Genomic DNA, 48753 nt, shown 5'->3' with positions numbered 1-48753 from the left:
GGCGCGGCGCAGGACGCGCGCGCACTCGGAGACGGTGGTGCCGGTGGTGAAGACGTCGTCCACCAGGACGACGTCGCGGCCGGCGATCTGTTCCGGCGCCATGACTGCGAAGGCCCCGCGGACATTGGCCCGGCGCTGGGCCCGGGTCAGGCCGATCTGCGAGGCGGTGGCGCGCCGGCGCACCAGCGCACGGGTGCTCATCGGGAACCCGGGGCGCAGCTTGAGGGCGGCGCGGGCGATCTCTTCTGACTGGTTGAATCCGCGCTCGCGCAGCTTGGCGCCATGCAAAGGCACCGGGACGATGAGCGGCAAAGTGTCGCCGAAACTGGGGCGGAGGTCGTCGAGGACTTCGGCCAGCATGCGTCCCAGGACGCGGGCCGCCGGGCGCACCTGTTCGTACTTCAGGAGATGGATGAGTTCGCGCAGGCCGCCGTCGTAGGCGCCATACGCCGCCGCTTTGGCGAAGCGCGGCTCGATGCGGCGGCACATCCCGCAGAGTCCTTCAGCAAACTGGCTCTCCAGGCGCTCGCCGCAGAGGCTACAGGTGTGGCAGTCGGTAGGGCGGATGGCTTGGAGGCAGGCGTCGCAGACGGGCAGGCGGGAGAGGCGGGTGAGGGGCTGGCGGCAAAGTCGGCAGTCGGCGGGGAACAGGATGGCCAGCACAGCCTGAGCGGCTTCGTCCAGCCACGCGAAATGCCCCGCCCTGCTTGGGATCTGGGCCCGGGCCCGGCTTAGGTCACTGCTACTGCTGAAGACGACCCTCCAACTCCTCGAATCGGGAGACGTCCAACAGTATAGCGCAGCGTGCGGCACTTGTGCCGCACTCGGGCCGGTGCTAGCCTGTCCGGTCTGACCGCAACACGCATCTAACCCTTCGATTCTGCGAGGCTTAATCGGATGAGTACGACTGCACCCCCGAGCGGCGCCGAGCGCAAGTACCGCCCCTATGTACCGGTAGACCGGGAGATGAAAGAGTTCACGTTCCGGGCGGTCCTGATCGGGCTGCCGCTGACCGCCATCCTGGGCTTCGCCAATGCTTATCTGGGCCTGAAGGCGGGGATGACCATCGCCGCCACCTACCCGGCGGCGGTGATCGGCATGTCGCTGCTGCGGCTGGCCAAGGGCTCGATCCTGGAGGAGAACATCGCCCGGACCATCGGGTCGATCGGCGAATCGGTGGCCGCCGGCGCCGTCTTCACCATCCCCGCCTTCGTGCTGGCCGGGGTGTGGCCGGTGTTCGACATGGAGCATGCCTACTGGCCGTCGGTGGCACTGATGGCGGTGGGCGGCACGCTGGGCATCCTCTTCGTCACCCTGCTGCGCCGGGTGATGGTCGAGGACCCCGAGCTTCCCTACCCCGAGTCGGTGGCCGCCTCGGAGATCCACAAGGCCGGGCAGCAGGGCGCCAAGGCGGCCAAGATCCTGTTCGCCAACATGGGCTTCGGCGCGGTGATGTACTTCCTGTCGCAGATCAACCTGTTCTGGTACATCCGCGCCATCCCGGTGAATATCGCGTCCATGATGGGCGGGCTGCGGGTGGGCCGTGGCGCCAACGCGCCGTCGGTCGCCACCGGCGGCCTGACGGTGTTCAATTCCCCGGCCGTCAGCCCCGCCTATCTCGGCGTTGGCTATATCATCGGGCCGAGGCTGGCGGCGCTGAATTTTGCGGGCGGGGTGATTTCGTGGGGACTCTTAGTCCCGCTCCTCGTTTACTTCCTGTCGCCGGGGATCACGGCGAACCTGCCGGCGGGAACGACGCTGGGGCCGGGTGACCTGGCGCGCAGCGTGTGGTACTCGATCGTGCGTCCGATCGCGGTGGGCGGCATGCTGGTGGGCGCCGGGTTCACGCTGTTCCGCATGCGAAAGCAACTGATCGTGGGCATGAGGCGGGCGATCTCGGACCTGAAGAAATCGACGGAAGCGCACAAGGCGGCCGACCGGACCGAGCAGGACCTGAGCTCGAAGGTGGTTTTCCTGGGCATCAGCGTGGTGTTCATCTGCATGGTGCTGCTGTACCTGTACTTCTCCAAGACGTTGCCCGGCGCGGCGGTGGCAGCGATCGTGATGCTGGTGCTGGGGTTCTTCTTCGCGGCGGTCTCGGGGAACCTGGTGGGGATGATCGGGTCGTCGAACAACCCGGTGTCCGGGCTGACGCTGTGCACGCTGGTGGTGGCGGCGCTGTTGATGGTGGCGCTGGGGGTCAAGGGGCCGGGCGGGGTGGCGGCGGTACTGGGGGTGGCGGCGGTGGTTTGCGTGTCGTCGGCGGTCGCCGGCGAAATGCTGCAGGACCTGAAGGTCGGACACATCCTGGGCGGCACCCCGTCGAAGATGCAGATCGGGGACTTGATCGGGATCGTGATCGCCAGCCTGGTGCTGTTCTTCCCGCTGATGATGCTGCACAAGGCGTACACCTTCGGCAGCGCGGCCCTGTCGGCGCCGCAAGCCGGGCTGATGGCGATGCTGGCGCAGGGCATCGTGGGCGGCAACATGGCCTGGCCGCTGGTGGTGGTGGGGATCTTCATGGGTTTCGCCATGATCATGCTGGAGGTGCGCAGCCCAATGCTGTTCTCGGTGGGAATGTACCTGCCGCTGGAGACCACGTTCGCCATCTTCGTGGGCGGGCTGGTGCGCTGGGGCACGGACAAGATCCGCGACAAGCGCGGCTACAACGAAGCACAGAAGGCACGAGTGGACAACACCGGGGTGCTAACGGCGTCGGGGCTGATCGCGGGCGAGGCGCTGTGCGGGATCGTGATCGCGGCCATCATCGCGCAGCAACTGGCCAAGGGAGGTCCCGGCCAGCTCTTCCAACTGGAATGGGGCAACCACTGGATCTCGGGGCTGATCGCGTTCGCGGTGCTGATCGCGGTGATGATCAGGCTGCCGCTGGCCAACGCGGGGTCGCCGGACGAGCCGGCGCCGCCGACAGCCATCATGTGACCGCGCTTGCCGGGCGTGAGCGGGGCGGGAGCCCGGCGCGGTCGTCCTGAGTGCGAAGCCGAAGGATCTTTTCACCACAGGCACAGAGCGCACAGAGTTTTTCTGGGTTCTCTGTGCCCTCTGTGTCTCTGTGGTAGGTTCTTCGAGTGTCGATCGCGGACAACATCGCGCGGGTGCGTGAGCGGATGGCGGCGGCGGGGCTGCGGGCGGGGCGCTGGCCGGATGAGATCAAGCTGATGGCGGTGAGCAAGACGGTGGAGCCAGAACGCATCGGGGAGGCGTACGCGGCGGGGATCCGCCTGTTCGGGGAAAACCGGGTGCAGGAATTCGAGAGCAAGGCCGCGGCCCTGCACGACCTGGCGGAAGCGGAGTGGCATCTGATCGGGCACCTGCAATCGAACAAGGCGAAGAAGGCGGCGGAATTGTTTGGAGCCGTCGATTCGGTGGATTCGCTCAAGCTGGCGCGGAAGTTGGATGAGGCGGCGGAGAAGCCCTTGCCGGTACTGATCGAGATCAACATCGGCGGCGAAGAGGCGAAGTCCGGAGTGGATCCGCACTCCGGCGACCTGGAAGAGCTGTTGCGGGCGGAGTTCAAGAAGGTGGAGGTCCGGGGATTGATGGCGATCCCGCCGTTCACCGAAGACCCGGAGGGCGCACGCCCCTATTTTCGCAGGATGCGGGAGCTGCGCGAGGAGGTAGCGCGCAAGTGGCCGGGCGTCAGAGAGCTCTCCATCGGCATGTCGCATGATTTCGAGGTTGCGATCGAAGAGGGGTCGACGTGCGTGAGGGTGGGGACGGCGATCTTCGGGGAGAGAGCAAAGAAATAGCTTGGCCCGCGCGAGGGCGCGCGGGCTACTTTGTGCGTTCATGATCCCGATCAAGGAGAGCGGCGGGATGGTGACGTTCGCGGTGAAGGTGCATCCGCGGGCGAAGAGGAACGCGATCACGGGAGAGGTGGGGGAGGCGCTGAAGATCGCGCTGACCGCGCCGCCGGTGGAGGGACGGGCGAACGAGGCGGTGATCGAGTTGCTGGCAGAGGTTTTGCGGGTGCCACGAGGGTCGGTTAGCATAGCCGCCGGGCAATCCAGCAGGAGCAAAGTGATGCGCGTGCGCGGGCTGACGGCGGCGCAGGTGGAAGAGAGATTGCGTAGCGCGATCTGAGGGCGACGCCCGGCGGTAGGTGAGCGGCCCGTGCGAGGGCGCACGGGCTGCTTTGTGAAGATCAAGGAGAGCGATTGAGCTTTGCGCAGCGGCTGGAAGAGGTACGGACGGGATTCGAGCGGCCTTTCTGGGTCGCCAACATCAGCGAGATTTTCGAGCGACTTTCCTACTACGGCGCGTTCTCTTCACTCGCGCTCTATCTCCAGGAGAAACTGGATTTCTCGACCCAGCAGACGGGGACCCTGACCGGCATCTTCGGGGGGATGGTATGGTTCCTGGCCATCTTCGGCGGGGCGGCGGCGGACCGGCTGGGATTCCGGCGGGCGCTGTCGGTGGCGTACCTCATCCTGGCGGTGGCGTACTTCCTGATCGGGTCCATCGGAGCGCCGTGGCTGGGGCCGGTGCGCAACGCGGTGCCGCTGGGGCTGTTCGTCGGGTTCATCCTGATGCTGCCGGCACTGGGCATCTCGCTGGTGAAGCCGTGCGTGGTGGGCACGACGGCGCGGGCATCAAAGGAGAACGTGCGCTCGATCGGCTACTCGATCTACTACACGCTGGTGAACGTGGGCGGGGCGGCGGGGCCGTACGTGGCCTCGTGGGCACACCGCAACCTGGGGGTGGAGAACGTCTACCGGGTGGCGGCGCTGAGCGTGTTCGCGATGTTCGTGGTGGTGCTCATCTTCTTCCGCGAGCCGCGCAAGGCGGGCGAGGCGCCAGCGCCCACCATGGGCGAAGTGGCGCGCAACTTCGCCACCGTGGTGCGGAATTGGAAGTTCATGTCCTTCCTGATCATCTTCACGGGCTACTGGGTGGTGTTCTGGCAGCAGTACATCAGCCTGCCCGGGTACCTGCACAGCTACGTGGACCCGCGCGCCGACGTAGAGCTGATCCTGATCACCGACGGGCTGACGGTGATCTGTTGCACCATCGCGGTGAATTACCTGACGCGCAAGATCCCGGCCTTCCAGGCGGTGATCATCGGGACGGTGATCACGTCGCTGTCGTGGCTGATCCTGGCGTTCCGGCCGACGGTGTGGGGGGCGGTGGCGTCGATCCTGGTGCTGGCGATCGGGGAGATCATCCAGGCGCCGCGCTATTACGATTACATCTCGCGGCTGGCGCCGTCTGGGCAGCAGGGAACGTACATGGGGTTCGCGTTCCTGCCCATCGGGATCGGATCGTTCATCGGGGGATGGGCGGGAGGCGCGCTGATGCACCATTTCGGCGAGGTGAACAAACAGCCGGAGCGGGTGTGGTGGGCGGTGACGGGAATCGGGTTGGCGACAGCGGTGGCGCTGTTCGCCTATGACCGGGCGGTGAGGCCGGAACGTTCTGCCGCCCGTGAAGGCGCTTAGTTTCGCGTGGAGGGCTGAGGGCGGGACGCCCTCAGGACAGCCGGCGAGACGCCGGCGCTACGTCACAAGCGGCCCGCGCGAGGGCGCGCGGGCTACTTTGTCGAGATTGATGACAATATGAAGAGTTCGGCTGGGACAGCGCGCGAAATCCGCTCCGCGTTGAAGCGGGGCGGGTCGGCGGAGCATGCCAAGGGCGTGCAGTGGTTCTTCAAAGAAGAGATCCGGTCGCACGGCTGGTACACCGCAGACCTGAGGCGGTTCGCGCGCAAGAGCGCGCGGGAGATGGCGGCCAGCGGCGGGGATGCCGTGAAGGTGGCAGACGCCCTCTTCCGGGGCGACAATCTGGAAGAAAAAGTGTTCGCAGTGTTGTTGCTGGAGAAGTCGGTCGGGAAGTTCGGCGACAAGGAATTCAAGCTCTTCGAATCGTGGCTTTCGCGGGTCAGCAGCTGGGCGGACCACGACGGGCTGGTGCACTATCTGATCGGGCCGATGATTGCGGCGGAGCCCAAGCGGGCGGCGCGGGTATTTGCGTGGGCGAAGTCGAGAAACCGCTGGCACCGGCGGGCGGCGACGGTGGGGCTGATCCGGGGCACGCGGAAGCACTTGTTCTTCCCCGAGATCAAGCGGGTCACGGAACTCCTGCGCCAGGACCAGGACGACATGGTGCAGAAGGGATTGGGATGGCTGCTGCGGGAGACGGCGAAATCCGATCCGGGGAAGACAGTTCCCTATCTTCTGATGATTCGTGACCGGATCCCGCGGTTCGTACTAAGGACGGCGTGCGAGACGCTGAGGGTGGAGCAGAAGAGGCGGGTGCTCGGCGTGGCCGCGGCTGAAGCCGCATCCTCTTAGGGACTTATCGTCCCCCGGCTGAAGCCGGGGGCTTCCACCGGGCCCGGCCGAGGGCGGCCGGGCTACAACTTCGTTGGGGATGGCCCGCGCGAGGGCGCGCGGGCTACTTTGTGAAGATGTGTGATTAAATAGAAGATTCGCTATGGACCTGAAGGCCATCCAGTCTGCGCTGCGGGAGCGAAAGTTCGACGCCTGGCTGTTCTACGACCACCATCACCGGGACCCCATCGCCTACAGCATCCTGGGAGTGCCGGCGAGCCTGATGGTGACGCGCCGCTGGTACTACGTGGTGCCGGCGGAAGGCGAGCCGGAGAAGCTGAACCATCGCATCGAGAGCCATCACCTGGACACCTTGCCGGGGCGGAAGCGGGAGTACTCGTCGTGGCCGGAGCAGCACGAGCACCTGAAACAGATGCTGGCCGGGCACAAGACCATCGCCATGGAGTACTCGCCGCAGAACGCCATCCCGTATATCGGGCTGGTGGACGCAGGGACGGTGGAGCTGTTGCGCAGCTTCGGCAAGGAGATCGTCAGCTCAGCCGACCTGGTGAGCCGGTTCGAAGCGGCGTGGAACGAAGACCAGGTGCGCTCGCACTTTGAGGCGCGGGACGCGATCGACCGCATCGTGGAAGAAGCGTTCAAGGAGATCGGGCGGCGGGTGCGCCACGGCGGCACCAGCGAGTACGAGATCCAGCAGTGGTTCCTGGAGGCGTTCCGCCGGGAGGGGATCACGACCCCGGACGGGCCGGTGGTGGCGGTGAATGCCAACGCCGGAGACCCGCACTACGAGCCGAGTTCCACGCGCTCGCAGCAGATCAAAGAGGGCGACTGGGTGCTGCTGGACGTGTGGGGGAAGAAGGAGCGCCCGGGCGCGGTGTTCTACGACATCACGTGGACGGGATTCGTGGGCAAGACGCCGAGCGACAAGCAGCGCGAGGTGTTCGGCATCGTGACCGCGGCGCGCGACGTGGGGGTGAAGACGATGCAGGAGGCCATCTCCGCCGGGCGCAAGCTGTACGGCTGGGAGGTGGACAAGGCGACGCGGGAGTTCATCGAGTCGAAGGGCTACGGCAAATACTTTACCCACCGGACCGGGCACTCGATCGGCAGCGCCGACGTCCACGGCAACGGCCCCAACATGGACAACCTGGAGACCAAAGACGAGCGCGAAGTCATTCCCTTCACCTGCAATTCCATCGAGCCGGGTATCTACCTTCCGGAATTCGGCGTGCGCAGCGAGGTGAACGTGCTGGTGCGTCCCGGCAAGGCCGAAGTCACTGGTAAAATCCAGCGGGAGATCATTCTCATCTAGATGGCCAAGGCAGCCGCGACAAAACCTACTCCCGCTCCGCCGCTGACGGCGATGGCCGTCGTGGCCCCGGCGGTGGGATGGCTCATCCCGGGCGCGGGGCACTTGATCCAGAAGCGCTGGGGCCGGGGCCTGCTGCTGATGGCGTCGGTGGGCACCATGTTCGTGCTCGGCATCCTGATGGAGGGCAAGGTGTACGCGCCCAACACGGGCGACATCCTGGACGTGCTGGGGTTCGTGGGGGACGCGGGGGCGGGCGGGCTGTACATCGTGAGCCGGGCGCTGGAGATCGGGCGGGGGGCCATCCAACTGGCCACCGCATCCTACGGGACGATGTTCATTATCGCGTCCGGGCTGCTGAACGTGATCAGCGCGGTGGATGCCTACCACATCGCCATCGGGAAGAAACCATGATCCTGTCGCACTTTTCCGCCGCGCTGGTGTTCTCGCTGTTCGCCTCGGTCGTGTTCGGCATCACCCAGCGCAATACCCCCCGGGAGATGTTCCGCTACGGAGCGAAGTGCTTCGCGTTCTTCGCGGCGGGAGTCATCGCGGGCGGATGGGTGATGTGGCTCATCAGGCATTGAGAAATTGGGTAATTGGGTAATCGGGTAATTTGCAGGGGCGATTTTCAATTACACAATTCCCCGATTACACAATTACACAATCCTTCTAGCCTTCCCAGACAAATGCATCGAAGACCCTGATCACATCGAAGCCTAACCGCTTGTAGAGCTCGACGGCGCGGTGGTTGGCCTCGGTGACGGTGAGGGAGAGCGAGGAGAAGTGTCGGCGGCGCAGTTCGGCGGTGGTGGCCGCCATCAGCGACTCTCCGATCTGGCGGCCGCGATGCTCGGGCAGCACACAGACCTGGGTGACGTGCCCGACATCCTCCTTGACCCGCGAGCAGAGGATGATGCCGACCACGGTGTGGGTGCGGCGGCTGATGGCCACGAACGACGACTCCCCATCGAACACGCCGCACCCGGGAAAGCGCACGATGTTGTTCAGGAAGCGCATGGAGCCGCTGACGCTGCGGTACTGGTCGTTGATCTCGGCGTCCACGTGACCGCGGTAGGCAGCGGTGATGACCGAGGCCGCGCCCTGGAAATCGGCTTCGCTCCACTTGCGCAGTTCGATGTCGGGAGGAAGTGTCAGGTGATCGGGTCCATTCCCACCCGAGCCGACAGCGGACCCGGGTGTGGCACCCTGGGCGAGCGGCAGAACCATGAAGAGGCGGCGATAGCCGCGGAATCCCTGCTGCAAGAAGGGGCGGGTGACGGCGCCGGTCTCGTGCATCAGCAACTGGGCCTCGACGCGGTGGATGCCGGGTGAATGTTGCAGGGTCTCGATGACGTGGGTGAGCAGGGCGGATTGCAGGGCGTCGCCGTTGCCCTGGCGGGAGCCGGGATGGACATAGAGATCGCCGATGACGCCCTTGCCGCCCTCGTAGACGAAGAAGGCGTAGCCGCGCACGTGGCCGTGATCGACGGCGGCGTATCCGGGGAGGATCTTGGCATCTACGTAGCGGAGGATCATCTCCGCCGAGCCGTGATAATCCCAATCGAGTTGGCGCACCCACTCCCGCGACTCCTCCTCGAGCAGAGAACGGAGGTCCTTGGAAGCAAAGTGCCTGAGGTCGATGATGTCCAGAGAATGCTCCTGTGCGTGGGCGGCGGGGGATGCCGGGACCAGCGCGGGGGACACCCAGGAAAAGTCTAGCTGTGCCGGGGCGGCAGCGCCAAGGGATGCGGTCGCGGGAACCATGGTGGATACGGCGTAAGAGGGCCCGGCCGGGGCGGCCGGGCTACAACTTCGTTCAGGAAAAGCACAGCGCGGCCGGGGGCGGCCGCGCCACGTAATCCCTTTAGTGGTGATGCGGGTGCTCTTCAGCGGGGGGCGGGGGCGGGGAGATCCAGAAAAATTCCAGGCGCTGGGCGGGAAAAGAGCCGATGTGGGAGAGGCGTCGCGGGGCGACGGCGTCGGCGATGTCACGCTCGTCCCCGGTGCGCCCGACCACGAGGTGGTCGGCGGCGGGGACCTCTTCGCGATCGTAACGAGGGATGGGCTGGTTGCGATAGAAGGCGAGGCCGTATTCGATCTCGCGGTTGGCGCCCTCGCCTTTGACGCGGTGTCCGGGAGAGTACAGAGCGACGGGCGCCTTGCCGCCGGTGATCTCAACGACCTGGCGGGCGACCGGGCGGGCGGAGAGGGCGTTGTCGAGCGTCGGGCCGCCGGCACGGAGCAGCCAGGCGACCCCGAAGATCACGGGCGCCAGGGTGACGAAGCGCAGCATGGAGAGACCGCGGAGGCCAAGGGTGAGGAGCACGGCGGCAAAGATGGCGAGGCCGAGGACAATGGCCAGCGTCCTGAATTGCGGCGAGAGGACGAGGGGATGTCCGGCGCGGCGAGCGGCCACCAGCAAGGGCGCGAGGACGGCGCCGATCGTCAGCGCAGCCACGCAGGCGGCGTGGACCGCGGCACGCCACCAGCGCACCGGCTTGTCGCCGCGACGCTGGAGCCAGTCGGCGACCAGGATGGTGCAGGGCGGGATGGCGGGCAGAATGTATCCGGGAAGCTTCGATTGGGAGAGCGAGAAGAACACGACCACGACGATGATCCAGAGGACCAGAAAGCGCGGCAGTGGATCGTAGGCTGCGCCGGCCGCGGCGCGCTGGCGGAAGTGGCGCAGGTGCTCGAGCAGCGCAGCGATGAGGTACACGGTCCAGGGCATCACGGCCAGCAGCAGGACCGGCAGGTAGTACCAGAAGGGCTGGCGGTGGTGGTAGAGGTCCTGGACGGCGAAGCGCTCCAGGTTGTGCTGGAGGATGAATTCGCGGAAGAACTGCGGGTTGCGCAACTGGACAGCGATGTACCAGGGCAGCACGGCGGCAACGTAGAGCGCGATTCCGGGAAGCCACAAAGTGCGAACAACGATGGCGAAGTCGCGCTCGCGAATGGCGAAGACCACGACGATCAGTCCGGCCAGGACCGCGGCCACCGGTCCTTTGGCCAGCGTCCCAAGCGCGATGGAAAGATAGAAGGCCGCCAGCCAGAGGCGGCGTCCGGTGGCGAACCAAGTGTGCCAGGCCAGCATGCCGAGAACGAAGCAGGCGGCCAGTGGCATGTCGGTGGCGGCGGAGCGGGAGAAGCCGATCACGCCGGCGCAGGAGGCGGTCATCAAGGCGGCATCGAGCTCGGCGCCGGGGCGGAAGCGGCGGACGTGGAGGTAGATGGCGAACACCATCGCGGTCGCGAGCGAGGCCGAGGGCAAGCGGGCGGCCCAGTCGCTGACGCCGAAGAGCTTGTAGAAGAGAGCCGCCAGCCAGTAGTAGAGCGCCGGCTTTTCCAGCCAAGGCTTGCCGTACAGCACGGGGGTGACCAGGTCGTGGCGCTGAAGCATCTCGCGCGCGATCTGGGCGTAGCGGGGCTCATCGGCGCCGGTCAGGCCGAAGGCGCCCAGGCCGTAGAAGCAGAAGAAGGCGCAGAAACCGGCGACGGTGAGCAGGCCGAGCCAGTCCTTACGACGCAGCGGCATAGTCCAAGAAAGGGCTCACAAGAGAAACAAAGGTACACAAAGCAGGACACAAAGGAAAACCGGCCAGAGCCGGCACGGCAAAGCGACAACGACCCCTCGGCCGACTGGACATCGTCGCGATATGGACCATGTCCCGACCTGGCATCGTCCTTACGCCAGCAAGCTCCAGGCATGCTTCTCGCATCTAAGCCGGAGATGATGTGGCGACATCTGTACTCTGGGCTGCTGGAGTGCCCGTATTGCGGTAGCCACGATGTGCGTCGCTCCCGGCGCAGGGGTGGATTTGAGACCCTGTTGCTGTGGGTCCTTCGGCTGCGCGCGTACCGCTGCCGCTTCTGCTATGAGCGGTTCTTCGAATATGCCGGCGCCGTGCGCGTGAAGCCCTCCTGGGACGAGAAGGAGGCGGCGTAGGGACTGCGCGAGGCGGACAGGCGGGTCCTGGCTGTCAGTACGCCAGAGCCCTGCTGGGACCAGCCCGTTCAGCTTCGTGCAGTCAGCGCCGCAGATAGTCTCCAACGCGCCCTTCGTACCCGGCCACCGGAAAGCAAAGACAGAAGGGAGTACAGCGGAACATGCGCTTAAGCCTGCGACTGATCGTCTCCCTTGTCCTGGGCATTTCCCTGGTATCGACGATCTTCGCCTTGTATGAGGTTCATTCCGAAAAACAGAGCCGGAGGAATGAATTGCAGAAGCGGGCCGAAGTCCTGGGAGACAGCCTGCTGGAAACCGTCGAGCCTCTGGCGGCGAGAGGTTCGCGCACCGAGTTGCAACGGATCGTGACTCGCTTCGGCAACCGCGAACGCCTGGCCGGGATCGCCGTCTATGACAGCGAGGGCGTCGCGCTCGCCATGACCCCGAAACTGGCCGAGAGGATCGCCGTCGAGCCGGAAGCAGTCCGAAGCGCCATCGCCAGCAATCACGCCCAGAGCAGGTTTGTGCGCATCGACGAGGTACTGATGCACATCTACGCCCTGCCGCTCCACGGTAATGAGACCGCGATCGGCGGCCTGGCCATCGTGCACGATGCCACTTACATCAATGCCCAGCTGCAAGGCCTGTGGCGCACGACGTTCCTGCATGTCCTGGTGCAGACGCTGGCCATCGCACTCATCACTCTGTTGATCGTGCGCTGGAGTATCGCCGGCCCGATCGCCAGCGTCGCCCAATGGATGAAGGCCCTGCGCACCAACCGGACATCGGCGCGTCACAATTTTCCCGACTGGGACTTCTTCCGCCCCCTGGCGAGCGAGGTAGCCACGTTTGCGGAGAGCCTGAAGCAGGCCCGGTCGGCGGCCGAGACCGAGGCCCGGCTGCGCGACGCAGGCGAGTCGTTGTGGACCGCGGAACGCCTCGCCGTCCACGTGCGCAGCAAGCTGGGGGGCAGCCGCTTGTTCGTGGTCTCCAACCGCGAGCCTTACATGCACCTGCGCAAGGGGAAGGCGGTGGAGATGATCGTACCGGCCAGTGGCCTGGTCACGGCGCTGGAGCCGGTGCTTCGCACCTGCGACGGCACCTGGCTTGCGCATGGCTCCGGCGATGCCGACCAGGAGACCGTGGACGGACACGACCGGCTGCGCGTCCCGCCGGACGATCCCCGCTACACCCTGCGCCGCGTCTGGCTGAGCAAAGAAGAAGAGGAAGGCTACTACTATGGCTTCGCGAACGAGGGGTTGTGGCCCCTGTGCCACATCGCGCACACGCGTCCCACCTTCCGCAGCGCTGACTGGGAGCACTACCAGCGGGTGAACCGCCGGTTCGCCGATGCGGTGCTGCAAGAGATGGCGGGCACGGAAACGCCGGTGCTCCTGGCCCAGGACTATCACTTCGCCCTGCTGCCGCGCTACGTGAAGGAAAAGCGTCCTGAGGCGCGGGTGGCGATCTTCTGGCATATCCCCTGGCCGAACCCGGAGGTCTTCGGCATCTGCCCGGTGCAGCGGGAGTTGCTGGATGGCCTGCTGGCGGCCGACCTCGTGGGCTTCCACATCCAATCCCACTGCAACCATTTCATGCAGACGGTGGACCGGGCGCTGGAGTCGCGGGTCGACTGGGAACACTTTTCGGTCAAGCGCCAGGGGCACGTGACCCTGGTCCGCCCGTTTCCCATCAGCGTGGAGTTCCAGGAGCCCCCGCGCCCGGGGTCTGCGCCGGACTTGTCCGCGACGGAGCGCAACGCCCTGCTCAAGGACCTGGGCGTGGACGCGCTCTACGTCGGCCTGGGTGTGGACCGCGTGGACTATACCAAGGGCATCCTGGAGCGCCTGCTCGCGGTCGAGCGCTTCCTCGAGAAGTACCCCGAGTACCGGAACAAGTTCACCTTCGTGCAGGTCGGGGCGCCCAGCCGCACCCACATCAAGCGCTACCACGACCTGTACGCGGAGGTGGAAGCCGAGGCCGAACGGATCAGCTGGCGCTTCCAAACAGAGAACTGGAAACCTATCGTCTTCCTCAAACGCCAACACAGTCATCAGGAGTTGCAGCGGTTCTATCGCGCTGCGGACGTGTGCATGGTCACCTCGCTGCACGATGGCATGAATCTGGTGGCCAAGGAGTTCCTGGCCGAGCGCCACGATGAACAAGGGATGCTCGTTCTGAGTCGCTTCACCGGCGCCGCCCACGAGCTGCGCGACGCGCTCCTGGTGAATCCCTATGACATCGACCAGATGGCCCAGGCCATCTACTCGGCGCTGGAAATGGACCCGGCCGAGCGGAGGACACGCATGCGGCACATGCGCCGCATCATCAAGGACCAGAACGTGTACCGGTGGGCCGGTACGCTGATGGCGGACCTCTGCGGGGTGCGCCTGGACATGCCGGAGGGGCTTGAATCTCCCGCCGGCGAACGCGCATCCGTGGCCTGACCAGGTCCGGCGATGGCAAACGGAGGGTGTGAAACTTGCCGGACACCACTGACATCGTGGACCGCGAACAATTCTTGGCGCAGTTGGCGGGTGCGCGCTCGGCCGCTCTCCTGCTCGATTACGACGGGACCTTGGCACCCTTCAACGTGGAGCGTGATCGGGCCATGCCTTACCCGGGCGTGGCCCAGTTGCTCCAGGAAATCATGCGCGAGGGCTCCACGCGGGTGGTCATGGTCACCGGCCGCCCCGCCGGAGAAGTGGTGCGGTTGCTGGGTGTCTATCCCTATCCCGAGGTCTGGGGGGCCTACGGCCTGCAAAGGCTGCGCACGGACGGCAGCTTCGAGATGACGGTGGTGGACTCGGAGGCGCAGCAGGGGCTGACCGCGGCGTCCGCGTGGCTGAAGCAGCTCGGGCTACGAGACCGGGCGGAGGTCAAACCGGGAAGCGTCGCGCTGCATTGGCGGGGCCTGCCGGAGGCGGAGTCGGCTGAGTTGAAGAGCAAGGTCCTGTTGCTGTGGATGCCGCTCGCATTCCGTTTTAACCTCGGTTTGCTGGAGTTCGACGGTGGCCTTGAACTCCGAGTGACCGACAGGAACAAGACCGACGCCGTCCACACCATCCGGGCGGAAATGGGGAAAGAGGCGGTGATCGCCTACCTGGGCGACGACCAGACCGATGAGGAAGCCTTCTCTGCGCTGGGGCCGGGGGGATTTGGGGTGCTGGTCCGTCCGGAATGGCGAAGCACTGCCGCCCATCTCTGGATCCGGCCTCCCGCCGAACTGCTGGATTTCCTCTCCCAGTGGCTGCGGGCGCGCAGGAGGGGCCGTTGAGCGCTGCGCTACCCAACCCCAGGCCCTCCGGACACCCGGGCGACGCCCGCCGGCCCTTCTATTTCAACTCCTCGGTCCACCTGCTCCGCATCGGGCGGGAGGTGGCGAGGAACCTCGGAGAGTTGCTGGAGGCACTACGCTCCTGCCCCGACGACTCCATCTTCCAGCACACCTTTCGCACCCTGGAAGAGCATCACTTCATCCCCGAAGGGTTCTCCAACGATTTTGCGCACTGGGCCCTGGCGGCCTGCGGTGAGCCTGCGCTCGCCGAACGGCTGGCCGGGGTGGATGTGCGCGAGTTCACCTCGCTGGCCGACCTGCGGGCGCGCATTGTCGCGATCGTGGAGGACTTCACCCGGCGGCATCCGCGCTCTTTGCAGAAGCCGGTGGCGGAACCCTTCTACTTCTGCGCCGCCGAGAGCGTGGTGCTGCCCACGCCGTTCGTAGCCCGCAACCTGGTCGAATTCGCCGACGCTCTGGCGCGGGTCAGCGTGCACTCCATCCATCATCACTTCATCGAGGCGCGGCTGCGCCTGAAGCTCATCTCCAACGACTTTTCCGTCTGGCTGCAGGACGAGCTGGGCCTGCCCGACGCCGCCCGGCGTCTCAACCGCGTCGACATCTACACGGCGACACTGGAAGACGTGCGCCGGCAGATCATCCGCGTGGTGGAGCGGGCGCTGGCATGAGCATGGAGCAATGCCGGAGAGATGACCATAGAACGCAATCGCGATAGGGTGAGGCCATTCGAGCCCTCCCCTTCCGGCAGTCAGAACACGCCGGGGGGAGCGGCTCCAGCGAGCCTGCCTGCCCCCCAGCCGGAGCGCCGCAAGACCCCCCGCATCTGCCCCGTCCCGCCGCTTCCGACCCCAGCGCCGCGCCTGGATGACTACGGGCCGGTCACCGGCAAGCCAGTCCTGGACGAATTGCGATTCCTTGCCGGCGGGCTCCGCGGGAAGACCGTCAAGATGGTCAACTCCACGGCGGTCGGCGGAGGGGTCGCCGAGATGCTCCATCACCTGGTCCCGCTGTTGCAAGAACTGGAGATCGCCACCCGCTGGGAGGTCATCACCGGCGGCAATGACTTCTTCGAGATCACCAAGGGGTTTCACAACGCACTGCATGGCGGTGAATACCAGCTCACCCGGGAAGCGCGTGAGATCTTCCTCCTGAGCAACGAACAGAACCGGGAGCGCATGCAGTTCGAGGAGGACTTCGTGGTGATCCACGACCCCCAGCCCGCGGCCCTGGTGCGCGCCCGACCGAGCTCGCATGCGCACTGGATCTGGCGTTGCCACATCGACCTCTCCAACCCTCATCCCGAAGTGTGGGGATTCCTCCGGCCGATGATCGAGCAGTACGACGCTGCCATCTTCTCGTCCCAGTCGTTTGCGCGCCAGCTGGCCATCCCGCAGTACCTCTTCTACCCCTGCATCGATCCGCTTTCGGAGAAGAACAAGGAGCTGGAAGAGAGCTTCGTCCAGCAGATCTGTGACGAATGCGGCATCGACCGCTCCCGGCCGATCGTGACCCAGGTTTCACGCTTCGACCGGCTCAAGGACCCGGTGGGAGTGGTCCAAGCCTACCGGCTGGCCAGGAAGTACGTTGACTTTCAACTTGTGCTGGCCGGGGGCGGCGCAGCCGACGATCCCGAAGGCGCCGCCGTCCTCCAGGAAGTGAGGGCCGCGGCGAACGGCGATCCCGACATCGTGGTGCTCGACTTGCCGCCCTGGTGCGCGCTGGAAATCAATGCTCTGCAGCGTGCCTCCACACTGATCGTGCAGAAGTCCCTTCGGGAGGGTTTCGGCCTCACCGTCACGGAAGCGCTATGGAAGGGCAAACCCACCATCGCCGGCGCGGTGGGCGGCATCCCCAACCAGGTGATCCACAACCTCACCGGCGCCCTGGTCCATTCTGTGGAGGGGTGCGCCTACCAGATCCGCTACTTGCTCACCCATCCCGAGATCGCCCGGCAGCTGGGAAAGAACGGCCGCGAACATGTGAAGGAGAACTTCCTCGTGACCAGTAATCTGCGGCGTTGGTTGCTGCTGCTCCAGATCCTCCAGGACCGGGGTCCGCGGAACCCCACCTAGGTGAGCGTCATTGCTCGGGAAGGGCGAGAAAGGCGAAGCGTACCTGTGCCAGGATGCGCTCGGTGGCGACGGAGAGCGGGCCGTCGAGGGCGCAGCCGCTGGCGCACTCGTGTCCGCCGCCGCCGAAGCGGTCGGCGATGGCGGCGACGTTGACCTTGCCCTTGCTGCGGAGGCTGACCCGGAAGCGCCTTTCGGGGAGCTCGCGGAACAAGACCGCCACTTCGACGGAGGCGATACTGAGCGCGTAATTGACCAGGCCCTCGGCGTCCTCGTCGAAGGCGCCACAGCGGTCGAAATCAGCGCGGGTGATGTACATCCAGGCCAGGTCGCCGTCGCGGTGCAGGGTGGAGAGGGCGGCGCCCAGCAGGCGCATCTTCGACGTGGGATTAGCGAAGTAAACGTGGTGGGCGCAAGCCACCGGGTCGGCGCCGGCGCGCACCAGCTCCTGTGCCAGGGCAAAGGTGCGCTCGTTGGTCCCGGGGAAGCAGAACGAACCGGTGTCGGTCAGCACCGCGGTGTAGAGGCAGGTGGCGATCTCGGGGGAGATCTTGACCCCGGCCTCGCGGGCCAGGCGGAAGATCATCTCCGCGGTGGCGCAGGCGGTGGGATCGATCCAGTTGATGTGGGCGAAAGGCTTGCCGCTGAGGTGGTGGTCGATGCTGATGAGGAAGCGTTCCTCGAGCCCTTGCAGGCGGGTGCGGGCGATGGAATCGCACTCCAGGATGATGGCGGCATCGAACTGTCCCTGCACGGCGGGCGAGTGGACCACGGTGTCGCTGAACGGCAGAGGGCGGTAGATGTAGGGGACGCCGTCGGCAAGGACGACCTCGGCTGACTTGCCCATCTTCTTCAGGATCTCGCAGCATGCGAGGACCGATCCGATGGCATCGCCATCGGGCCGGGCATGCGAGGTGAGGACGAAGCGCCCGCCTTGGTCGATCGTGCGTAAGACTTTCTCCAACATCACGACTTGGTCCCAGAATCCTTGCCGCGCTTGCGGCGAGCGCGCTGCAGGAGCTCCTCGATGCGGCCGCCGTACTGTTCGGACTGGTCGAGCACAAAGCGCAGCTCGGGAGCGGTGCGCAAACCCAAGCGCTGCGCCAGCTCGTGGCGGATGTAGTTCCGCGCCGATTGCAGACCCTTCAGGCTCTGCTCGCTCTGGGTCTCGTCCTGTTCCAGAGCGGAGACGAAGACGTGGGCGTTCTTGCCGTCGGGGGCCAGCTTGACCTCGCTGACCGTAATCAGCCCGATGCGGGGGTCGGCCAGCTCGCCTTCGAGGATGGCCCCGATCTCGTCGCGGATGGCCTCGGCCAGGCGCTCACGGTGATGTTCGCGGCCGCGCTGCTCCGGCATGGTCAGACTCGCCCAGGAAAACCCATGAGCATAGCAGAGTAAGTCGCGAGTTGCGAGGACGGAGTTGCGGGAAGAAAAGACTCACCACCAAGGACACCCTTCGGCTTTCACCTCAGGGCAGGCTGCGGTGCACAAAGGAAGGTCAGAGGAAGTCGACGAAGGTGTCGACGATCTCGGCGCCGGACCGGGAGGCGATGGCGCCGGCGGAGCGCTCAACGTTCTGCATCAGGCCTTCGAGGTAGTCGCGGGAATCGGAGATGGCGACCACGCCGACGGTAGCGCGCTGCCACAGGTCGCTCGCATCCATCTCGGCCACGGAGACGTTGAAGCTGTGGCGCAGCCGGTCCTTCAGGCGGCGCAGGACTTGGCGCTTGTCCTTGAGGGACTTGGCGCCCTCGATGCGAAGTTCGATGGTGAGGTGGGCGATGGGCATGTTTCGCGTTTCACGTTTCGCGTTTCACGGGGTCTAGGTTAGCGCGAAACGCGAAACGGGAAACTTGAAACGATCAAGCCAGGACTTCGGCGGCGATGCGCTCGGTGACGAAGGCCTCAATGACATCGCCGACCTTGATGTCACTGTAGTTGGCGATGGCGATGCCGCACTCCAGCCCGTTGCGCACCTCGGCGGCGTCTTCCTTGAAGCGGCGCAGCGAACTGATCTTGCCTTTGAAGATCTGCACGTTGTCGCGCAGCAGGCGGACTTCGGAGTCGCGCTTGATGATGCCATCGTTGACGTAACAGCCGGCCACCATGCCGACCTTGGGGATGCGGAAGGTCTCGCGGACCTCAGCGCGTCCCTGGTAGGTCTCCTTGACCACCGGCTCGAGCAGGCCGGTCATGGCTTTCTTGATCTCGTCCTGCAGCTCGTAAATGATGGAATGCAGGCGGATGTCGACGTTCTCCTGCTCGGCGATCTCCTGCGCTTTGCGCTCGGGCCGGACGTTGAACCCGATGATGATGGCGTTCGAGGCCGAGGCCAGGAGCACGTCGGTCTCGGTGATGGCGCCGACCGAACTGTGCAGGACCTTGATCTTGACCTTGTCGGTGGAGAGCTTGGCGAGGGAGTCGGCCAGCACTTCGACCGAGCCCTGCACGTCGCCCTTGAGGATGATGGGCAGTTCCTTGACGCCGGCGGTTTTCAGCTGCTCGGCCAGGCCCTCGAGCGAGACGCGGGAGGACTTGGCGAGCTGGGCCTCGCGGGCCTTCTGCTCGCGGTATTGCGCCATCTGCTTGGCCCTGGCGCGGTCGCCGACCACGACCAGCTGATCGCCGGCGTGGGGCAGGCCTTCCAGGCCGAGGATCTCGACGGCGCTGGAGGGGCCGGCCTCTTCGAGCTGGTTGCCGCGGTCGTCGAACATGGCGCGCACCTTGCCGAAGGTGTTGCCGACGATGAAGCTGTCGCTGGCGCTCAGCGTGCCGTCCTGCACCAGGATGGTGGCGACGGCGCCGCGGCCGCGGTCGAGCTTGGCTTCGACCACGGAGCCGGTGGCGGGACGCTCGGGGTTGGCCTTCAAGTCCTGCAGGTCGGCCACCAGGCAGATCATCTCCAGCAGCAGGTTCAGGTTGGTCTTCTGCTTGGCGGAGACGTCGACGAACACAGTCTTGCCGCCCCAGTCCTCGGGGACCAGGCCGCGGTCGCCGAGCTGCTTCTTGACCCGGTCGGGCAGAGCGCCAGGCTTGTCGATCTTGTTGACCGCGACGATGATGGGCACTTTGGCGGCGTTGGCATGGTCGATGGCCTCCAGCGTCTGCGGCATGACGCCATCGTCGGCGGCGACCACCAGCACCACGATGTCGGTGACCTTGGCGCCGCGGGCGCGCATGCGGGTGAAGGCCTCGTGGCCGGGGGTGTCGAGGAAGGTGATCTCGCGCCCGAAGGCGGGGGAGTTCTCGTCGGTGATACGGACCTTGTAGGCGCCGATATGCTGCGTGTTGCCGCCGGCCTCGCCGCCGGCAACGTCGGTGGAGCGGATGGAGTCGAGCAGCGTGGTCTTGCCGTGATCCACGTGGCCCATGATGGTGACCACCGGCGGACGCGGCACCAGGCCGGTCGTCTCTTCGCTCTTCAGCTCGGCTTCGACCATCTCCTGGGCCGCCTGCTCTTCGAAGCTGATGACGTTGGTCTCCGCCCCGAACTGGCGGGCCATGTCGTTGGCCAGGGAAGCGTCGAGCGTCTGATTGATGCTGGCGAAGACGCCGCGGGCGAGCAAGCGCGCGATGACGTCTTTGGCGCGCACACCCAGCTTTTCCGCCAAGTCCTTGACGCTGATGCCTTCGGTGATGGTGATGCTGCGGGTGATGGGCAGGGGTTCGGCCGCATTCAGCGCTCCCAGGCGCGGAGGCGGAACGAAGCCCTTCATCGGGCCTTCTTTCACCCCGCGCGGAACATACCGCTGCCCGGGACGGCGAGCCGGACCACCGGGACGTCCCGTGGGACGGCCGGGCGGGGGCGGCAGCGCACCGGGACCGACGCCGAGCGGGCGGCCGGTGGGCATGGCGCGCGTCGGATGCATCGGCCTGCGCTCGCCGGGACGCAGCGGCGGGCGCGCACCGGGAGCTCCGGTGGGACGTGGACGCTGGAAAATGGGCTGGCCTGGAACGGGGCGTCCGGGCGCGGGACGTCCCTGCGCACTCGGACGGCTGGCGATGGGTTGTCCTGGGGTCGGTGGACGAGGCGGCGCAGCCGGACGCGGCGGCGGGGCGGTGTACACCGGCCGAGGACCGGTCTGCGGCGTGATGACACGGCGCGATGCCGGGGGCGGCGCCGGCGCTTTCGGGGGCGCGGCCGCGGCGGGCCGTACGGCGGGCGCCTGGGGCTCTTCGATGACCACTTCTTCCTCGATCTCGGGCTGAACCGGCGGCGCGGCGGCGCGGGGCGGAGCCGGGGCAGCCGGCTCGCGCAGAGGCGGCGCTTCGACCGGCGGCGGCGGAGCAATCACCCGTCGCGGCGGCGCCACCGGCTCGGCGGCGACCGGCGCCGGCGGCTCTTCCAGCGGTGGCGCGGCAGGCTTCGCTACCGGAGCCTTAGCGGCCGGCGGTGGAGCGACAGGAGCAGGAGGTGCAGCGGCGGGTGCAGCCGGCTTGGCGACGCTGGGCGGAGCCCCTGGTTTCGGAGGAACCGCCGCGGGAGGCGGCGTGGGACGGGCCAGCGGCGGACGAGCCGCCTCCGGATGCTGCTGCTGGGTGATGGCCTTCAGGACGTCACCGGGGCGGGAGATCTTGGAAAGGTCGAACTTGGTCTTGATCTCCGGCTCGGCGGGACCGCGGGCGGCGCGCTTTTCGGCGGCAGGGGTGCCCTGCCGCTGCGCAGCAAAGAACTGCCGTACCCGTTCCGCTTCGTCGACCTCGATGGAGCTCGAGTGGGTCTTCTTTTCCGTGACGCCGACCTGGGAAAGCACGTCGAGGATGGCCTTCGACTTGACTTCGAGTTCCCGCGCCAGATCGTTGATACGAATCTTCTGCTGCATCCGCCCCGCTATTCCTCCGATTTTGTCCCGCTAGTCCATAAAGTCCTCACGGTCCTCGTCGGTTGATCTCGGCCGCTTGCAAGGCCTGAGTGATTTCGATGCTACGACTTCTGCTCTTCCGGCTCGGGCTCAGAAGGAGATGCCATCTCCTCCGCCGGACCCGGGTGCGTTGCGTCCGCCTCGGCGGCACCGGTGGCCTGGAGTTCGGCGCCCGCGGGAGCTGCCTCGGCAACGTTCGACAACGCGCTGACGTCGCCCGCCACGCCGGCGGCTTCCTCCGGAGCGGCCTCTCCCTCGGGAAGCGGCTCGCTGGCTTGTTCTTCGAGCGCAGCCTCTTCCGCAGGCGCCGCCAGGTCTCCCTGCTCGGCGACAGCGACCTCTCCGCCTTCCAGGCTAGAAAAGTAATTATTGACCGCGATACTGATTTTTTCCACCGTCTTGGGGCCGATGCCGGGGATCTCCTCCAGCTGCTCCGGAGTCATGTCGGCGAGGGCCTCGACAGTGGTGATGCCGGCGGCGGTGAGCTTCTCGACCAGGCCCTCACCCAGGTCGGGCACGCGGTCCAGCGGCGTGCTCGGCTGGTTGACGAGGGCGCTCATCTGCTGCTCGACCTCCTGCCGCTTCTCTTCTTCGCTCTTGATGTCGATCTTCCAGCCGAGCAGCTTGGCGGCCAGGCGGACGTTCTGCCCCTTCTTGCCGATGGCCAGGGAGAGCTGGGTGTCATCCACGATGACCTCAAGGTGCTTCTCGGAGGAATCGAGGACAGAGACGCGGCTGACCTTGGCCGGCTGCAGCGCCTTCTCGGCGAAGGTGACCGGGTCCTCGTGGAACTCGATGATGTCGATCTTCTCGCCGCGCAGCTCGCGGATGATGGACTGCACCCGCATGCCCTTCATGCCGACGCAGGCGCCGACCGAGTCCACGTCCTTGTCCTTGGACATGACGGCGATCTTGGTGCGCTCGCCGGCTTCGCGGGCGATGGCGCGGATGACGACCGTGCCGTCGTAGATCTCGGGCACTTCGGTCTGGAACAGGTGCTGCACCAGCTCGGGAGCGGCACGGGAGACGATGACCTGCGGTCCCTTGGACGATTTCTCGACCCGCAAGATGACCACCCGCACGCGCTCGCCGACGGCGAACGACTCCAGCCGCGACTGCTCCTTGCGCGGCATGCGGGCCTCGGTCTTGCCCAGCTCGAAGATCACGTCCGGGCCTTCGACCCGCTTGACGGTGGCGGTGACGATCTCGCCCACGCGTCCGATGTAATCGTTGTAAACCGTATCGCGCTCGGCCTCGCGCACCTTCTGGAAGATGACCTGCTTGGCCAGCTGCGCCGCGATGCGCCCCAGGACGTCGGTGGGCTTGTAGAAGCGCACTTCGCCGCCGACCTCGGCGTTGGGATCGACCTTGCGGGCGTCGTCCAGGGTGATCTGAAGGTTGGGATCCTCGACCTGCTCGGGGGCCTCGACCACCGTCTTCACCGCGAAAGCGGTGATCTGCCCGGTCTCCTTGTTGAGCTCGGCGCGCAGGTTCTCCTGGGACTTGTAGAACTTGCGGGTGGCCACCACAATGGCGTCTTCCACCGCGTTGACCACGATCTGGGGGTCGATCCCCTTCTCGCGGCTCAAGCCTTCGATCTGTTGGTACAGCAAACTGGCCATAAATCGATTTCCGGGTCGTTCTCTGGAGACGTTGCAAGCAACGTCTCAACCTTAGAATTCCGGGACCAGGTTGGCCTTCTCCACGTTGGCCAACTCGATCTCCAATACTCTTTCCGCCGCCTTGGGCTGGGCCCGCCGTTCTTTCCGCGTGGGCGTGACCGCGACCGTCAGCCTGCCGTCGCGAAAACTCTCCAGCCGCCCTTCGAAGAACCGGTTGCCCTCGATGGGCTCGCGGGTCTGGACCTTCAGGCGGCTGCCGGTGAAGCGCTCGTAATCCGCCGGCTTGGTCAGCCGCCGGTCGAGCCCCGGGGACGAAACCTCGAGTGTGTACGACCCGCCCGGGACCGCATCCTCGACGTCGAGGATGGCGCCCACCTCCCGGCTCACCGACTCGCAGTCCTGATGGGTGACGCCCTGGACCTTGTCGATAGAGATGCGCAGCATGCGGGCTTTGCCGCCTCCGCGGAACTCGACCTCCACCACCTCCAGGCCATGCGAAGCTGCCACCCGCTCCGCGATCTGCCGAATGTGGTCTATCTCGAGGGCCATGACCCACCGTCGCCGCCACTGCACCCCGTCGCGCGAAGCGTGCGCCGGGGACCCCGCCGCGCCGGTTCAAATAAAAAGTGGGCTCTCGCCCACTGATGTGTTCCGACACAGCAGTAACAAAGGTTTATGATACGCCCTCGCCGGGCAAAATTCAAACCCGCCGGCCCCGGCATTTCCACAGCTGCCGGGGATTATAATGCGCTCCGCCAGCGCGGGCCGGTTTCGTCCTGGGCCCGCATTTTCTGCGACTTGGGGGCCGCCGTGGTATCCGGAAGCACCAAGAAGATCCTCTCGGTCAGCCGCGAGCGCAGTACTCTGCTGGCGCGCAACGATGCCCTGGCAATCGCCGGCTTCTCCGTCTCTTCGCCCAAGACCCCGGAGGAAGCAATCCACATCCTCCTGACCATGGAGATCGACGTGATCGTGCTCGGGCACTCCATCCCCAAGGAAGAGCGCATGGGGCTGGCGGCGCAGTTCCGGGCGCTCAAGCCAGCAGTGCCGATCATCGTGCTCTTCGAGGACAGGCCGGGAGAGGACGAGAAGGCGGACGCGTTCGTGCCCCTGCGGGCCGGCCCGGAAGTCCTGATCGGGGCCATCCACGCCTGCCTCGAAAGCAGCGGCAAGAAGTCCGCCTAGCGGCCGCCCGGGGGAAGCTGGAAGCGGTTACAATAATCGTTTATCCCGATGCGAGAGCGTGAGCGATGATCCATTTCCCGGTGCCCGAGGCACTCACCTTCGATGATGTCCTGCTGCTGCCTGCCAAGTCGGACGTGGTTCCGGCGACGGTGAGCACCTCGACCCGGCTCACCCGCAACATCACGCTGAACATCCCGGTCATCAGCGCGGCCATGGACACGGTGACCGAGTCGCGGCTGGCCATCGCCCTGGCCCAGCAGGGCGGCATCGGGATCATCCACCGCAATCTCTCCCCGGACGAGCAGGCCAGCGAAGTGGACAAGGTGAAGCGCTCGGAGAGCGGCATGATCGTGGACCCGATCACCATGTCGCCCGACGAGAAGATCTCCGACGCGCTGGAAGTGATGCGCAAGTACCGCATCTCCGGCGTGCCCATCACCAAGAACAAGAAGCTGGTCGGCATCCTCACCAACCGCGACCTGCGCTTCGAGACCCGCACCGATATCCCCATCAGCAAGGTGATGACCAAGGAGAACCTGATCACCGTGCCGGTGGGCACCACGCTGGAAGATGCGGAGAAGATCCTGCACCAGCACCGGGTGGAGAAGCTGTTGGTGGTGGACAAGAACTACACGCTCAAGGGCCTGATCACGGTCAAGGACATCCAAAAGAAATTGAAGTATCCCGGCGCGGCCAAGGATGCGCAGGGGCGGCTACGGGTGGGCGCGGCGGTCGGCGCCACCGGCGATTTCCTGGAGCGGGCGCAGGAGTTGGTGAAAGCCAAGGCCGACGTCCTGTGCGTGGACAGCGCGCACGGACACACCACGCGGGTGATCGACGCCATCAGAACCATCAAATCGAAGCTGCCCGAGGTCGAGGTGATTGCCGGCAACGTCGGCACCTTCGACGGGGCCTGCGAGCTGGTGCGCTGCGGCGCCGACGCCGTCAAGGTGGGCATCGGACCGGGCTCGATCTGCACCACCCGCATCGTCACTGGCGCGGGCGTGCCGCAGATCACCGCCATCGCCGAGGCCTACCGCGCGACCAAGGAGGCGTCGGTGCCGGTGATCGCCGACGGCGGCATCAAGTACTCCGGCGACATCACCAAAGCGCTGGCCGCGGGCGCCAGTTCGGTGATGATCGGCTCCCTGTTCGCCGGGACCGACGAGAGCCCGGGCGAGACCATCCTCTACCAGGGGCGCTCCTTCAAGTCGTACCGCGGGATGGGCTCGCTGTCGGCGATGTCGGCGGGCTCCAGCGAGCGCTACGCTCAGTCGGTGGAGGGCGACAGCGACGATGCCGCGCTGGCGGTCGAGGAGACCGATGGGAACCGGCTGGCCAAGCTGGTCCCCGAAGGCATCGAGGGGCGTGTTCCCTACAAGGGGACGCTGGCGGTGATGGTGTACCAACTGGTCGGCGGCTTGCGTTCGGGCATGGGATACGTGGGCGCGGGAAGCATCGCCGAGCTGCAGCAGAAGGCACGGTTCGTGCGCATCAGCGGCGCCGGGCTGCGCGAGAGCCACGTGCACGACGTCATCATCACCCGCGAGGCGCCGAACTACCGGCTGGAATAGTGCGCCGAGACTTCGTTCGCTACTGGCTGCTGGCGCTGGCGTGGACCGCGGTGATCCTGTACGCCTCCAGCGACGCGTTCTCCGCCCAGAACACCGGCAGCATCCTGGAAGCGGTGGTCACCTTCCTGTTCGGGCACGTGCAGCGGCAGACCTTCGCGACACTCCACTTCCTGGCCCGCAAGAGCGCGCACGTCATCGAGTACGGCATCCTGGGTCTAGTCTGGTTCCGTGCCTGGCGGGGGAGGAGACAGGGCTTCGCCTGGAAGTGGGCGTGGCTCGGACTGGGCGTCGTGCTGGCGACCGCGATCGTGGACGAGGTGCATCAGAGCTTTGTTCCCTCGCGGACGGGAGAGGTCAGCGACGTGTTCCTGGACGTGGCGGGGGCGCTGGCGGCGCAGATGGTGTTGTGGGGAGCTATCAGGTGGAAGGCGATGCGGGTCAGTTATTGTCCTCCCGAACGGCTTCAGCCGTGAGGGACCTGCTTTTCTATCGCCCCTGAAGGGGCTGGAGAATTCTTCTAACCCTGCCTTGCCCCCGCCCGAAGGCGGGGGCGTCCACCGAAAGAGGCGCCGGCCCGCGCGAGGGCGCGCGGGCTACTTTGTCGGAACTGTTCACCAGCTTCCGCCGGCGCCGCCGCCGCCCGACATCCCGCCGCCGAAACCACCGAAGCCACCGCCTCCGCCGAAACCACCGCCAGACCAACCACCCCAGCCGGCTCCACCGACCCAAGTACTTCTGGGGGACGGGCCAAACCATCCCCGACGTGGTCGTTTACCAGTGATCAAGAAAACCAAGATGCGCCAAACGGCACGGATCATTACGGCGACAAGCCAGACGAATAACACGAAGAAAGCGCCGACGACCCACACGGGCCATTCATCGGTCTTGGTTGGGGCGCGCGACGGCGTTTCTATTGGAATCTCGGGCGGGAGCGCCACCCCGCGATCTTTCGCAATGACCGCGGCGATGCGCTGGGTCAAGAGCAGCACACCGCTGTTGTAGTCGCCGCGCTTGAGGAAGGGCACCATCTCGCGGCCGAAGCCGCCCACCTTGCCGTCGGGCAGGATAGGCTCCAGACCGTAGCCGACCTCGATCCAATACTTGTGGTCGTCCACCGCCAGCAGGATGAGGACGCCGCGGTTGTCCTTGTGTCCGACGCCCCATTGCTTGAACAGGCGGTTGGCGAAGTCGGAGGCCTCCATGCCTTCCAGCTTGTGGATGGTGACCACGGCGATCTGGGCGCCGGCCTTCTCGTCGAGCAGCGAGCAGAGCTGGTAGATGTCCGAGGACGTACGCCCATCCAGGACCCGGGCGAAATCATTGACGTAGCCTTCAGGCTTGAGCTTGCCGACCTGCTCGGCGGCGGCGGTCGCGACCATCCACACGAGCAAGACGAGCCATGCCGGGCTTCGTCTTCGGCGCAACCCGATCACTGCTTAGGCCCGGGGAACTGCACCTTGGGCGCCTCGCGGCTGGCGGGCGCGGCCTCGAAGTAGCGGTCGTTGCGGGTAAAGCCCGCTATCCCGGCGACGATATTGTTGGGGAACAGCCCGATATAGGCGTTGTAATCCTTCAGCGCCTCGTTGTAGCGGCGGCGCTCCACCGCGATGCGGTTCTCGGTGCCGGCCAGCTCATCCTGCAGGCGCAGGAAATTCTCGTTGGATTTGAGCTGGGGGTAGTTTTCGACGACCAACAGCAGGCGGCCCAGGGCGCCATCGAGCTGCTGGTTGGCGGCGATGCGGTCGGCAGGGGTCTTGGCGCTGAGCAGCGCGGAACGGGCACGCGCGATCTCCCCGAAGACACTCTGTTCCTGGGCGGCGATGCCCTTCACCGTCTCCACCAGGTTGGGGATCAGGTCGGCGCGGCGCTGGATGACCACGTCCACCTGGGCCCAGGCGGCGTTGATGGTCTCGCGCTTCTGCACCATCTCATTGCGCCGGCTCACGTACATGCTGCCGGCGATCAGCGCGATCAGGACCAGGACGATAACGACGATCCAGCCTTTGCTCATGGCATCTCCTCTTCTAAGAAGCTCTCAAACCGCAGCGATCCACCTCGTCGGTGATGCGGCCCACGCTTTCCAGGTAGGCGCGCGCCACGGCGGTGACATCGACGTTTTTCGGCCGCCGCTTCCCTTCCCGGACGTCGAGCGCGGCGTGAAAGGGCGAGACATCCACGCTGAACCGGGCCGCGAGGCGGTCGAGCACGTCGTGCCGGTGCGCTGGAGGCTCCTCGCCGAGCGCGATCAGCGTGTGCCGGAAGAGCGTGAGGAACGAAGTGACGGAGTCGGTAAGCAGACTGAGCAGCCGCTTGGGATCGCCGGCGACCTCCAGGTAGGCCTGGCGCAGGCGGATCAGCTTGGTGCGGAGCTCGTGCTCCACCTCGACGCGGTGGAGGTCCATCGGGACGTTCAAGCCGGCAAAGGAATCTTCGCCGTACAGCACCTTGTGGCGGGCCTTGATATCGAGCAGCTCGATGGCAAAGACGTCGGCCGAGCAGCGCAGCTCGTCCATGGGGAACATCAGGACCTGGGGATTGCCTTTCGCCGTCCACCATTGGACCGCCGGGCGCAGGGCCTCCAGCGCGCGGCCGTCGAGGTGCTCGAGAGTACAAAGAACATTGAGGTCGGAGTGGCCGGGCTGGTACTGTCCGCTGGCCGCGGAGCCGAAGAGCACGACCGAAGTGAGGTTCGTGCCCGCCGCTTTCTTCAGCCTCGTGACCAGCTCATTGAGCTCCTTCTCCATGGGTAGACCTGCTCAGGATACACGAACGCGGCGGGCGGCAACCTACTTGGGTGACGGCCCCCGAGCCCGGGGACACGACCGGACAATGTTCTTCGGGTACCGAGTAGGACATAGCCGGACGTAATTAACGTCGTACGACCAAGGGGACTTACGATGCTCGTGGCCAAGGCCCTCCCCCCTAACAAATCGAGGACCGTTATGTCGACAGCGGATCTGGTTCAGGGTGTCGCAGTCAATCCAACTCCTTCGCGCATCGGCCGCTTTGCGCTGGGGCAGGAGCTCGGGCGCGGCCGCATGGGCGCGGTGTACAAGGCCACCGACACGCAGAATCAATGCAAGGTGGCGATGCGCATCGTCCACATGTCTCGCTTCAGCGCCGACCCGGATGTCGCCCGCCTCCGCCTGCGAGAGGCGGCGAAGGCAGCCGGCGGGCTGAACAGTCCTAACATAGCCAGCCTGGTCGGCGGCGGCGAGTTGCAGGAGCTGTTCTACCTGACGCTGGAGTACATTCCCGGGACGACGCTGCTCCAGCGCCTGGGCAACGGGGAGAAGTTCAGCACCTCCGAGTTCCTCGATATAGCGCGCCAGCTCTGCGCCGGTCTGGAGCACGCGCACGCCCGCAAGATCTTTCACGGGAACCTGGTGCCCTGGAACCTGATCTTCGAAGACGACGGCACGCTGAAGATCCTGGATTTCGGGCTCGCGCACAGCCTGGTAGCCAGCGACGCGCGGGAGGACGTCGCCTACCTGCCCTACCTGCCGCCGGAACTGCTGCGTGGGCAGCCCCCGGACGCGCACGCCGACCTTTTCAGCGCGGCCTGCATCCTGTATGAGGTCCTGACCGGCAAGAAAGCGTTCAGCGGCAGTTCGCGGGAGCAGATCGCGCTGAACATCCTCAACGGCTTTGCACCTCCGGCCCACGAATCGAGCACCATGATCCACCCGGGCCTGAGCGCGGTGCTGGCCAAGGCCCTGGCCAAAGACCCGAACGACCGCTACCAGAGGGCGGCGGACCTGATCCGTGAACTGGAGGGGTTCCAGAGCCTGGGGACGAAGCAGCCGGCGGCCAAAGCCGAACCCCCATCGGCCCCAACGCCGAAACCGGCAAGGGTGTCCGCGTATGGCGTATCGGGCAAGCCGGTGATCACGCCGAAGCCGATGGCAGCGCCTGCGGTGGAGTCGGTACCCTCGCGGGTGATCATGCCAAGGCCGGTGGCAGCGCCAGTTCCTCTTGGGCCGCCCAGCGAAAAAGTCTGGATCAAGCCGGCCCCAAAGTCGCAAGAAGTGCCGGCAGAGCCGGAGCCTGCGCCCATCAAGGCGCCCGCAGCGCCTGGAAAGAAGCCGGCGATGCTGCTGGCGGGCTTTGCCGCGATCTTGCTCGTCGTGATGCTGATCGCGCTGTGGAACACGCGAGACCGGAACGCTGGACCGGGAACCGCGGCCACCAAGGAACCAACGTCTCCGAAAGAAGAGACCGTTCTGAGCACTACGCCGGCCGAGCCCAGCCCGGCACGGACGAATCCGGCAACACCGGCAAAACGGAGAACGGTGGGCGCAGCTCCCGCCCCGTCCCTGCCGGCTGCGCCGGCGACGGGCGAACTGGTGATCTCGGTTGAGCCGGCGGGGACGCTGGTGCAGATCGACGACGGAGCATCCGAGCCTGGACCGCTCTCCAAGACTGGGGTCCCCGCGGGCAGCCACACTGTCATCTTCAGCAAGCCTGGGTACGTGAGCGAGTCGCGCAAGGTCGATGTGGCAGCAGGCGGCAAGGCGCTTGTGGCCGCTTCCTTGCAGCCGCGCGGCGCGTTCGTGACGGTGGCCAGCCAGCCGGCGGGAGCCACGATCCTAGTGGATGGCAAAGAGAGCGGGCTGACGCCGGCCAAGCTGGTGCTCAGCGAAGGTCAGCACAACATCACTGTCCGCAAGGAAGGCTACCTGCCGCAGTCGGCGATGCCCACGCTGGCCCGCGGGCAGGAGTTCAAGTACTCGCCGGAACTGATGACCGCCGGCAGCACGACGGAGGTCAAAACGGTCGGAAAGTTCAAGAAGATCTTTGGCAGCAATGACCGGGAGATGGGTATGGTGGAGGTGAGGACCAATCCCAAGGGCGCCGCCGTGACGGTGAACGGGCAAGCCGTGCCCAAGCCGGCCCCGGTCACGTTCCTGCTCAATCCCGGCAACTACGAGATCGAGGTGAGGATGGATGGATACCGCACCGCGAAGCGAGTGATCTCGTTGGAGAAGGGCGGTCAGGTGAAAGTGGAGGAACTGTTGGCGAAGAACTAGTCTCGACGGCGCCACAAAACAAAAGCCCGGCCGCCCCCGGCCGGGCTCCAACTTCTCTTAAGCGTTGTTCGCTATTCCTTGGTCTCGCCGCCTTCGCCGGCCGCGCCGGTGTCGGCTGCACCCGCTTCTTTCTGGGCCTCTTCCATCGCCTTGCGGCTCTCTTCCGCCTTCTTGGCGCGGGCCTCGGCGCGCTTCTCCCGCTTGGCCTCCAGGACCTTCTCGCTGCCGAGCAGCTCGATGAAGGCCTTCTCGCCGCCGTCGCCGCGACGGAAGCTGGTGCGGATCAGGCGGGTGAAGCCGCCTTCGCGGTCTCCGAAGCGAGGGGCGATCTCGAAGAGCTTGTCCACGGCGGCGCGGGTCATGAGGAAGGCCGCGGCCTGCCGGCGGGCCGACACGTCGCCGCGCTTGCCCAGGGTGATCATCTTCTCCACGTGCGGGCGCATGGCCTTGGCCTTGGGGACCGTGGTCTCGATGCGCTCCTCGAGGATGAGCGAAGTCACCAGGTTGCGCAGCAAGGCGCGACGGTGACTGGTGTTTCGTCCGAGTTTCCAACCTGCAACACGATGACGCATGACTTGTTCCTTGTTCAGCGCAGGACGGGCGAGACGCCCGTCCCCACGCGATCTTTAGTACTGGTCGGGGCGATAGGCGCCCATGGCCGCCGAGCTCGAGCCCTGGCCGGCGGGCACGGCGTTGCCGTGTTCGTCGATCTTCATGCCCAGGCTCAGGCCCATCGAGGCCAGGATCTCCTTGATCTCGTTGAGCGACTTGCGCCCGAAGTTCTTGGTCTTCAGCATCTCGGCTTCGGTCTTCTGCACCAGTTCGCCGATGGTCTGAATGTTGGCATTCTTCAGGCAGTTGTAGCTGCGCACCGAGAGCTCGAGCTCCTCGACCGAACGGTTAAGGTTCTCGTTGCGGATCTCCGGCTTGCTGTCGTCAGCCGCCGCCGTGGCCTCCACCTCTTCCTCGAAGTTGATGAAGATGCTCATGTGGTCCTTGAGCAGCTTGGCAGCCAGCCCGATGGCGTCGGCCGGTGTGACCGAACCGTTGGTCCAGACCTCGAGGGTCAGCTTGTCGTAGTCGGTGATCTGGCCCAGTCGCGCCGCTTCCACGGTGTAATTGCACTTGCGCACCGGCGAGTGCACCGAGTCGATGGGGATGTAACCCAGCCCCAGGTCCTCGTCGAAGTTCTTGTCGGCGGAGACGTATCCGCGGCCGCGCTTGAGGCGCATCTCCATGTCGAGCTTGCCGCCCTCGGAGATGGTCGCGATGTACATATTCTTGTCGAGGATCTCGACGTCGGCGTCGGCCTCGATCATCCCGCTGGTGACCACGCCCGGCTGGTCGGAGCGCACGTAGATGGTCTTCGGACCTTCCCCGTTCAGCTTGAAGGGGATCTGCTTCAGGTTGAGGATGATGTCGGTGGCATCCTCGACCACCCCGGGGATGGACTGGAATTCGTGGAGCACGCCTTCGATCTTGACCGCGGTGACGGCCGCGCCCTCGATGGAGGAGAGCAGCACACGCCGCAGGGCGTTGCCGATGGTGGTGCCGAAGCCGCGCTCGAACGGCTGCGCCGAGAACTTACCGTAACGATCGGTGAGGGTCTCGGGCTCGGAAGCGAGGCGCTTGGGTTTCTGGAAGCCTTTCCAAAGCATGTTTACCTATTCTCCTTTCGGCCCTGCTGCTCAAGGTCAATCGCGCCGGCCCATGAGACGCAATCTTCGTGACCAAGGCTGATCGGGCTCGAAAAGCTGGGCCTTCGTTAAGCCTTATTTCGAATACAGCTCCACGATCAACTGCTCGTTGACCGGGAGGTTGATGTCTTCGCGTTTGGGCAGCGCCGTGATGCGACCCTTGTTGTTGTCGCGGTCCACCTCCAGCCAGTTCGCGACCGACTGGTGGCTGGTGGTCTCCTTTGAAGTCTGGATCACGACCAGGTCCTTGCTGCGCTCGCGGACCGAAACTTCATCGCCCACCGCGACCTGGAAGGAGGGGATGTTCACCTTGCGGCCGTTGACCGCCACATGCCCGTGCCGGACCAGCTGGCGTGCCTGGCGGCGCGAGATGGCGAATCCCAGGCGGTACACCACGTTGTCGAGACGGCGCTCCAGCTGCTGCAACAGCGCCTCGCCGGTCACGCCCTTGGCGCGCGCGGCTTTCTCGAAATAGTTGCGGAACTGCTTCTCCAGGGTGAAGTAGATGCGCTTGGCTTTCTGCTTCTCGCGCAACTGGAGGCCGTAGCCGACGATCTTGGCCTTGCGGTCCTTCCCGTGCTGGCCGGGAGCAAAGTTGCGCTTCTCGATGGGACATTTCTCGGAGAAGCACTTCGTGCCCTTGAGGAACAATTTCATGCCTTCGCGGCGGCAAAGGCGGCAGACTGCATCTTTATAACGAGCCAATTCTTTTCTCCTTCAGTGTTTCTGGTGCCGATCGGTTTACAGGCTGGCAAGCCCTTCTTCCCGATCCAAAATCGTTTCACGTTTCGTGTTTCTCGTTTCGCGCGAAACGTGAAACTTGAAACGCGAAACGTCCTAAACTCTGCGCCGCTTGGGCGGGCGGCAGCCGTTGTGAGGAACGGGCGTCACGTCCTTGATGGACTTGACGTCGATCCCGGCGGCGGCCAGGGCGCGGATGGCCGACTCGCGGCCCGAACCCGGCCCGCTGACGCGCACTTCCACGCTGCGCAGCCCGTGCTCGCGGGCCATGTTGGCAGCGTTCATCGCGGCCTGCTGGGCGGCAAAGGGCGTGCCCTTGCGGCTGCCGCGGAAGCCGAGCGAGCCCGAGCTCTTCCACGACAACACCCGGCCTTCCTGGTCGGCGATGGTGACGATGGTGTTGTTGAACGACGCCTGGATGTGGGCCACGCCGTGCGGAACGTTCTTCCGCTCTTTCTTCTTGAACTGCTTGCGCTTGCCTTTTTTCGCCGGAGCTTCCGGAGTCCCGGCGCCGGCTGCTGCTGCTGCTGCTGCTGGTTGCTTCGCCATGCTCAGTATCCTTCTTAGGTCTTAGCCGTCGCTTTCTTCTTGGCCGCCACCGTGCCGCGGCGCGGGCCCTTGCGAGTGCGCGCGTTGGTGTGGGTACGCTGTCCCCGGACCGGCAGGTTGCGGCGGTGGCGCTGGCCGCGGTACGAGCCGATCTCGATCAGCCGCTTGATATGCATCGAGGTGTCCTTGCGCAGGTCGCCTTCGACGTTGCCCTCGGCCTCGATGACCTGGCGGATGCGGTTGACCTCGTCCTCGTTCAGGTCCTGGACCTTCTTCATGGGGTCCACCTTGGCGGTCGCTACGATGCGATTCGCGCGCGGATGGCCGATGCCGTAGATGTAGGTCAGCGCGATGTTCACGTGCTTGTTGCGCGGAAGATCGACGCCTGCAATGCGTGCCATTCATCACTCCTTGTACCGGAAGCTCTTCATGCTTAGAGCTCCCTCGCTGCGCTCGGGATTTCGGCAGCGGGCTCCCGCTTCGCTCACGCCCGCTAAACGCCTCAACCTTGACGCTGCTTATGCTTTGAGTTTTCGCAGATCACCCGGACCACGCCCTTGCGGTGGATGACCTTGCACTTGTCGCAAATCTTCTTGACCGATGCCCGTACCTTCATAAAGCCGTTTCTCGTTTCACGTTTCGCGTTTCGCGAAATCTATTTGTACCGGTAGACGATCCGCCCGCGCGTCAGGTCGTAGGGGGAAAGTTCCACCGCGACCCGGTCGCCGGGCAGGATGCGGATGAAGTTCTTGCGCATCTTGCCGGAGACGTGCGCTAACACCTGGTGCTTGTTCTCCAGTTCCACTCGGAACATGGCATTGGGCAGGGGCTCGATCACCACTGCCATGACCTCAATCGCGTCTTCTTTACTCACGAACCTCTTTCGCCCCCTAAAGGGGCTTGATCTTTGAATCGGATTCTCTCGCAGGGCCAAAGTCCTGCGTTTCCACCTACTGCGTCAAGATCATGGGGCCGTTCTTGGTGACTGCCACGCAGTGCTCGAAGTGGGCGCTGTAGCTGCCGTCTTCGGTCACCGCCGTCCACTTGTCGTCCAGCACGCGGGTGCCGGGCTTGCCGGCGTTCACCATCGGCTCGATGGCCAGCACCATGCCCTCGCGCAGCTTGGGCCCATGCCCCGGCGTGCCGTAATTGGGCACCTGCGGGTCCTCGTGCAACTGGGTCCCGATGCCGTGGCCGACGAACTCCCGCACCACGCTGAACCCGTGCTTCTCCACCCAGTCCTGCACCGCGGAGCCGACATCCTGCACGGTGTTGCCGATGCGCATCTTCTCGATGCCCTTGTACAGCGACTGCTCGGTCACCTCGAGCAGCTTGGCGACCTCCGGCTTCACCTCGCCTACCGGCACGGTGACGGCGGCATCGCCGTAGTAACCATCGAGCACCACGCCGCAATCGATGGAGACGATGTCGCCTTCCTTCAGCGCGCGCCGCTCTGACGGGATGCCGTGCACGATCTCCGAGTTCACCGAGGTGCAGAGCACACAAGGGTAATCCTGGTACCCCTTGAAAGCCGGCGCCCCGCCCAGTTCGCGGATCTTCCGCTCGGCGGCCCGCTCCAGGTCCATGGTGGTGACGCCCGGACGGACCAGGCCTCTCACCGTGTCCAGCACCTCGCGCACCGCGTGCCCGCTGCGCCGCATCTTCTCCAGTTCCGACGGCGACTTACAGACGATCGGCATTCTCGACAACCTTGAACATCGCTCCCGTGATCGACTCCACGGAGCCTTCGCCGTCCACCTCGCGCAACTGACGTTTGCCGCGATAGAAATCGGCCAGAGGCAGCGTCTGCCGCTCGTATGCCTTCAGGCGCTCGGAGATGACCTCTTCGGTGTCGTCCTTACGCGTGACGAGCTTCCCCCCATCCACGTCGCAGATGCCTTCAGAGCGAGGAGGCTGGAAGTAGACGTTGTAGATCCGCCCGCAGGTGGGACAAGAACGGCGACCCGTAAGTCGCTGCAACAATTGATTATAGCCCACCTTGATGTTGATCACAACGGGCGGGATCTTGTACGGTTTCCCTTTATCAAAGAACGAGACGTTGTCCGTCAGATGCCTGTCCAGCCACTCTGCCTGGGCGACCGTGCGGGGGAATCCGTCGAGGATGAACCCGCGCTTGCAGTCCGCCTGCTTGAGCCGGTCCGCGACCATGGCGCAAACCAGGTCGTCGGAAACCAGCCCGCCGCCTTCCATGACGGCCTTGGCCTTCTTGCCCAACTCGGTGCCCCGGGCGACGTTGTCGCGCAGGATGTCACCGGTCGAGATCTGCGGAATGCCGTAGCGCTCCGCGATCAACTTTGCCTGCGTGCCCTTGCCCGCGCCGGGCGCGCCCAGCAGGATCACCGGACCTGTGTTGCGCGACTTCGGATCGAGCACTGTTCCCGCCTGTGAACCCATTTGTGACCTCCAACCTGCAAGCGGTCTTGCAACGTCAGAGCCCAGAATCCAGCACGCCCTCAGCGGCTAAAGCCGCTCCCTTCTTAGTGCTCCGCGGCGCGGCTGAAGCCGCGCCCCAACAACTACGTCCAGGCGCGGCGGCCGCGGATGCGTCCGCTGCGCGGGGTGAACCCGTCATAGTGGCGCATGATCAGTTGCGCCTCGATCTGTTGCACCGTGTCCATGGCCACGCCCACCACGATCAGCAGCGACGTGCCGCCGAAGTAGAAAGTCACGCCCAGGCCGTTGGTCACCCACGCCGGCAAGCGCTCGAAGAACGCTCCCACTGCTCCCGGCAGGTGGTTGAGATGGATGCCGGTGATCATCCACTCCGGGATGAGGGAGATGATGATCAGGTACAGTCCGCCGACCAGCGTGATGCGGGTCAGGATCTCGTTGATGTGGTTCTCGGTGCGGGCGCCAGGGCGGATGCCGGGGATGAACCCCCCGTACTTGCGCATGTTGTCGGCGACCTCGCGCGGGTTGAACACGATGGACACGTAGAAGTACGCGAAGAAGATGATGCCCACGGCGTAGAGCAGGGTGTAGAGCGGCTCGCCCCAGCCCAGGGCGCGCAGCATCGGCCCGAAATAGCGGTTGTCGCGCAGCGCGAATCCGACGGTTTGCGGGAAGGTCAGGATGGAGCTGGCGAAGATGACCGGCATGACGCCGCCGGTGTTGACCCGCAGCGGCAGGTGCGTGCTCTGTCCGCCCATGACCCGCCGCCCGACCACGCGCTTGGCGTACTGCACCGGGATGCGGCGCTCGCTGCGCTCCACGAACACGATGAACATCACCACCACGACCATGACCCCGATCAGCAGCGCCAGGGCGATGGGGGTGAACGGCCCCCAGGCCTCGGTGCGGGCCTTGTCGATCAGGTCGGCGACGCCCCGGGGCAGGCCGACCACGATGCCGGCAAAGATGAGCAGCGACATGCCGTTGCCGATACCACGTTCGGTGATCTGCTCGCCCAGCCACATGATGAAGGCCGAGCCCGCGGTCAGCGTGATCATCGTCATCAGGATGAAGCCGGGGCCGGGAGTAGTGACGAATTGCGTCCCCGCGGCGGTCGAACGCTGCAGGGTGACGGCGATGCCGAGCGACTGCATGGCGCTCAGGCCCACGGTCAGGTAGCGCGTCCACTTGGTGATCTTCTTGCGCCCCAGCTCGCCTTCCTTCTGCAGCCGGGCCAGCGGCTCATACACCACGGTTAGCAACTGCAGGATGATGGAGGCCGTGATGTAGGGCATGATGCCCAGAGCGAAGACGGTCAGGCGGCGCAACTGTCCGCCGCTGAACAAATCGATGAACCCCAGGAAACTGCCCGCGTTCTGCTCGAAGAACTGCTGCAGCAGGTCGGCGTTGATGCCGGGGGTGGGAATGTGCCCACCCAGGCGGTACACCGCCAGCAATCCCAGCGTGAACAGGATGCGCTTGCGGAGGTCCGGAACGCGGAAGATGTTGAGCAGCTTCTCGACCATTTACTGTTCCTTGGGGGTCCCCTGCCTGGGCTTGGCAGCCGGTTTCTCGGCTTTCGCGGCCGACTTCTCCGCTTTGGCGGCCGGCTTCTCCGGCCCCGCCCCGCCGATGACCTCGGCCCTCCCGCCGGCCTTGGTGATCTTCTCCTCCGCCGACTTGGAGAACTTATGGGCGCGCACGGTAAGCGCCGACTTCAGCTCACCGTCGCCCAGCACCTTTACCCGGTCGTTCTTGCCGGCGAGTCCGGCCTTGACCAGCACTTCGGGCGTGATCTCCCGAGTGCCCAAGTCCGCCAAGCGCTCCAGGTTCACGATGGCATACTCGACGCGAAAGATGTTGGTGAAGCCGCGCTTGGGCAGGCGGCGGTGCAGCGGCATCTGGCCGCCCTCGAAGCCGCGCATCATGCGCGAGCCGGAGCGGGAGCGCTGGCCCTTGTGGCCGCGGGTGGAGGTCTTGCCCATGCCCGACCCCATGCCGCGTCCCACCCGCTTGCGGTTCTCCGACGCCTTTTTCGGTGCTCGAACTGTTGAAAGGTTCATGATCTGAGATCCTTATTTCGCCGCGGCGTTGTCCACGATCTGGACAAGGTGCGGCACGGCATTCACCATGCCGCGGATCGAGGGCGTGTCTTCGCGCTCGATGACCTGGTTGAGGCGCGTGAAGCCCAGCCCCTTGATGACCTTCTTGTGCTTCACCGGAGCCTGGATGGCCGAGCGCACCCATTTGATGCGGATCTTCTTGTTGACCGGCATGGCTTAGAGCTCCTCCACCTGCTTGCCGCGCATCGCCGCCACTTCCTGGCGATCGCGGAGTTTCTTGAGAGCGTCGAAGGTGGCCTTTACCACGTTGTGCGGGTTGGCGGTCCCGATGGACTTGGTCAGCACATTCTGGATGCCCGCCGACTGGATGACGGCGCGCACCGCCCCACCGGCGATCACCCCGGTGCCTTCCGGCGCCGGCTTCAGCAGCACCATCCCCGAGCCGAAGCGCCCCAGCACGCTGTGCGGGATGCTGGTCTGGGTGATGTTGACCTTCATCAGGTTCTTCTTGGCCGCCTCGATCCCTTTGCGGATCGCCTGGGGCACTTCCTTCGCCTTGCCGGAGCCGTAGCCGACCACCGCGGAACCGGGATCGCCCACCACTACCAGCGCCGCGAACGACAGGTTCTTGCCGCCCTTCACCACCTTGGTGACGCGGTTGATGGAGACCACCTGGTCCTTCAGCTGGTAACTTCCGGCATCGAGTCTCTTCTTGACAGTTGGCATGTTCTCTCTCGAATCTATTGCGCCCCTCTCGGGGTGAATTCACTAAAATTTCAATCCTGCCTCGCGGGCGGCATCGGCCAGGGCCTTGATGCGGCCGTGGTACAGGTAGCCGCCGCGGTCGAAGACCACCTTCTCTACGCCCTTGGCCTTCGCCTTCTGGGCGATCTGCTTGCCCACTTCTTTGGCGGCCGCCAGGTTCCCGCCGGTCTTGATCTTGGCTTCGCGGGTGCTCGCCGACACGATGGTCTTGCCCCCCATGTCGTCGATGACCTGGGCGTAGATATGGTTCAGCGAGCGGTACACGTTCAGGCGCGGCCGCTCGGCGGTGCCGCTCAGCTTCGCGCGGATGCGCTTATGCACCCGCTGCCGGACGTCGTTCTTCGTGATCTGCGGAATCATCGTTTTCCCTTACCTACGTACGGCCCCAGGCCGCACGTTGTTATTTCGCTCCGGTCTTGCCGACCTTCTTCTTCAGGCGCTCGCCGACGTAGCGCACGCCCTTGTTCTTGTACGGGTCCGGCGGGCGCAGCCCGCGGATGTCGGCCGCCACCTGCCCGACCTTCTGGCGGTCGATGCCGCTGATGGTCAGGCGCGTCTGCTTGGCGTCCACCGCGATGGTGATGCCCTCGGGGACCGGCAGCTCAATGGGGTGGGAGTAACCGAGCGAGAACACCACGACGCTCTTCCCCTTCATCTCGGCGCGGTAGCCGATGCCCACGATCTCCAGTTCCTTCGACCAACCCTTGGTCACGCCTTCGACGGCGTTATTGACCAGGGCGCGCACCAGCCCGTGGACCGCGGCCTTGTCGTCGCCGCTGCGGCTGGCCACCAGGTGCCCGTCCTTGCGCTCCAGGGTGACGCCTTCCGGGATGCGGGTCTCGACCCGGCCCTTGGGGCCCTTCACCGCCACCACGTTGCCCTGCACCTGCACGTCCACGCCCTGCGGGATGGGAATAGGTTTTTTTCCAATTCGCGACATATCGGTTCTCTTCTTCTCGCCGTTACCAGATCTCGCAGAGGACTTCGCCGCCGACGCCCTGCTTGCGGGCCTGGCGGCCGGTCATGACTCCCTTGGGAGTGGTCAGGATGTTGATGCCCAGCCCGCCCAGCACCCGGGGGATCTCGTTGCGGCCGACGTACACGCGGCATCCCGGACGCGACACCCGCGCCAGGTTGGTGATCACCGCCTCGTTGTTCGCGCCATACTTCAGGTAGACGCGCAGCAGCTTGTGGCCGCCCTCGTCCACCGGCTTGAAGTTGGCGATGTAGCCCTCTTCCTTCAGGATGCGGGCCAGCTCCAGCTTCAGCTTGGAGGTCGGAACATCGAGCTTCTGGTGCCGGGCATGGATCGCATTGCGGATGCGAGCCAGGAAATCTGCCACCGGATCGGTCAAACTCATCTATTGCTCTCCTCGCGTCGCCCGTTCGCCCCGGCCAGCCGGGGAACCTGCGGCGACGGTTCTTACTTCGTTGCGCGTTTCCCGTTCCTCGTTTCGCGCGAAACTTGAAACGCGAAACGTGAAACGTCTTACCAGGACGACTTGGACACGCCGGGGATCTCGCCCCTGAGCGCCAGCCCGCGGAAGCACAAGCGGCAGATGCCGAACTTGCGCAGGTATCCGCGCGGGCGCCCGCAGATCTTGCAGCGGTTGTGCTGCCGGGTCGAGAACTTCGGTTTGCCTGCGTCCTTCACTCGTTTTGCGGTCGTTGCCATGTTTTCCCTTCGAATCCTTACTGCGCCCGGAACGGCATGCCCATGTGCTTGAGCAGCGCCCGGGCCTGGTTGTCGTCCTTGGCCGTGGTGACGATGGTCACGTTCATGCCCTTCATCTTGTCCACCTTGGCGTAGTCGATCTCCGGGAAGACCAGCTGGTCCCGGAGCCCCAGGGTGTAGTTGCCGCGGCCGTCGAACGACTTGGTGGAGACGCCGCGGAAGTCGCGCACCCGCGGCAGCGCCACATTCACCAGCCGGTCGAAGAACTCGTACATGCGGTCGCCGCGCAGCGTGACCATCACCCCGATGGGCATCCCCTCGCGCACCTTGAAGGCGGCAATGGACTTCTTGGCCTTGGTGACGACCGGCTTCTGGCCGGTGATCTGGCCGAGTTCGGTGGCCGCCGGATCGAGGATCTTGGCGTTCTGCGTGGCCTCCCCTACCCCCATGTTGAGCACGATCTTGTGCAGGCGCGGCACCGCCATCGGGTTCTTCAGCTCCAGCTCTTTCAGCAAGGAAGGAGCGATCTCCTTCTCGAAGCGGGCGCGCAGCCGCGGACGCTCCTTGGCGCTGGCCCGCGGACGCTCCGGGGGCGCCGCTTCCTTCGCCGGCTCCCCGCCCTTGGCCTTCTTTTCCTTCTTCTCCGGCTTGTCAGCCATTTCCTTCTCTCTACCTTCTCTCACGGTTTCCGGTTCGACGGGTTCGTGAGGTGCTCATTTTTCCAACGGCGCGCCGCAACGGTGGCAGACGCGCTGGTAGCGGTCGCCGTGCAGCTCGTGCTTCACTCGCGCCGGCCCGCAGGTGCCGCAGACCAGCTTCACGTTGGAGATCGAGATGCGGCTCTCCTGCTCGGCCACGCCGCCTTTGATGTTCTTCTGCGGGTTGGGCCGGACGTTCTTCTTCACCATGGCGACGTGCTCGACCAGGATCTTGCGGTCGCTGGGGAAGACGCGCAGCACGCGCCCTTCCTTGCCCTTGTCGCGCCCGGTCATGACCCGCACCGTATCGTTGCGCCGGATATCGACGTTCACTCGTGACATAAGCTTTTCCCAATCTCCGCCGGGGCGGAGGCTAGAGGACCTCCGGGGCCAGCGACACGATCTTCAAGAATTTCTTTTCGCGCAGCTCGCGGGCCACCGGCCCGAAGACGCGCGTCCCGACCGGCTCGCCGGCCTCGTTGATGAGCACGGCGGCGTTCTGGTCGAAGCGGATATAGGTGCCGTCCTTGCGCCGGTGCTCCTTGCGGGTGCGCACGATCACCGCCTTCACCACTTTGCCCTTCTGCACCTGGCCGTCGGGCGAGGCTTCCTTGACGCTGGCGGTGACCACGTCGCCGAGATGGGCCACCAGGCCGGCGCCGCCGCCCAGCGGCAGGATCATCTGCAGCCGGCGCGCGCCGCTGTTGTCGGCGACATCGAGCATCGTTCTCATCATGACTGCCATACGCGTCTCTCCCTGATCTCCCGAGCCTTACGCCAGCTTCCCTTCCGGGGTTTCCTCGGCCGACGGCACGAGGGCGGCGCGCTGGATGATGTCCTTCAGCCGCCAGCGCTTCAGCCGCGACATGGGCCGGGTCTCCTCGATCCGGACCACATCGCCCACCCGGGCGGTGTTGTTCTCGTCGTGCGCGTAGAACTTCTTGGAGCGCGAGACCACCCGGCGATACAGCGGGTGCGCCTTCTGGCGCGTGGTCTCGACCACGATGGTCTTCGCCATCTTGGTGGACACCACGTAGCCGATCTTGGTGTTGCGGCGGGACTTCTCCGCCTGCTGGTTCGTGTCAGCCATCACTTCTTCTCCGTTCCGGTGGGCTCCAGGCCCTGGGTGCGGCCGCGCGCGATGGTCTTCACACGGGCCAGGTCGCGGCGCAGGTCGCGGATCTTCTTCAGGCTCTCCGTCTGTCCCATCTTCATCTGGAACTTCAGGCGGAAGAGCTGGTCGTTGAGGTCGCGCTGGCGGGCCACGAGCTCATTGTCCGAGAGGTTGCGCAGCTTCTCGACGTCCTTGTTCTCGCGGCGCGAGAAGGCGTTGGCCGGCGGCTTGCGTTCGGCGGTCTTCGCCATCAGTGCACCCCCTCGCGGGCCACGACCCGGGTCTTCAGCGGCAGCTTGTGCGCCGCCAGGCGCAGCGCCTCGTCGGCCTCGGCCAGGGTCACGCCCTCCATCTCGAACAGGATCTTGCCCGGGCGGACCACCGCCACCCAGTGGTCGGGAGCGCCCTTGCCTTTGCCCATACGGGTCTCGGCTGGCTTCTTGGTGACCGGCTTATCGGGGAACAGGCGCAGCCAGATCTTGCCGCCGCGCTTGACGAAGCGCGTCATGGCCACGCGGCTGGCTTCGATCTGCCGGTCGGTGATGTAGCCGGGTTCGAGCACCTTCAGGCCGTAATCGCCGAAGGCCAGCGTGGACCCGCGCCAGGCCTTGCCGGCCCGCCGCCCGCGCTGCTGTTTTCTGTACTTAACCTTTTTTGGCATCAACATAAGTCAATTCTCTCGACCAAAGATCTCAGAATCCGCCGGCAGGCGCTGCCTGCGGCTGGCGCTTCTTCTCCTGCAGGATCTCGCCGCGATAGACCCAGCACTTCACCCCGATGACGCCGTAGGTGGTGCGGGCCTCGCTGAAGCCGTAATCGATGTCGGCACGCAACGTGTGCAGCGGCAGGCGTCCCTGCAGGTACCACTCCGAGCGCGCGATCTCGTTGCCGTTCAGCCGGCCCGAGACCCGCACCTTGATCCCCTTGCAGCCGAAGCGCAGAGCCGAATCCACCGCCTTGCGCATGGCGCGGCGGAAGCCCACCCGCTTCTCCAGCTGCAGCGCGATCGACTCGGAGACGAGCTGGGCGTCGAGCTCCGGCTTGTGCACCTCCTGGATGTCGATAAACACGTCGCGCGAGGTGCGCTTCTGCAGCTCCTGCTTCAGCTTGTCGATCTCCGCCCCCTTGCGGCCGATGATGATGCCCGGGCGCGCGGTGCGGATGATGATGCGCAGCTTGTTGCCCGGACGCTCGATCTCCACCGAGCTGACGCCCGCCGACTTGAGCTTCTCGCGCAGCTCGTTCTTCAGTTTCACGTCCTCGAGCAGCAGCTTCTCGTAGTCACGCTCCACGTACCAGCGCGACTTCCACGGCTTGGTGTAGCCGAGGCGGAACCCGTAAGGATGGACCTTCTGTCCCATGGCTATCCTCTCCTGGCCTTTGATTTGCCCTTGGCGCGCGGCGCCGGCTGTTCTTCCTCGCCGACCACGGTGGCCACCGCTTCGGCGCCGTTCTTGCCCTTCTCGGCGAGCGCGATCTCGATGTGCGACATGCGGCGCTGGTAGCGGTAGGCCCGCCCTTGCGGCGCCGGCCGGATGCGCTTCATGCGCGGGCCTTCGTTGGCGATGGCCCGCTTCACGTAGAGATTGTCCACGTCCACGTCGAGCCCCTTCTCGGAGCTCAGGTAGTTGGCGTTCTCGATGGCCGAGCGCAGCAGCTTGGCGACGTCGGGAGCGATGCCCTTCTTGGTGAAGGTGAGGGTGTTCATCGCTTCCTCCACCCGGCGCCCCTTGATCAGGTCCAGCACCAGGCGCGCCTTCTGCGGCGAGACTCGGATGTACTTTCCTTCTGCTCTGAATTCCATGATCGTCTCTCGTTAACTCTTCGGGGCCGGAATTGCCGGAGCCGCACCGCCCGCCGCCGGGGCCGAGGGCACGATGGCGCCCGGACCGCCGGGAACGCCCGCCGGACGCGCCGCCGCCGCGGCCGCGGCTTCCGCGGCACCCTTGATGCCGTGCCCCTTGAAGATGCGGGTCGGGGAGAACTCTCCCAGCTTGTGACCCACCATGTTCTCGGTGATGTACACGGGGATGAACTTCTTGCCGTTGTGCACCGCGATGGTGTGGCCGACCATGTCCGGATGGACGGTGGAACGCCGCGACCAGGTGCGCACGACCTTCTTCTCGTTGCTCCGGTTCATGCCCTCGATCCTCACCATCAGGTGCGAATCGATGAACGGCCCTTTCTTCGGTGAACGTGGCATATCTCTACTCTTTATTTCTGCCGCCGACTGACGATGAACGCGTCGGTGCGCTTGTTGTTACGGGTCTTGTAGCCGCGGGTGGGCTGTCCCCACGGAGTGACCGGGTGACGTCCGCCGGAGGTCTTGCCCTCGCCTCCTCCGTGCGGGTGGTCCACCGGGTTCATGGCGACGCCGCGGTTCACCGAGCGACGTCCCAGCCAGCGCTTGCGGCCCGCCTTGCCGAAGGCGACGTTCTCGTGGTCGAGGTTGCCGACCTGGCCGATGGTGGCCATGCAGTCGATCAGGACCTTGCGGGTCTCGCCCGAAGGCAGCTTCACCAGTGCGTAGTCGCCTTCCTTGGCCACCAACTGCGCCGCGCCGCCGGCCGAGCGCACCATCTGCGCGCCCTTGCCCGGACGCAGTTCGATGTTGTGCACCGTAGTGCCGGGCGGGATGTTGCGCAGCGGCAGCGCATTACCTACCAGGATGTCGGCGTCGGCGCCGCTCACCAGCTTCTGGCCGACCTGCACCCCCACCGGCGCCAGGATGTAGCGCTTCTCGCCGTCGGCGTAGTGCAGCAGCGCCAGGCGCGCCGAACGGTTGGGGTCGTACTCGATGGAGGCGACGGTGGCCGGGATGCCGGTCTTGTCGCGCTTGAAGTCCACCATGCGGAGTTGGCGCTTGTGGCCGCCGCCCCGGTGCCACGAGGTGATGTCGCCCGCATTGCGCCGCCCGCCCGTGCGCTTCTTGGGCTCGAGCAGCGGCTTGTGCGGACGGTCCGCCGTGATCTCTTCGTTCACCAGCGTGGTGATGAAGCGCCGCGACGGGGTTACCGGTCTGTATGTCTTGATCGCCATAAGATTCGCTCTTTGCTTTCGGCTCTTGGCTCTTGGCCCTTGGCCTTCGCCGGGAATCGCTGACTCCCGACTACCGACTCCTGACTACATATTCTGTGCGTACTCCGGCATCTTTTCGCCGGCCTTCAGCTTCACGTACGCCTTCTTCCAGTCGGACCGGTAGCCGGCGAAACGCCCGCGCCGCCGCTCCTTGCCCTGGAAGTTTGCGGTGCGCACCGAATCCACCTTCACCTTGAAGATCTGCTGCACCGCCTCTTTGACCTCGGTCTTGGTGGCCTTGGCGGCGACTTCGAAGACCAGCGTGTGCTCGGTCTCCTTCACCCCCAGCCCTTTTTCCGTGATCACCGGCTTGCGGATGATCTGATACGCGCTCTTCATTACGCGACCTCCGCTTTCCGCCGCGAGGCCGAAGCCGCCAGCGAGTTCTGCAGCTTCTCCAGTGCCGGCCGCGAGAACACCGCGCGGTCATAGCGCAGGAGGTGATACGGATGTACCTGGTGCCCTCGCACCAGCTCCACGCCCTCGAGGTTGCGCGAGCTCAGTTCCAGGTTCCGGTTCTCTTTCTTCGCGACCTCGACCAGCAGCGCGGTCTTGTCCACCTTGAGCGCATCGAGCGCCTGGCGGAAGGCCTTGGTCTTCGCTTCACCCAGGTCGAAATTCTCGACCACGGTCAGCTTGCCGTCGGCGAACTTGGCCGCCAGCGCCGAGCGCAGCGCGCCCAGCAGCTTCTTGCGGGGAAAGTCGTACTCGTAGGAGCGCGGCTGCGGCCCGTGCACCGTGCCGCCATGCCGCCACAGCGGCGAGCGGATGGAGCCCACGCGGGCGCGCCCCGTGCCCTTCTGCCGCCACAGCTTCTTGCCCGAGCCCGACACCAGCTTGCGGTTCTTGGTGGCGTGCGTCCCGGCGCGCTGTCCGGCGCGATAGTGCTTGACCGCTTCCCACAGCAGGTCCTCGTTCACCGCCCCGAAGACTTCTTCGGACAGCTCGAGCGAGCCCACTTTCTTGCCGGTCAGATCCAAAACGTCGATCGATGCCATAACTCTTCTTCCTTGATCCTTCGCGAGTCGCTCAGGATGACCGCGGCGGGCTCAGACGCCGCCAAACGCGGTCACTTCTTCACAGCCTTGCGCTTCGAAGCCTTCAGCGGATCGATGGTGCCCTCGCCGGCGAAGCCGCGGCGCTCTCTGGGCGGCTTCTTGGCTTTGCAGATGATGACGTAGCCGTCCTTGGGCCCCGGCACCGCACCCTCGACCATCAGCAGGTTCTCGTCGAGGTCGATGCCCACCACCCGCAGGTTGCGCACCGTCACCCGCGCCTGGCCCATGTGCCCGGCCATACGCATCCCCGGGAACACGCGCGAGGGGAAGGCCGACGACCCGATGGAACCGTTGATGGTGAACATGGAACCATGCGACTTGGGGCCGCCCGCGAAATGGTGACGCTTGACCACTCCCGCGAAGCCGCGTCCCTTGCTGGTGCCGGTGACGTCCACGAACTTCTCGCCGTCGAAGATGTCCACCAGGACCTTGTCTCCGACGTTGACCTGCTTGTCCGCGTCGCCGTCCGCGACCGCCTGGATGGCGACCTCGCGCATGAACTTCACCGGCGGTACGTTGTGCTTGCCGAAATGCCCGGCCATGGCCTTGTTCACGTGCGTGCCCTTGACGAACTCCACCAGGCCGATCTGCACCGCGTCGTAGCCTTCCTTGGCGGCGTTCTTCTTCTGCGTCACCACGCAGGGGCCGGCTTGCAGCACCGTGATGGGCCGCACGTCGCCCTTCGCGTCGAAGAGCTGCGTCATGCCGACTTTCTTGCCCAGGATTCCCGTGATCATTGTCTTCTCTTCCTCATCATCCCCAGCGGGGACTGTAGGTTTTCCTAGCTACTAACTACCAGCTACTAGCTACTTGTGCTCTTTCCCGAACGCCTTGATCTCCACGTCCACGCCGGCGGGCAAGTCGAGCTTCATCAAGGCATCGACCGTCTGCTGCGTCGGCTCCAGGATGTCGAGCAGGCGCTTGTGGGTGCGGATCTCGAACTGCTCCCGCGACTTCTTGTCCACGTGCGGCGAACGCAGCACGCAGTACTTGTTCTTCACCGTGGGCAGCGGGATGGGGCCCGCGATCTGCGCGCCCGTACGCCGCGCGGTCTCCACGATCTCGCCGGTGGACTGGTCGAGCACGCGGTAGTCGTAGGCCTTCAGCCTTATCCGGATTCTGTCTTTTCCAATCACGTTTCACTTCCTCAAAGAGCCAGCGGCTGGTTGCATGCCGCGCATATTGTTTTGTCAGAGCGACGGGCGAGACGCCCGTCGCTACGCAATCACTGCAGGATCTCCGAGATGGTGCCGGCGCCCACCGTGCGTCCGCCTTCGCGGATGGCGAAGCGCAGCCCCTTCTCCATGGCCACCGGGGTGATCAGCTCCACCGTCAGCGCCACGTTGTCCCCCGGCATCACCATCTCCGTCCCCGTGGGCAGTTCCGCCACCCCGGTCACGTCCGTGGTCCGGAAGTAGAACTGCGGCCGGTAGCCCTTGAAGAACGGCGTGTGCCGCCCCCCCTCTTCCTTCGACAGCACGTACACCTCGGCCTTGAACTTGGTGTGGGGCGTGATCGAGCCCGGCTTGGCGATCACCATGCCCCGCTCCACCTCTTCCTTGCCCGTGCCGCGCAGCAAGAGCCCGGCGTTGTCCCCCGCCATGCCCTCGTCCAGCTGCTTCTTGAACATCTCCACGCCCGTCACCACCGTCTTGCGGGTCTCGCGGAAGCCCACGATCTCCACTTCCTCGCCCACC

Annotated in this window: 61 protein-coding genes; 17 read left to right on the top strand and 44 right to left on the bottom strand. The window is 65.4% G+C overall.

Annotated features, from left to right (window positions below; genetic code table 11):
- The coding region (locus tag VMS96_04980; protein ID HVP42760.1) for a ComF family protein at positions 1–663 on the bottom strand (663 nt) is incomplete at its 3' end.
- 234 nt (positions 664–897) lie between these two features.
- On the opposite strand from VMS96_04980, the gene VMS96_04975 reads away from it, so the two are divergent.
- The 8 genes from VMS96_04975 (at position 898) to VMS96_04940 (ending at position 8204) form a co-directional block, all read left to right on the top strand.
- Positions 898–2940, top strand: coding sequence for an oligopeptide transporter, OPT family (locus VMS96_04975; GenBank protein ID HVP42759.1), 2043 nt, complete (start codon positions 898–900; stop codon positions 2938–2940).
- A gap of 146 nt (positions 2941–3086) precedes the next feature.
- A complete protein-coding gene (locus VMS96_04970) occupies positions 3087–3767 on the top strand; it encodes a YggS family pyridoxal phosphate-dependent enzyme (protein HVP42758.1) in 681 nt (226 codons plus the stop codon).
- 40 nt (positions 3768–3807) lie between these two features.
- Positions 3808–4101 carry a DUF167 domain-containing protein gene (locus VMS96_04965; protein HVP42757.1) on the top strand — a complete coding sequence of 98 codons (294 nt, stop codon included), beginning with the start codon at positions 3808–3810 and terminating at the stop codon, positions 4099–4101.
- Between the two features lie 74 nt (positions 4102–4175).
- Positions 4176–5456: an MFS transporter gene (locus VMS96_04960; protein HVP42756.1), complete on the top strand. Its 1281-nt coding sequence runs from the start codon at positions 4176–4178 to the stop codon at positions 5454–5456.
- A 117-nt stretch (positions 5457–5573) separates the two neighbouring features.
- Positions 5574–6308, top strand: a complete 735-nt coding sequence (locus VMS96_04955) for a DNA alkylation repair protein (protein ID HVP42755.1) — start codon at positions 5574–5576, stop codon at positions 6306–6308.
- A gap of 142 nt (positions 6309–6450) precedes the next feature.
- Positions 6451–7620 carry a Xaa-Pro peptidase family protein gene (locus VMS96_04950; GenBank protein HVP42754.1) on the top strand — a complete coding sequence of 390 codons (1170 nt, stop codon included), beginning with the start codon at positions 6451–6453 and terminating at the stop codon, positions 7618–7620.
- Positions 7621–8031 carry a DUF6677 family protein gene (locus tag VMS96_04945; GenBank protein ID HVP42753.1) on the top strand — a complete coding sequence of 137 codons (411 nt, stop codon included), beginning with the start codon at positions 7621–7623 and terminating at the stop codon, positions 8029–8031.
- Complete coding sequence (locus VMS96_04940; GenBank protein HVP42752.1) at positions 8028–8204, top strand: hypothetical protein; 177 nt, start codon at positions 8028–8030, stop codon at positions 8202–8204. The genes VMS96_04945 and VMS96_04940 overlap by 4 nt, the downstream gene beginning before the upstream one ends.
- 85 nt (positions 8205–8289) lie before the next feature.
- Here the strand turns inward: VMS96_04940 and VMS96_04935 are convergent, their stop codons facing one another.
- Positions 8290–9324 carry a GNAT family N-acetyltransferase gene (locus VMS96_04935; GenBank protein ID HVP42751.1) on the bottom strand — a complete coding sequence of 345 codons (1035 nt, stop codon included), beginning with the start codon at positions 9322–9324 and terminating at the stop codon, positions 8290–8292.
- 160 nt (positions 9325–9484) lie between these two features.
- On the bottom strand, positions 9485–11155 hold the full coding sequence (locus tag VMS96_04930) for a glycosyltransferase family 39 protein (protein ID HVP42750.1): 1671 nt from the start codon (positions 11153–11155) through the stop codon (positions 9485–9487).
- Positions 11156–11326: 171 nt separating this feature from the next.
- Between VMS96_04930 and VMS96_04925 the strand changes: the two genes are divergently transcribed.
- The 5 genes from VMS96_04925 (at position 11327) to VMS96_04905 (ending at position 16936) form a co-directional block, all read left to right on the top strand.
- The gene (locus VMS96_04925) at positions 11327–11566 is read left to right on the top strand and encodes a hypothetical protein (protein HVP42749.1); all 240 of its coding nucleotides are present in this window, start codon (positions 11327–11329) and stop codon (positions 11564–11566) included.
- 161 nt (positions 11567–11727) lie between these two features.
- Positions 11728–14013, top strand: a complete 2286-nt coding sequence (locus tag VMS96_04920; protein HVP42748.1) for a trehalose-6-phosphate synthase — start codon at positions 11728–11730, stop codon at positions 14011–14013.
- Between the two features lie 35 nt (positions 14014–14048).
- Entirely contained in the window at positions 14049–14843 is a 795-nt protein-coding gene (locus tag VMS96_04915) for a trehalose-phosphatase (protein ID HVP42747.1), read from the top strand.
- Positions 14840–15532, top strand: a complete 693-nt coding sequence (locus VMS96_04910) for a DUF5752 family protein (protein ID HVP42746.1) — start codon at positions 14840–14842, stop codon at positions 15530–15532. The genes VMS96_04915 and VMS96_04910 overlap by 4 nt, the downstream gene beginning before the upstream one ends.
- Before the next feature lie 21 nt (positions 15533–15553).
- A complete protein-coding gene (locus VMS96_04905) occupies positions 15554–16936 on the top strand; it encodes a glycosyltransferase (GenBank protein HVP42745.1) in 1383 nt (460 codons plus the stop codon).
- A 7-nt stretch (positions 16937–16943) separates the two neighbouring features.
- Here VMS96_04905 and VMS96_04900 read toward each other — a convergent pair whose 3' ends face one another.
- The 6 genes from VMS96_04900 to rimP all read right to left on the bottom strand — a co-directional run bounded on the left by VMS96_04900 (position 16944) and on the right by rimP (position 23966).
- Positions 16944–17900 (bottom strand): bifunctional oligoribonuclease/PAP phosphatase NrnA, encoded by a 957-nt coding sequence (locus VMS96_04900; GenBank protein ID HVP42744.1) that lies wholly within the window; start codon positions 17898–17900, stop codon positions 16944–16946.
- Complete coding sequence (gene rbfA / locus VMS96_04895) at positions 17900–18289, bottom strand: 30S ribosome-binding factor RbfA (GenBank protein HVP42743.1); 390 nt, start codon at positions 18287–18289, stop codon at positions 17900–17902. Before rbfA ends, VMS96_04900 begins: the two co-directional genes overlap by 1 nt.
- A 142-nt stretch (positions 18290–18431) precedes the next feature.
- Positions 18432–18722, bottom strand: coding sequence for a DUF503 domain-containing protein (locus tag VMS96_04890; GenBank protein HVP42742.1), 291 nt, complete (start codon positions 18720–18722; stop codon positions 18432–18434).
- Between the two features lie 73 nt (positions 18723–18795).
- A complete protein-coding gene (gene infB / locus VMS96_04885) occupies positions 18796–21756 on the bottom strand; it encodes a translation initiation factor IF-2 (GenBank protein HVP42741.1) in 2961 nt (986 codons plus the stop codon).
- A gap of 101 nt (positions 21757–21857) precedes the next feature.
- Complete coding sequence (gene nusA, locus VMS96_04880) at positions 21858–23417, bottom strand: transcription termination factor NusA (GenBank protein HVP42740.1); 1560 nt, start codon at positions 23415–23417, stop codon at positions 21858–21860.
- Between the two features lie 51 nt (positions 23418–23468).
- On the bottom strand, positions 23469–23966 hold the full coding sequence (gene rimP / locus VMS96_04875; GenBank protein HVP42739.1) for a ribosome maturation factor RimP: 498 nt from the start codon (positions 23964–23966) through the stop codon (positions 23469–23471).
- Positions 23967–24227: 261 nt separating this feature from the next.
- Between rimP and VMS96_04870 the strand changes: the two genes are divergently transcribed.
- From VMS96_04870 to VMS96_04860, 3 genes are all read left to right on the top strand, one after another.
- Positions 24228–24602 (top strand): hypothetical protein, encoded by a 375-nt coding sequence (locus VMS96_04870; GenBank protein HVP42738.1) that lies wholly within the window; start codon positions 24228–24230, stop codon positions 24600–24602.
- 65 nt (positions 24603–24667) lie between these two features.
- A complete protein-coding gene (gene guaB / locus VMS96_04865) occupies positions 24668–26176 on the top strand; it encodes an IMP dehydrogenase (GenBank protein ID HVP42737.1) in 1509 nt (502 codons plus the stop codon).
- Positions 26176–26649, top strand: coding sequence for a VanZ family protein (locus VMS96_04860; protein ID HVP42736.1), 474 nt, complete (start codon positions 26176–26178; stop codon positions 26647–26649). The genes guaB and VMS96_04860 overlap by 1 nt, the downstream gene beginning before the upstream one ends.
- Positions 26650–26787: 138 nt before the next feature.
- On the opposite strand, the gene VMS96_04855 is transcribed toward VMS96_04860, so the two are convergent.
- The 3 genes from VMS96_04855 to VMS96_04845 are packed head-to-tail and all read right to left on the bottom strand — an operon-like array spanning position 26788 to position 28920.
- On the bottom strand, positions 26788–27555 hold the full coding sequence (locus tag VMS96_04855; protein HVP42735.1) for a TPM domain-containing protein: 768 nt from the start codon (positions 27553–27555) through the stop codon (positions 26788–26790).
- A 50-nt stretch (positions 27556–27605) separates the two neighbouring features.
- Positions 27606–28187 (bottom strand): LemA family protein, encoded by a 582-nt coding sequence (locus VMS96_04850; GenBank protein ID HVP42734.1) that lies wholly within the window; start codon positions 28185–28187, stop codon positions 27606–27608.
- A gap of 13 nt (positions 28188–28200) precedes the next feature.
- A complete protein-coding gene (locus tag VMS96_04845) occupies positions 28201–28920 on the bottom strand; it encodes a nucleotidyltransferase domain-containing protein (protein ID HVP42733.1) in 720 nt (239 codons plus the stop codon).
- Between the two features lie 198 nt (positions 28921–29118).
- Here VMS96_04845 and VMS96_04840 point away from each other — a divergent pair, with 198 nt between their 5' ends.
- Positions 29119–31206: a PEGA domain-containing protein gene (locus VMS96_04840; protein HVP42732.1), complete on the top strand. Its 2088-nt coding sequence runs from the start codon at positions 29119–29121 to the stop codon at positions 31204–31206.
- A gap of 71 nt (positions 31207–31277) precedes the next feature.
- Here the strand turns inward: VMS96_04840 and rplQ are convergent, their stop codons facing one another.
- The 32 genes from rplQ to VMS96_04680 all read right to left on the bottom strand — a co-directional run.
- Entirely contained in the window at positions 31278–31778 is a 501-nt protein-coding gene (gene rplQ, locus VMS96_04835; GenBank protein HVP42731.1) for a 50S ribosomal protein L17, read from the bottom strand.
- A 54-nt stretch (positions 31779–31832) separates the two neighbouring features.
- Positions 31833–32864 carry a DNA-directed RNA polymerase subunit alpha gene (locus VMS96_04830; protein HVP42730.1) on the bottom strand — a complete coding sequence of 344 codons (1032 nt, stop codon included), beginning with the start codon at positions 32862–32864 and terminating at the stop codon, positions 31833–31835.
- A gap of 114 nt (positions 32865–32978) precedes the next feature.
- Positions 32979–33608: a 30S ribosomal protein S4 gene (gene rpsD, locus VMS96_04825; GenBank protein HVP42729.1), complete on the bottom strand. Its 630-nt coding sequence runs from the start codon at positions 33606–33608 to the stop codon at positions 32979–32981.
- 132 nt (positions 33609–33740) lie between these two features.
- Complete coding sequence (rpsK, locus tag VMS96_04820) at positions 33741–34193, bottom strand: 30S ribosomal protein S11 (GenBank protein ID HVP42728.1); 453 nt, start codon at positions 34191–34193, stop codon at positions 33741–33743.
- 14 nt (positions 34194–34207) lie between these two features.
- Positions 34208–34594: a 30S ribosomal protein S13 gene (gene rpsM / locus VMS96_04815; protein ID HVP42727.1), complete on the bottom strand. Its 387-nt coding sequence runs from the start codon at positions 34592–34594 to the stop codon at positions 34208–34210.
- A 101-nt stretch (positions 34595–34695) separates the two neighbouring features.
- Complete coding sequence (gene rpmJ / locus VMS96_04810; protein HVP42726.1) at positions 34696–34809, bottom strand: 50S ribosomal protein L36; 114 nt, start codon at positions 34807–34809, stop codon at positions 34696–34698.
- A 39-nt stretch (positions 34810–34848) separates the two neighbouring features.
- Positions 34849–35067 (bottom strand): translation initiation factor IF-1, encoded by a 219-nt coding sequence (gene infA, locus VMS96_04805; protein ID HVP42725.1) that lies wholly within the window; start codon positions 35065–35067, stop codon positions 34849–34851.
- A gap of 76 nt (positions 35068–35143) precedes the next feature.
- Positions 35144–35893, bottom strand: coding sequence for a type I methionyl aminopeptidase (gene map, locus VMS96_04800; GenBank protein ID HVP42724.1), 750 nt, complete (start codon positions 35891–35893; stop codon positions 35144–35146).
- A complete protein-coding gene (locus VMS96_04795) occupies positions 35877–36608 on the bottom strand; it encodes an adenylate kinase (GenBank protein ID HVP42723.1) in 732 nt (243 codons plus the stop codon). The genes map and VMS96_04795 overlap by 17 nt, the downstream gene beginning before the upstream one ends.
- A 122-nt stretch (positions 36609–36730) precedes the next feature.
- Positions 36731–38131, bottom strand: coding sequence for a preprotein translocase subunit SecY (gene secY / locus VMS96_04790; protein HVP42722.1), 1401 nt, complete (start codon positions 38129–38131; stop codon positions 36731–36733).
- The gene (gene rplO, locus VMS96_04785) at positions 38132–38668 is read right to left on the bottom strand and encodes a 50S ribosomal protein L15 (protein ID HVP42721.1); all 537 of its coding nucleotides are present in this window, start codon (positions 38666–38668) and stop codon (positions 38132–38134) included.
- A gap of 12 nt (positions 38669–38680) precedes the next feature.
- On the bottom strand, positions 38681–38881 hold the full coding sequence (rpmD, locus tag VMS96_04780) for a 50S ribosomal protein L30 (GenBank protein ID HVP42720.1): 201 nt from the start codon (positions 38879–38881) through the stop codon (positions 38681–38683).
- Positions 38882–38884: 3 nt separating this feature from the next.
- The gene (rpsE, locus tag VMS96_04775) at positions 38885–39394 is read right to left on the bottom strand and encodes a 30S ribosomal protein S5 (protein HVP42719.1); all 510 of its coding nucleotides are present in this window, start codon (positions 39392–39394) and stop codon (positions 38885–38887) included.
- Between the two features lie 42 nt (positions 39395–39436).
- Positions 39437–39793, bottom strand: a complete 357-nt coding sequence (gene rplR, locus VMS96_04770; protein HVP42718.1) for a 50S ribosomal protein L18 — start codon at positions 39791–39793, stop codon at positions 39437–39439.
- Positions 39794–39833: 40 nt separating this feature from the next.
- Positions 39834–40373 carry a 50S ribosomal protein L6 gene (gene rplF / locus VMS96_04765; protein HVP42717.1) on the bottom strand — a complete coding sequence of 180 codons (540 nt, stop codon included), beginning with the start codon at positions 40371–40373 and terminating at the stop codon, positions 39834–39836.
- Positions 40374–40395: 22 nt separating this feature from the next.
- Positions 40396–40794: a 30S ribosomal protein S8 gene (gene rpsH / locus VMS96_04760; GenBank protein HVP42716.1), complete on the bottom strand. Its 399-nt coding sequence runs from the start codon at positions 40792–40794 to the stop codon at positions 40396–40398.
- A 128-nt stretch (positions 40795–40922) separates the two neighbouring features.
- Positions 40923–41108 (bottom strand): type Z 30S ribosomal protein S14, encoded by a 186-nt coding sequence (locus VMS96_04755; protein HVP42715.1) that lies wholly within the window; start codon positions 41106–41108, stop codon positions 40923–40925.
- A 17-nt stretch (positions 41109–41125) separates the two neighbouring features.
- A complete protein-coding gene (gene rplE, locus VMS96_04750) occupies positions 41126–41767 on the bottom strand; it encodes a 50S ribosomal protein L5 (GenBank protein ID HVP42714.1) in 642 nt (213 codons plus the stop codon).
- A 54-nt stretch (positions 41768–41821) separates the two neighbouring features.
- Complete coding sequence (rplX, locus tag VMS96_04745; GenBank protein HVP42713.1) at positions 41822–42148, bottom strand: 50S ribosomal protein L24; 327 nt, start codon at positions 42146–42148, stop codon at positions 41822–41824.
- Positions 42149–42179: 31 nt separating this feature from the next.
- Positions 42180–42551: a 50S ribosomal protein L14 gene (rplN, locus tag VMS96_04740; protein HVP42712.1), complete on the bottom strand. Its 372-nt coding sequence runs from the start codon at positions 42549–42551 to the stop codon at positions 42180–42182.
- A gap of 27 nt (positions 42552–42578) precedes the next feature.
- Positions 42579–42896 carry a 30S ribosomal protein S17 gene (rpsQ, locus tag VMS96_04735; GenBank protein HVP42711.1) on the bottom strand — a complete coding sequence of 106 codons (318 nt, stop codon included), beginning with the start codon at positions 42894–42896 and terminating at the stop codon, positions 42579–42581.
- Entirely contained in the window at positions 42896–43171 is a 276-nt protein-coding gene (rpmC, locus tag VMS96_04730) for a 50S ribosomal protein L29 (GenBank protein HVP42710.1), read from the bottom strand. The genes rpsQ and rpmC overlap by 1 nt, the downstream gene beginning before the upstream one ends.
- On the bottom strand, positions 43171–43581 hold the full coding sequence (rplP, locus tag VMS96_04725; GenBank protein HVP42709.1) for a 50S ribosomal protein L16: 411 nt from the start codon (positions 43579–43581) through the stop codon (positions 43171–43173). The genes rpmC and rplP overlap by 1 nt, the downstream gene beginning before the upstream one ends.
- 31 nt (positions 43582–43612) lie before the next feature.
- Positions 43613–44281, bottom strand: coding sequence for a 30S ribosomal protein S3 (gene rpsC, locus VMS96_04720; protein HVP42708.1), 669 nt, complete (start codon positions 44279–44281; stop codon positions 43613–43615).
- Between the two features lie 2 nt (positions 44282–44283).
- Entirely contained in the window at positions 44284–44724 is a 441-nt protein-coding gene (gene rplV, locus VMS96_04715) for a 50S ribosomal protein L22 (GenBank protein ID HVP42707.1), read from the bottom strand.
- 12 nt (positions 44725–44736) lie between these two features.
- Positions 44737–45123 carry a 30S ribosomal protein S19 gene (gene rpsS / locus VMS96_04710; GenBank protein ID HVP42706.1) on the bottom strand — a complete coding sequence of 129 codons (387 nt, stop codon included), beginning with the start codon at positions 45121–45123 and terminating at the stop codon, positions 44737–44739.
- 11 nt (positions 45124–45134) lie between these two features.
- A complete protein-coding gene (gene rplB, locus VMS96_04705; GenBank protein HVP42705.1) occupies positions 45135–45959 on the bottom strand; it encodes a 50S ribosomal protein L2 in 825 nt (274 codons plus the stop codon).
- An 84-nt stretch (positions 45960–46043) separates the two neighbouring features.
- A complete protein-coding gene (locus VMS96_04700; GenBank protein ID HVP42704.1) occupies positions 46044–46337 on the bottom strand; it encodes a 50S ribosomal protein L23 in 294 nt (97 codons plus the stop codon).
- Entirely contained in the window at positions 46337–46996 is a 660-nt protein-coding gene (gene rplD / locus VMS96_04695) for a 50S ribosomal protein L4 (protein HVP42703.1), read from the bottom strand. The genes VMS96_04700 and rplD overlap by 1 nt, the downstream gene beginning before the upstream one ends.
- Before the next feature lie 71 nt (positions 46997–47067).
- Positions 47068–47793, bottom strand: coding sequence for a 50S ribosomal protein L3 (rplC, locus tag VMS96_04690; protein ID HVP42702.1), 726 nt, complete (start codon positions 47791–47793; stop codon positions 47068–47070).
- Between the two features lie 69 nt (positions 47794–47862).
- On the bottom strand, positions 47863–48192 hold the full coding sequence (gene rpsJ, locus VMS96_04685; protein ID HVP42701.1) for a 30S ribosomal protein S10: 330 nt from the start codon (positions 48190–48192) through the stop codon (positions 47863–47865).
- Positions 48193–48281: 89 nt separating this feature from the next.
- Positions 48282–48753, bottom strand: a 472-nt coding sequence (locus VMS96_04680; GenBank protein ID HVP42700.1) for an EF-Tu/IF-2/RF-3 family GTPase, incomplete at its 5' end; no start/stop codon positions are given.

The sequence above is a fragment of the Terriglobales bacterium genome (assembly GCA_035543055.1).
Classification (GTDB): domain Bacteria; phylum Acidobacteriota; class Terriglobia; order Terriglobales; family Acidobacteriaceae; genus JAIQFD01.
The sequence above is the reverse complement of the archived record's forward strand: the minus strand, read 5'-3'. Positions and strand labels throughout refer to the sequence as shown.

Bases quoted from the DNA above. Each gene is read 5' to 3' on its own strand.
- secY (HVP42722.1), bottom strand. From the start codon at position 38,131: ATGGTCGAGAAGCTGCTCAACATCTTCCGCGTTCCGGACCTCCGCAAG.
- VMS96_04845 (HVP42733.1), bottom strand. From the start codon at position 28,920: ATGGAGAAGGAGCTCAATGAGCTGGTCACGAGGCTGAAGAAAGCGGCG.
- VMS96_04755 (HVP42715.1), bottom strand. From the start codon at position 41,108: ATGGCAACGACCGCAAAACGAGTGAAGGACGCAGGCAAACCGAAGTTC.
- rplP (HVP42709.1), bottom strand. From the start codon at position 43,581: ATGCCAAAAAAGGTTAAGTACAGAAAACAGCAGCGCGGGCGGCGGGCC.
- rpmC (HVP42710.1), bottom strand. From the start codon at position 43,171: ATGGCGAAGACCGCCGAACGCAAGCCGCCGGCCAACGCCTTCTCGCGC.
- rplF (HVP42717.1), bottom strand. From the start codon at position 40,373: ATGTCGCGAATTGGAAAAAAACCTATTCCCATCCCGCAGGGCGTGGAC.
- VMS96_04850 (HVP42734.1), bottom strand. From the start codon at position 28,187: ATGAGCAAAGGCTGGATCGTCGTTATCGTCCTGGTCCTGATCGCGCTG.
- VMS96_04890 (HVP42742.1), bottom strand. From the start codon at position 18,722: ATGCCCATCGCCCACCTCACCATCGAACTTCGCATCGAGGGCGCCAAG.
- rplC (HVP42702.1), bottom strand. From the start codon at position 47,793: ATGATCACGGGAATCCTGGGCAAGAAAGTCGGCATGACGCAGCTCTTC.
- VMS96_04855 (HVP42735.1), bottom strand. From the start codon at position 27,555: ATGGTCGCGACCGCCGCCGCCGAGCAGGTCGGCAAGCTCAAGCCTGAA.
- rplR (HVP42718.1), bottom strand. From the start codon at position 39,793: ATGATTCCGCAGATCACGAAGAACGACGTCCGGCAGCGGGTGCATAAG.
- VMS96_04930 (HVP42750.1), bottom strand. From the start codon at position 11,155: ATGCCGCTGCGTCGTAAGGACTGGCTCGGCCTGCTCACCGTCGCCGGT.
- nusA (HVP42740.1), bottom strand. From the start codon at position 23,417: ATGGCCAGTTTGCTGTACCAACAGATCGAAGGCTTGAGCCGCGAGAAG.
- rpsH (HVP42716.1), bottom strand. From the start codon at position 40,794: ATGAGTTTGACCGATCCGGTGGCAGATTTCCTGGCTCGCATCCGCAAT.
- VMS96_04965 (HVP42757.1), top strand. From the start codon at position 3,808: ATGATCCCGATCAAGGAGAGCGGCGGGATGGTGACGTTCGCGGTGAAG.
- rpsS (HVP42706.1), bottom strand. From the start codon at position 45,123: ATGCCACGTTCACCGAAGAAAGGGCCGTTCATCGATTCGCACCTGATG.
- rpsC (HVP42708.1), bottom strand. From the start codon at position 44,281: ATGGGACAGAAGGTCCATCCTTACGGGTTCCGCCTCGGCTACACCAAG.
- VMS96_04950 (HVP42754.1), top strand. From the start codon at position 6,451: ATGGACCTGAAGGCCATCCAGTCTGCGCTGCGGGAGCGAAAGTTCGAC.
- rplD (HVP42703.1), bottom strand. From the start codon at position 46,996: ATGGCATCGATCGACGTTTTGGATCTGACCGGCAAGAAAGTGGGCTCG.
- VMS96_04920 (HVP42748.1), top strand. From the start codon at position 11,728: ATGCGCTTAAGCCTGCGACTGATCGTCTCCCTTGTCCTGGGCATTTCC.
- VMS96_04905 (HVP42745.1), top strand. From the start codon at position 15,554: ATGACCATAGAACGCAATCGCGATAGGGTGAGGCCATTCGAGCCCTCC.
- VMS96_04795 (HVP42723.1), bottom strand. From the start codon at position 36,608: ATGGGTTCACAGGCGGGAACAGTGCTCGATCCGAAGTCGCGCAACACA.
- rimP (HVP42739.1), bottom strand. From the start codon at position 23,966: ATGGCCCTCGAGATAGACCACATTCGGCAGATCGCGGAGCGGGTGGCA.
- rpmD (HVP42720.1), bottom strand. From the start codon at position 38,881: ATGCCGGTCAACAAGAAGATCCGCATCAAATGGGTGCGCTCGGCCATC.
- VMS96_04945 (HVP42753.1), top strand. From the start codon at position 7,621: ATGGCCAAGGCAGCCGCGACAAAACCTACTCCCGCTCCGCCGCTGACG.
- rpsE (HVP42719.1), bottom strand. From the start codon at position 39,394: ATGCCAACTGTCAAGAAGAGACTCGATGCCGGAAGTTACCAGCTGAAG.
- VMS96_04830 (HVP42730.1), bottom strand. From the start codon at position 32,864: ATGCTTTGGAAAGGCTTCCAGAAACCCAAGCGCCTCGCTTCCGAGCCC.
- rplE (HVP42714.1), bottom strand. From the start codon at position 41,767: ATGGCTGACAAGCCGGAGAAGAAGGAAAAGAAGGCCAAGGGCGGGGAG.
- rplO (HVP42721.1), bottom strand. From the start codon at position 38,668: ATGAACCTTTCAACAGTTCGAGCACCGAAAAAGGCGTCGGAGAACCGC.
- VMS96_04700 (HVP42704.1), bottom strand. From the start codon at position 46,337: ATGAAGAGCGCGTATCAGATCATCCGCAAGCCGGTGATCACGGAAAAA.
- VMS96_04940 (HVP42752.1), top strand. From the start codon at position 8,028: ATGATCCTGTCGCACTTTTCCGCCGCGCTGGTGTTCTCGCTGTTCGCC.
- rpsM (HVP42727.1), bottom strand. From the start codon at position 34,594: ATGGCACGCATTGCAGGCGTCGATCTTCCGCGCAACAAGCACGTGAAC.
- VMS96_04955 (HVP42755.1), top strand. From the start codon at position 5,574: ATGAAGAGTTCGGCTGGGACAGCGCGCGAAATCCGCTCCGCGTTGAAG.
- rpsK (HVP42728.1), bottom strand. From the start codon at position 34,193: ATGGCGAAGCAACCAGCAGCAGCAGCAGCAGCAGCCGGCGCCGGGACT.
- VMS96_04925 (HVP42749.1), top strand. From the start codon at position 11,327: ATGCTTCTCGCATCTAAGCCGGAGATGATGTGGCGACATCTGTACTCT.
- VMS96_04840 (HVP42732.1), top strand. From the start codon at position 29,119: ATGTCGACAGCGGATCTGGTTCAGGGTGTCGCAGTCAATCCAACTCCT.
- rbfA (HVP42743.1), bottom strand. From the start codon at position 18,289: ATGCCGGAGCAGCGCGGCCGCGAACATCACCGTGAGCGCCTGGCCGAG.
- rpsQ (HVP42711.1), bottom strand. From the start codon at position 42,896: ATGGCTGACACGAACCAGCAGGCGGAGAAGTCCCGCCGCAACACCAAG.
- rplV (HVP42707.1), bottom strand. From the start codon at position 44,724: ATGGAATTCAGAGCAGAAGGAAAGTACATCCGAGTCTCGCCGCAGAAG.
- rplQ (HVP42731.1), bottom strand. From the start codon at position 31,778: ATGCGTCATCGTGTTGCAGGTTGGAAACTCGGACGAAACACCAGTCAC.
- guaB (HVP42737.1), top strand. From the start codon at position 24,668: ATGATCCATTTCCCGGTGCCCGAGGCACTCACCTTCGATGATGTCCTG.
- VMS96_04975 (HVP42759.1), top strand. From the start codon at position 898: ATGAGTACGACTGCACCCCCGAGCGGCGCCGAGCGCAAGTACCGCCCC.
- infB (HVP42741.1), bottom strand. From the start codon at position 21,756: ATGCAGCAGAAGATTCGTATCAACGATCTGGCGCGGGAACTCGAAGTC.
- rpmJ (HVP42726.1), bottom strand. From the start codon at position 34,809: ATGAAGGTACGGGCATCGGTCAAGAAGATTTGCGACAAGTGCAAGGTC.
- VMS96_04900 (HVP42744.1), bottom strand. From the start codon at position 17,900: ATGTTGGAGAAAGTCTTACGCACGATCGACCAAGGCGGGCGCTTCGTC.
- rplX (HVP42713.1), bottom strand. From the start codon at position 42,148: ATGTCACGAGTGAACGTCGATATCCGGCGCAACGATACGGTGCGGGTC.
- rplB (HVP42705.1), bottom strand. From the start codon at position 45,959: ATGGCGATCAAGACATACAGACCGGTAACCCCGTCGCGGCGCTTCATC.
- rplN (HVP42712.1), bottom strand. From the start codon at position 42,551: ATGGCAGTCATGATGAGAACGATGCTCGATGTCGCCGACAACAGCGGC.
- map (HVP42724.1), bottom strand. From the start codon at position 35,893: ATGCCGATCGTCTGTAAGTCGCCGTCGGAACTGGAGAAGATGCGGCGC.